This is a genomic window from Halopseudomonas bauzanensis (assembly GCF_900114735.1).
In the GTDB taxonomy this organism is placed as follows: Bacteria; Pseudomonadota; Gammaproteobacteria; order Pseudomonadales; family Pseudomonadaceae; genus Halopseudomonas; species Halopseudomonas bauzanensis.
In genome coordinates, this window is record NZ_FOUA01000005.1 from 230687 (window position 1) to 288357 (window position 57671).

Annotated in this window: 52 protein-coding genes, 2 tRNA genes and 1 riboswitch (2 of these 55 running past the window's edge); of the genes, 15 read left to right on the forward strand and 39 right to left on the reverse strand. The window is 61.7% G+C overall.

From position 1 onward, the window contains the following. Both BM267_RS12410 and BM267_RS12415 read right to left on the reverse strand, forming a co-directional pair. Positions 1 to 546: the start of a baeRF3 domain-containing protein gene (locus BM267_RS12410; protein ID WP_074780274.1), read on the reverse strand. Its footprint begins 627 nt before the window's first position; 546 of the gene's 1173 nt are visible here — the first part of the coding sequence; its start codon is at positions 544 to 546; the stop codon falls past the left edge of the window. A 102-nt stretch (positions 547 to 648) separates the two neighbouring features. Further along, positions 649 to 1428 carry a class II glutamine amidotransferase gene (locus BM267_RS12415; protein ID WP_074780271.1) on the reverse strand — a complete coding sequence of 260 codons (780 nt, stop codon included), beginning with the start codon at positions 1426 to 1428 and terminating at the stop codon, positions 649 to 651. Positions 1429 to 1658: 230 nt separating this feature from the next. On the opposite strand from BM267_RS12415, the gene zapE reads away from it, so the two are divergent. Beyond that, complete coding sequence (gene zapE / locus BM267_RS12420) at positions 1659 to 2762, forward strand: cell division protein ZapE (RefSeq protein WP_074780268.1); 1104 nt, start codon at positions 1659 to 1661, stop codon at positions 2760 to 2762. Positions 2763 to 2804: 42 nt separating this feature from the next. On the opposite strand, the gene BM267_RS12425 is transcribed toward zapE, so the two are convergent. The 6 genes from BM267_RS12425 to hrpB form a co-directional block, all read right to left on the reverse strand. Further along, positions 2805 to 2881 (reverse strand) — tRNA-Asp (locus BM267_RS12425). A gap of 13 nt (positions 2882 to 2894) precedes the next feature. Next, positions 2895 to 2970: transfer RNA gene (locus tag BM267_RS12430), tRNA-Val, on the reverse strand. Between the two features lie 61 nt (positions 2971 to 3031). Beyond that, positions 3032 to 3874, reverse strand: coding sequence for a glutathione-dependent disulfide-bond oxidoreductase (gene yghU / locus BM267_RS12435; RefSeq protein WP_036990617.1), 843 nt, complete (start codon positions 3872 to 3874; stop codon positions 3032 to 3034). A 202-nt stretch (positions 3875 to 4076) separates the two neighbouring features. Next, positions 4077 to 4643: a TMEM165/GDT1 family protein gene (locus BM267_RS12440; protein WP_074780264.1), complete on the reverse strand. Its 567-nt coding sequence runs from the start codon at positions 4641 to 4643 to the stop codon at positions 4077 to 4079. A gap of 25 nt (positions 4644 to 4668) precedes the next feature. Next, positions 4669 to 4863: riboswitch (yybP-ykoY riboswitch) on the reverse strand. 26 nt (positions 4864 to 4889) lie between these two features. Further along, positions 4890 to 5909, reverse strand: a complete 1020-nt coding sequence (locus tag BM267_RS12445) for a methyltransferase (protein ID WP_074780261.1) — start codon at positions 5907 to 5909, stop codon at positions 4890 to 4892. Positions 5910 to 5987: 78 nt separating this feature from the next. Continuing rightward, positions 5988 to 8531 carry an ATP-dependent helicase HrpB gene (gene hrpB / locus BM267_RS12450; RefSeq protein ID WP_074780259.1) on the reverse strand — a complete coding sequence of 848 codons (2544 nt, stop codon included), beginning with the start codon at positions 8529 to 8531 and terminating at the stop codon, positions 5988 to 5990. A 112-nt stretch (positions 8532 to 8643) separates the two neighbouring features. Between hrpB and BM267_RS12455 the strand changes: the two genes are divergently transcribed. The 5 genes from BM267_RS12455 (at position 8644) to BM267_RS12475 (ending at position 12703) form a co-directional block, all read left to right on the forward strand. Next, the gene (locus BM267_RS12455) at positions 8644 to 9054 is read left to right on the forward strand and encodes a polyribonucleotide nucleotidyltransferase (protein WP_074780256.1); all 411 of its coding nucleotides are present in this window, start codon (positions 8644 to 8646) and stop codon (positions 9052 to 9054) included. After that, on the forward strand, positions 9054 to 9974 hold the full coding sequence (locus BM267_RS12460) for a cation diffusion facilitator family transporter (RefSeq protein WP_074780253.1): 921 nt from the start codon (positions 9054 to 9056) through the stop codon (positions 9972 to 9974). Before BM267_RS12455 ends, BM267_RS12460 begins: the two co-directional genes overlap by 1 nt. 287 nt (positions 9975 to 10261) lie before the next feature. Further along, a complete protein-coding gene (locus BM267_RS12465; protein WP_074780250.1) occupies positions 10262 to 10750 on the forward strand; it encodes an Lrp/AsnC family transcriptional regulator in 489 nt (162 codons plus the stop codon). Between the two features lie 29 nt (positions 10751 to 10779). Further along, positions 10780 to 10980 carry a DUF2788 domain-containing protein gene (locus BM267_RS12470; protein WP_074780248.1) on the forward strand — a complete coding sequence of 67 codons (201 nt, stop codon included), beginning with the start codon at positions 10780 to 10782 and terminating at the stop codon, positions 10978 to 10980. Between the two features lie 73 nt (positions 10981 to 11053). Further along, complete coding sequence (locus BM267_RS12475; RefSeq protein WP_074780245.1) at positions 11054 to 12703, forward strand: isovaleryl-CoA dehydrogenase; 1650 nt, start codon at positions 11054 to 11056, stop codon at positions 12701 to 12703. Between the two features lie 501 nt (positions 12704 to 13204). On the opposite strand, the gene BM267_RS12480 is transcribed toward BM267_RS12475, so the two are convergent. The 12 genes from BM267_RS12480 to BM267_RS12535 form a co-directional block, all read right to left on the reverse strand. After that, positions 13205 to 14494, reverse strand: coding sequence for an adenylosuccinate synthase (locus BM267_RS12480; protein WP_074780242.1), 1290 nt, complete (start codon positions 14492 to 14494; stop codon positions 13205 to 13207). 50 nt (positions 14495 to 14544) lie between these two features. Further along, entirely contained in the window at positions 14545 to 15735 is a 1191-nt protein-coding gene (locus BM267_RS12485) for an ATP phosphoribosyltransferase regulatory subunit (protein ID WP_074780239.1), read from the reverse strand. A 46-nt stretch (positions 15736 to 15781) separates the two neighbouring features. After that, positions 15782 to 15967, reverse strand: a complete 186-nt coding sequence (locus BM267_RS12490; RefSeq protein WP_036990630.1) for a DUF2065 domain-containing protein — start codon at positions 15965 to 15967, stop codon at positions 15782 to 15784. Between the two features lie 122 nt (positions 15968 to 16089). Next, a complete protein-coding gene (hflC, locus tag BM267_RS12495; RefSeq protein WP_074780237.1) occupies positions 16090 to 16962 on the reverse strand; it encodes a protease modulator HflC in 873 nt (290 codons plus the stop codon). Beyond that, positions 16962 to 18161, reverse strand: a complete 1200-nt coding sequence (gene hflK, locus BM267_RS12500) for an FtsH protease activity modulator HflK (protein WP_074780235.1) — start codon at positions 18159 to 18161, stop codon at positions 16962 to 16964. Before hflK ends, hflC begins: the two co-directional genes overlap by 1 nt. Before the next feature lie 118 nt (positions 18162 to 18279). Then, positions 18280 to 19581, reverse strand: coding sequence for a ribosome rescue GTPase HflX (hflX, locus tag BM267_RS12505; protein ID WP_036990633.1), 1302 nt, complete (start codon positions 19579 to 19581; stop codon positions 18280 to 18282). A gap of 17 nt (positions 19582 to 19598) precedes the next feature. After that, the gene (gene hfq / locus BM267_RS12510) at positions 19599 to 19850 is read right to left on the reverse strand and encodes an RNA chaperone Hfq (RefSeq protein ID WP_036990634.1); all 252 of its coding nucleotides are present in this window, start codon (positions 19848 to 19850) and stop codon (positions 19599 to 19601) included. 130 nt (positions 19851 to 19980) lie between these two features. After that, complete coding sequence (gene miaA, locus BM267_RS12515; RefSeq protein ID WP_074780232.1) at positions 19981 to 20955, reverse strand: tRNA (adenosine(37)-N6)-dimethylallyltransferase MiaA; 975 nt, start codon at positions 20953 to 20955, stop codon at positions 19981 to 19983. After that, a complete protein-coding gene (gene mutL, locus BM267_RS12520; RefSeq protein ID WP_074780229.1) occupies positions 20956 to 22815 on the reverse strand; it encodes a DNA mismatch repair endonuclease MutL in 1860 nt (619 codons plus the stop codon). Between the two features lie 20 nt (positions 22816 to 22835). Further along, positions 22836 to 24233 (reverse strand): N-acetylmuramoyl-L-alanine amidase, encoded by a 1398-nt coding sequence (locus BM267_RS12525; RefSeq protein ID WP_074780226.1) that lies wholly within the window; start codon positions 24231 to 24233, stop codon positions 22836 to 22838. Between the two features lie 14 nt (positions 24234 to 24247). After that, positions 24248 to 24730 (reverse strand): tRNA (adenosine(37)-N6)-threonylcarbamoyltransferase complex ATPase subunit type 1 TsaE, encoded by a 483-nt coding sequence (gene tsaE, locus BM267_RS12530; protein ID WP_136869274.1) that lies wholly within the window; start codon positions 24728 to 24730, stop codon positions 24248 to 24250. Beyond that, positions 24727 to 26223: a bifunctional ADP-dependent NAD(P)H-hydrate dehydratase/NAD(P)H-hydrate epimerase gene (locus tag BM267_RS12535; RefSeq protein WP_074780665.1), complete on the reverse strand. Its 1497-nt coding sequence runs from the start codon at positions 26221 to 26223 to the stop codon at positions 24727 to 24729. The genes tsaE and BM267_RS12535 overlap by 4 nt, the downstream gene beginning before the upstream one ends. A gap of 66 nt (positions 26224 to 26289) precedes the next feature. Between BM267_RS12535 and queG the strand changes: the two genes are divergently transcribed. Further along, on the forward strand, positions 26290 to 27363 hold the full coding sequence (gene queG / locus BM267_RS12540; RefSeq protein WP_036990639.1) for a tRNA epoxyqueuosine(34) reductase QueG: 1074 nt from the start codon (positions 26290 to 26292) through the stop codon (positions 27361 to 27363). A 58-nt stretch (positions 27364 to 27421) separates the two neighbouring features. Here queG and orn read toward each other — a convergent pair whose 3' ends face one another. Further along, complete coding sequence (orn, locus tag BM267_RS12545) at positions 27422 to 27964, reverse strand: oligoribonuclease (protein ID WP_036990640.1); 543 nt, start codon at positions 27962 to 27964, stop codon at positions 27422 to 27424. Between the two features lie 89 nt (positions 27965 to 28053). On the opposite strand from orn, the gene rsgA reads away from it, so the two are divergent. Continuing rightward, a complete protein-coding gene (rsgA, locus tag BM267_RS12550) occupies positions 28054 to 29079 on the forward strand; it encodes a small ribosomal subunit biogenesis GTPase RsgA (protein ID WP_074780221.1) in 1026 nt (341 codons plus the stop codon). 118 nt (positions 29080 to 29197) lie between these two features. Here the strand turns inward: rsgA and motB are convergent, their stop codons facing one another. Next, positions 29198 to 30238 (reverse strand): flagellar motor protein MotB, encoded by a 1041-nt coding sequence (gene motB, locus BM267_RS12555; protein WP_074780217.1) that lies wholly within the window; start codon positions 30236 to 30238, stop codon positions 29198 to 29200. A gap of 3 nt (positions 30239 to 30241) precedes the next feature. Beyond that, positions 30242 to 31096 carry a flagellar motor stator protein MotA gene (motA, locus tag BM267_RS12560; RefSeq protein WP_036990643.1) on the reverse strand — a complete coding sequence of 285 codons (855 nt, stop codon included), beginning with the start codon at positions 31094 to 31096 and terminating at the stop codon, positions 30242 to 30244. On the opposite strand from motA, the gene BM267_RS12565 reads away from it, so the two are divergent. From BM267_RS12565 to asd, 3 genes are read left to right on the forward strand one after another with little or no spacing between them, the layout of a single operon-like run. Next, positions 31097 to 31303 carry a hypothetical protein gene (locus BM267_RS12565; protein WP_036990644.1) on the forward strand — a complete coding sequence of 69 codons (207 nt, stop codon included), beginning with the start codon at positions 31097 to 31099 and terminating at the stop codon, positions 31301 to 31303. It begins immediately after the preceding gene. Then, a complete protein-coding gene (locus BM267_RS12570; protein WP_074780214.1) occupies positions 31300 to 32115 on the forward strand; it encodes a rhodanese-like domain-containing protein in 816 nt (271 codons plus the stop codon). Before BM267_RS12565 ends, BM267_RS12570 begins: the two co-directional genes overlap by 4 nt. Positions 32116 to 32124: 9 nt before the next feature. Next, complete coding sequence (gene asd, locus BM267_RS12575) at positions 32125 to 32985, forward strand: archaetidylserine decarboxylase (protein WP_074780211.1); 861 nt, start codon at positions 32125 to 32127, stop codon at positions 32983 to 32985. Positions 32986 to 33100: 115 nt separating this feature from the next. Here asd and epmA read toward each other — a convergent pair whose 3' ends face one another. From epmA to efp, 8 genes are all read right to left on the reverse strand, one after another. Next, positions 33101 to 34060 carry an EF-P lysine aminoacylase EpmA gene (epmA, locus tag BM267_RS12580; protein WP_074780208.1) on the reverse strand — a complete coding sequence of 320 codons (960 nt, stop codon included), beginning with the start codon at positions 34058 to 34060 and terminating at the stop codon, positions 33101 to 33103. A gap of 25 nt (positions 34061 to 34085) precedes the next feature. Continuing rightward, the gene (gene mnhG / locus BM267_RS12585; protein ID WP_036990651.1) at positions 34086 to 34433 is read right to left on the reverse strand and encodes a monovalent cation/H(+) antiporter subunit G; all 348 of its coding nucleotides are present in this window, start codon (positions 34431 to 34433) and stop codon (positions 34086 to 34088) included. After that, on the reverse strand, positions 34430 to 34753 hold the full coding sequence (locus BM267_RS12590) for an MrpF/PhaF family protein (RefSeq protein ID WP_074780206.1): 324 nt from the start codon (positions 34751 to 34753) through the stop codon (positions 34430 to 34432). The genes mnhG and BM267_RS12590 overlap by 4 nt, the downstream gene beginning before the upstream one ends. Further along, on the reverse strand, positions 34750 to 35235 hold the full coding sequence (locus BM267_RS12595) for a Na+/H+ antiporter subunit E (RefSeq protein ID WP_074780203.1): 486 nt from the start codon (positions 35233 to 35235) through the stop codon (positions 34750 to 34752). The genes BM267_RS12590 and BM267_RS12595 overlap by 4 nt, the downstream gene beginning before the upstream one ends. Further along, entirely contained in the window at positions 35235 to 36725 is a 1491-nt protein-coding gene (locus BM267_RS12600; protein WP_036990654.1) for a proton-conducting transporter transmembrane domain-containing protein, read from the reverse strand. Before BM267_RS12600 ends, BM267_RS12595 begins: the two co-directional genes overlap by 1 nt. Continuing rightward, positions 36722 to 37123, reverse strand: coding sequence for a sodium:proton antiporter (locus BM267_RS12605; protein WP_074780199.1), 402 nt, complete (start codon positions 37121 to 37123; stop codon positions 36722 to 36724). The genes BM267_RS12600 and BM267_RS12605 overlap by 4 nt, the downstream gene beginning before the upstream one ends. Beyond that, entirely contained in the window at positions 37123 to 39846 is a 2724-nt protein-coding gene (mbhE, locus tag BM267_RS12610; protein ID WP_074780196.1) for a hydrogen gas-evolving membrane-bound hydrogenase subunit E, read from the reverse strand. The genes BM267_RS12605 and mbhE overlap by 1 nt, the downstream gene beginning before the upstream one ends. A 287-nt stretch (positions 39847 to 40133) precedes the next feature. After that, the gene (gene efp, locus BM267_RS12615) at positions 40134 to 40700 is read right to left on the reverse strand and encodes an elongation factor P (RefSeq protein ID WP_036990657.1); all 567 of its coding nucleotides are present in this window, start codon (positions 40698 to 40700) and stop codon (positions 40134 to 40136) included. Between the two features lie 119 nt (positions 40701 to 40819). Here efp and epmB point away from each other — a divergent pair, with 119 nt between their 5' ends. The 3 genes from epmB to BM267_RS12630 all read left to right on the forward strand — a co-directional run bounded on the left by epmB (position 40820) and on the right by BM267_RS12630 (position 46081). Then, complete coding sequence (gene epmB / locus BM267_RS12620) at positions 40820 to 41845, forward strand: EF-P beta-lysylation protein EpmB (RefSeq protein ID WP_074780193.1); 1026 nt, start codon at positions 40820 to 40822, stop codon at positions 41843 to 41845. Between the two features lie 149 nt (positions 41846 to 41994). Continuing rightward, complete coding sequence (locus BM267_RS12625) at positions 41995 to 43773, forward strand: molecular chaperone (protein WP_074780191.1); 1779 nt, start codon at positions 41995 to 41997, stop codon at positions 43771 to 43773. 52 nt (positions 43774 to 43825) lie between these two features. Further along, positions 43826 to 46081, forward strand: a complete 2256-nt coding sequence (locus BM267_RS12630; RefSeq protein WP_074992213.1) for an EAL domain-containing protein — start codon at positions 43826 to 43828, stop codon at positions 46079 to 46081. Here BM267_RS12630 and serB read toward each other — a convergent pair. Further along, positions 46005 to 47216, reverse strand: a complete 1212-nt coding sequence (serB, locus tag BM267_RS12635; RefSeq protein ID WP_036990662.1) for a phosphoserine phosphatase SerB — start codon at positions 47214 to 47216, stop codon at positions 46005 to 46007. The genes BM267_RS12630 and serB overlap by 77 nt on opposite strands. 146 nt (positions 47217 to 47362) lie before the next feature. On the opposite strand from serB, the gene BM267_RS12640 reads away from it, so the two are divergent. Beyond that, complete coding sequence (locus tag BM267_RS12640) at positions 47363 to 48928, forward strand: hypothetical protein (RefSeq protein ID WP_074780186.1); 1566 nt, start codon at positions 47363 to 47365, stop codon at positions 48926 to 48928. A 168-nt stretch (positions 48929 to 49096) separates the two neighbouring features. On the opposite strand, the gene parC is transcribed toward BM267_RS12640, so the two are convergent. The 7 genes from parC to thiC form a co-directional block, all read right to left on the reverse strand. After that, positions 49097 to 51355, reverse strand: coding sequence for a DNA topoisomerase IV subunit A (gene parC / locus BM267_RS12645; protein WP_036990666.1), 2259 nt, complete (start codon positions 51353 to 51355; stop codon positions 49097 to 49099). 58 nt (positions 51356 to 51413) lie between these two features. After that, complete coding sequence (locus tag BM267_RS12650; protein WP_074780183.1) at positions 51414 to 51938, reverse strand: retropepsin-like aspartic protease family protein; 525 nt, start codon at positions 51936 to 51938, stop codon at positions 51414 to 51416. Positions 51939 to 51954: 16 nt separating this feature from the next. After that, positions 51955 to 53850: a DNA topoisomerase IV subunit B gene (parE, locus tag BM267_RS12655; RefSeq protein ID WP_036990671.1), complete on the reverse strand. Its 1896-nt coding sequence runs from the start codon at positions 53848 to 53850 to the stop codon at positions 51955 to 51957. A gap of 123 nt (positions 53851 to 53973) precedes the next feature. Continuing rightward, positions 53974 to 54789, reverse strand: a complete 816-nt coding sequence (gene cpdA, locus BM267_RS12660; protein WP_074780655.1) for a 3',5'-cyclic-AMP phosphodiesterase — start codon at positions 54787 to 54789, stop codon at positions 53974 to 53976. A gap of 240 nt (positions 54790 to 55029) precedes the next feature. Then, positions 55030 to 55479, reverse strand: coding sequence for a DUF1249 domain-containing protein (locus BM267_RS12665; RefSeq protein ID WP_074780651.1), 450 nt, complete (start codon positions 55477 to 55479; stop codon positions 55030 to 55032). After that, complete coding sequence (locus BM267_RS12670) at positions 55479 to 56096, reverse strand: NUDIX domain-containing protein (RefSeq protein ID WP_074780180.1); 618 nt, start codon at positions 56094 to 56096, stop codon at positions 55479 to 55481. Before BM267_RS12670 ends, BM267_RS12665 begins: the two co-directional genes overlap by 1 nt. Before the next feature lie 150 nt (positions 56097 to 56246). Then, a protein-coding gene (gene thiC, locus BM267_RS12675) for a phosphomethylpyrimidine synthase ThiC (RefSeq protein WP_074780178.1) crosses the window boundary here: on the reverse strand, positions 56247 to 57671 show its 3' portion. The gene runs 459 nt beyond the window's last position; only the last 1425 of its 1884 coding nucleotides appear in the window; its start codon lies beyond the right edge, outside the window; its stop codon occupies positions 56247 to 56249.

Below are 57671 nucleotides of genomic sequence, written 5' to 3' on the forward strand. Positions count from 1 at the left end.
ACTGAAGCCACCGGGGTACCCGGCCTGATTCTTGTCGGTCAGTTCCGAACCCAGTGCCTCTTCCAGGTTACGCGGTACCGATGGGTGCAGCTCGACCTGATGGGTGACGTGGCGATCACCCTCGCATAGCCGCACCGCATCGCGGGTCACACAGAGAATCTGGAAGCTCTCCGCCAACTGGCTGATACGCAGCAGCGGTTGCAGATAGGGTTGGCGATCCACCCGGATGCGCTCCTCCACGACCTGATGGAGGGAAAAGACCCTGAACAGGTCTTCGCTGCCCAACACCGCGAGCCCGCTCCGCGGGGAATTCCATAGTTCGTCTTCGTTGAGCAGCGCCTCAAACTGCTGCAGTAACTTCTGCTCCGTCGGGGCGGTTGCTCCGTCCATCTGCTCACGCAGTTGGCGCAGGAGGTTCCGGTAACGGACCTTGTTCTGTTCTCGCTCGGGAAATGTCCGCTCCATGGGCATGTAGAGCGAAACGAAAGTCTGACCTTGTAACTTCAGCAGTTCATCCAGTGCTGCTCGCGTGATGTGTTCGTACATATGCAGTCACCTCGATCGTGGAGCCTCCCTGATTACGACGAGGTTGATGGCTGCGAGTTCAGACAGTCCGACCGCCTGCCGTCGCCTGCCCTTACCTGCATTTCAATCAGCAAGACGGCCTTGCCGAATACTTTCACCGCCTTGCCAGAGATGCCACTCACCCGGCTGGCAGGCATGCCATTGCTCGTTGCTGGTCAGCGGCTCGGTGGCAATTACGGTCACCACATCATTGGGCGTCGTGTGTTCCTGAAAATCCACGGCCATTTCCACATCGCGCAGATGAGCCGGGCCGAAAGGCGCTCGGCGGGTGATCCAGGCCAGCTTGGTGGTGCACAGGGTGAACAGCCACTCACCATTGCTCAGCAGCAAGTTACATACCCCTCGCGCCGCATACCCGGCGCACGCATTCGTCAGGCAATCGAGGAGTTCGGCCTGGCTCGGCTGTTCAGCGAACTGGCCGCGCAGACGATTGAGCAGATCGCAGAAGATGGCTTCGCTGTCGGTGTTGCCCACTGGTTGGAACGGACCCGGGCCAGCCACGAAACCATTGATCTGGCCGTTGTGGGCACAGGTCCAGTATTGTCCCCACAGCTCGCGGGTAAACGGATGGGTGTTGGCCAGGCTGACACGCCCCACATTGGCCTGGCGGATATGGCAGATCACATTTTCCGATTTGATCGGATAGCGCTCGATCAACTGGGCGATGGCCGAACTGTGGCATGGCGCCGGGTCATGGAAGCAACGAACGCCCTTGCCCTCATAGAAGGCCACCCCCCAGCCATCACAATGGGGCCCCGTCTTGCCGCCACGCTGCATCAATCCGGAAAAGCTGAAGCAGATATCCGTCGGCACGTTGGCACTCATACCCATCAGTTCACACATCTCACATCTCCGTTACCGCCCGACCGCCGGGACCATCTTGGCCGAACATGGTACCGTAGATAGCGTCTCATCACCCATGCACACCCAACAGGGCAGATCCATGATCACGCTACGCAATTCCCTTCTCCCCGGCGTCACCGCCTGACGGCCCGGTTACCGCTCGCGCTGGCAAGCCGCATATCGGTTTATGGCCAGCGGGCTGAATGATATTGCTGATACACTCCGGCCCCATGACCATGCAATCTCCCCTGAGCCTGTACCAACAGGCCATCGCCTACCAGGGGTTCATCCCCGACCCGGCGCAGCAGAACGCCGTTGACCATCTGCAGAACTGTTTCGAGGCATTGCACACCGGCAGAACCACACCACCCCGCGGAGTCTATCTCTGGGGTCCGGTGGGTCGCGGCAAGACCTGGCTGATGGACAGTTTCCACAGCAGCCTGCAGGTGCCCAGCCGGCGCCAGCATTTCCATCACTTCATGCAATGGGTGCACCGCCGGCTGTTCCAGCTGACCGGCACCGCCGACCCACTGAGCAGTATCGCCCGTGAACTGGCGACCGAGGTGCGGGTGCTCTGCTTCGATGAGCTGTTTATCAGCGATATCGGCGACGCCAGCATTCTCGGCCGGCTGTTCATCACGCTGTTCGAGGAAGGTGTGGTGCTGGTCGCCACGTCCAACCAGCCGCCGCAGCAGCTGTATGAGCATGGCCATAACCGCGAACGGCTGCTGCCGGCGCTGGCAGCCATGGAGCGGCACATGCAGGTGGTCGATGTGGATGGCGGCCAGGATCACCGGCTACATCCGGGGCAGCAACACCAGCGTTATTGGGTTCAGGACGCAGCAGCGTTGGCGGGGGTATTCGAGCGGCTGTGCGGCGGTACTGCGGTATCCAGCGAACCGGTGCAACTCAATCATCAACACTTGCAACCACTGCGCCATTGTTCACAGGCGGTCTGGCTCACCTTTGCCGAACTCTGCGAACGCCCCCTGGCTGCCGCCGACTTCATGGCACTGTGCGACCGTTTCCCGGCAATTTTGCTGGAGCAGGTGCCCGCTCTGAGCAGCGCCCAGCGGGAAGCGAAGATCGCCCGCGGCACGGAAGATGCGGTGGAGCAGGTAACGGCCGGCGACCGGGTGTTACCGCCGCTATCGAAACAGGACGACAGTGTGCGCCGGCTGATTGCCCTGGTGGATGAATGCTATGACCGACGAGTGCCGCTGTATATCGAAGCCGCAGTGCCCCTGACCGAGCTCTATACCGAAGGCGCCCTCACCTTCCCGTTCCGCCGCACGCTCAGCCGTTTGCAGGAAATGCAATTGGCGCGCTTCTGAACGAAAAAACCCTCGCATCTCTCGATGCGAGGGTTTCGGATATGGCGCAGCGGACGGGACTCGAACCCGCGACCCCCGGCGTGACAGGCCGGTATTCTAACCAACTGAACTACCGCTGCGCGTTACCTCGAGTGGTGGGTGATGACGGAATCGAACCGCCGACCCTCTGCTTGTAAGGCAGATGCTCTCCCAGCTGAGCTAATCACCCATTTTCTCTCGAAGTGGAGCGCATTCTAGACAGGTTTTGCGGTTATGGCAATCGTCTGTGCTCAGTGATCGAAATCACTCGCCGCATGCCGTTCCGGCACCTGCTCATCCAGCTCGCCCCAGGTGCGGTTGACCTGTCGGCCGCGCTGCACGGCAGCACGTTGACCAACCTCCTCGGCCCAGCGCAATACATGGGTATAGCTGTGCGCTTCGAGGAACTCCGCCGCCTCGTATACCTGGTTAGTGGCCACCCCGCCGTACCAGGGCCAGATTGCCATATCGGCGATGCTGTACTGCTCGCCGGCAACGTAGCGGTTATCCGCCAGCTGGCGATCGAGCACATCCAACTGCCGCTTGACCTCCATGGTGTAGCGGTTGATTGGATACTCGAACTTCTCCGGCGCATAGGCATAGAAATGACCGAAGCCGCCACCCAGAATGGGTGCGCTGCCCATCTGCCAGAACAGCCAGTTCAGGCATTCGGTGCGCCCGGCGATGTCCTGCGGGATGAAGTGGCCGAACTTTTCCGCCAGATACAGCAAAATGGAGCCGGACTCGAACACCCGCAGCGGCGGATTGATGCTGGTATCCAGCAGCGCCGGGATCTTCGAGTTGGGGTTGATGCCCACAAAACCACTGCCGAACTGATCGCCTTCACCGATGCGAATCAGCCATGCGTCATATTCGGCCTCGGCAATGCCCAGCGCGACCAGTTCCTCCAGCATGATAGTGACCTTGACCCCGTTGGGTGTGGCCAGGGAGTACAACTGCAGCGGGTGCTTGCCTCGGGGCAACTCACGCTCGTGGGTCGGGCCGGCGATAGGACGATTGATGTTGGCAAACTTGCCGCCATTATCCTTGTCCCAGGTCCAGACCCGGGGTGGTGTGTAGGTGTCGTTACTCATTCTGTTCTCCCATGCTGATTCCAGCGGGACGCCCGCCGGAGAAGAATGACATGGGAGGATACTAGCCCCGGCGGGCGCCACTGGCCACCGCAGTCACCGAATCAGGCGCTGCGGATTTCCCCGTCCTCCAGGAAGATTCGGCTGTTTCGTGGCCTGATCCAGGCATCGCCACCCTGCACCAGACCCAGCTCACCCATGGTGCCTACCCCAGCGCCATCCAGCCTGCGTACACGCCCAGCAGCAGGAAGATCACTGCGGTAATCCCCCGAATCAACCCCAACGGCAGCTTGCCCGCCGCCGCATTGCCAAGAAATACCACCGGCACGTTAGCCAACATCATCCCCAGCGTGGTACCCAGCACCACCCACAGATAGGCATCGAATTGCGCAGCCAGTACCACGGTTGCCACCTGGGTCTTGTCGCCCATCTCGGCCAGAAAGAAGGCCACCAGCGCTGCCATGAAGGCGCCGTAACGGCTGATCGGCGGGGTGTCGTCCTCATCCAGCTTGTCCGGCACCAGGGTCCAGGCCGCCACGGCCAGAAAGCTGATAGCCAGCAAGGTGTACAGCCAGGTATCGCTGAGCAGGTCGGCAACCAGTTGCCCCACCGCACCGGCCAAGGCGTGATTGGCCACGGTGGCCAGTAGTATTCCCCAGATGATCGGCCAGGGCCGACGGAAACGTGCTGCCAGCAATAACGCCAGCAACTGGGTCTTGTCGCCGATCTCTGCCAGCGTGACTACCCCGGTTGAAACGAAAAAAGCTTCCACGGATGTTCCACAAGAGGGCGGGTCGACCATTCCAATGACATACGAACACCCCCGCCCTCGGCTGGTGTTCCTATGTCAAAGGTCTCGTCAGACCCAGTCACCCAAGGTGACGGCGGGTCGCAAACGCCACGGCCTGCGGGCCGAATATGTTGACGTTTGCCGTGGAAGAAACTTCAGAAAGAAATCTCTTCCGGAGAGACTACTCCCCTAAGACGGCGGCCACTGTAGCAAGGCCCGCCGGTTGAATCAACCCGGCGCGATCGCCGAATACACCTTGAACCGATTGTTCTCGCGCAGCACCCGACAGGGTCCGATGTGCTCCTCGATCAGCGGCGGATATCGCAGAAACCCATTGGCAACGATGCGCAGCTCACCACCGGGCAGCAGGTTGCGGGTGACTTCATTGAAAAATGCCTCGGCGATGCTGGTGTCATGGCGGATGCCGGTATGAAATGGCGGGTTGCTGACCACCGCGGCAAAGCGGCCATGCACGTCACTCAGGCCATCGGAAGGATAGACCTGCGCTTGCACTCCATTGACCAGCAGGGTCTGCTCGGCACAGTACAGCGCCATGGCATCGACATCCACCAGCTCAAAGCGGGTGTCCGGATTACGCCGGGCCAACACCGTGGCCAGCACCCCGGCACCACAACCGAAGTCCAGCACTTTGCCCGGCGGCAGCGGCGCCAGTTCCTCCAGCAGCAATTGACTGCCTTCATCCAGCCGGCCATGACTGAAAACCCCGGGCAGACTGACCAGTTCAACGGTCTGGTCAGGAAAGGTCAAGGCAATGGAGCGCTGCCAGTCTTCCAGGCGAAATGGCGCGGGCTGATCCTGGACGATGCAGCGCCACAGTTGGCAATGCCGGGCGGAATCCAGCTTCTCGATTGCAGCACCATGTGCCGTCAATAGCTTTTCCGCCCGGGTAATGCCGCCCTTCTTCTCCCCCACCAGATACAGCGGGCAACCGGCCCGCAGCAGCGGCGCTATCTGCGCCAAGGCGAACTCGGCGCGCTCGATGGCTTTGGGCATCACCAGAATCGCCCCCTCCAGCCCGTCGACCTGTGGGCAGAGATGGGAGAAACTCAGATGCGTCTCATCCAGTCCGGCACTGAGGCCCTGCTGCACGAAATAGTCCCAGGTCCAGACATGCCAATCAGCCGGCACCTGTCGAGTCAGCCCATCTACAGGTGGGTTGACCAGCAGCAGGCGCTGGCCGGCAAACAGCTCGGCGCTGCGTTCAAGTATCTGGCTGGTGTTATCCATGGCTGTGCTCCGAAGGTGAACCGGGCCGGGCATTGTACGCGGGGGCAGCAGGAGCTTAAAGATGGATTGCCCCGAACCTCAGCCTTTCCTTGGCTTGGCCCGCGTCGTCGGCTCGGCCTGCGATGGGTCATCCGGCCAGTAATGCTTGGGATAGCGCCCTTTCATGTCCTTCTTCACCTCGGCATAACTGCCACTCCAGAACCCGGCCAGGTCCTGGGTCACCTGCACCGGTCGACGCGCCGGGGAAAGCAGGTGCAACTTCAATGCTACCCGGCCCTGGGCGATACGTGGCGTTTCGCGGCTGCCGAACATCTCCTGCAGACGCACCGCCAGTACCGGCGGTTGCTCGCTGTAGTCGATACGGATACGTGACCCGGTGGGCACCGTCCAGTGCGTGGGCGCCAACTCGTCGAGCTGTGACGGCAGCGGCCAGGGCAACAGGCCAGTGAGGATGGCTGGCAGATCCAGGTTGGCGAAGTGCGCGAGCCGGGTGACCCGGTCCAGCCAGGGGGCAAGCCAGTCTTCCAGGCCATCGAGTAAGGCCTGGTCGGAGACGTCCGGCCAGCGGCTATCAATGTCCTGCTGCTCATCCAGCTGGCGCAGCAGCAGGATACGCGCCTGCCACTGGCGCAGCGCCGGCGTCCAGGGCAACAGGCTCAGCCCCTGCTTGCGCACTACATTGCACAGGGCCCGGCTGCGCTGGGCCGGGTCAATGTCCGCCAACGGCTCGCGGTGCAGCACCAGGGTACCGATGCGCTGCTGGCGCTCGGCGATCAGGGTTTCGCTGCGCGGGTCCCATTCCAGAGTCTGCTCGATCTGCAGCATCTCCGGCAGGTAGTGCTCCAGCCACTCCGGGTCCAGCGCCGCAGCGAGAAATATCCGCGCATTGCGCTGGCTGGCATGGCCGCCGAGACTGGCAATCACCAGCCAGGGCTGCTGTTGCAGACTGTCGACCTGGGCGAAGGCGGCGGCGCGGCCATTGGCCAATCGGTAGTCCGCGCCCTGCTCGCCACGGCGCTGGGCAATGCGGTCCGGGTAGGCCAGCGCCAGCAACAGGCCGGCCCAGCGCTCGCTGTCCGGCTCCGGCACGGGTTGCGCAACATCGATGCGCTCGATCAATCGCTGCCACTGCCCGGCCAGCTGGCGCGCCCGCTGCAGCGCACCGCGATCCAGGGCCGGCTCGCCAGCGGGGTGGTCGAATGCTGCCAGCCGGCGGGCGATATCCGCGTCCTCCACGCCGCGCAACAGGTCCCGCTCGCCGAGAATCGCGGCCAGCCGGCAGGCTTGACGCCCCAGCCCCAACTGCTGCCCCCGCAGCAGCATGTGCGCCAGCCGCGGATGCATCGGCAACGCTGTCAGCGCCGCGCCGTGGTCGGTCAGCTGCCAGCCCCGCTCAGTCCGTGCCAGGGCTCCCAACTGGATCAGCAGATCCCGCCCCTGCTGCAGCGCCGCTCCCGGCGGCAAGTCGAGCCAGCGCAGCTCCGCCGGGTCATCTATACCCCATTGCGCCAGTTGCAGGGCCAGGGGCGCGAGATCCGCTTGCAGTATCTCCGCCTGACCCTGGGCAGCCAGCTGCTCCTGCTGGCCAGCCGACCACAGGCGATAACACACGCCCGGCTCGGTACGCCCGGCACGACCTGCACGCTGGGTAGTGGCCGCCTTGGATATGCGGCGTGTGTGCAACCGGGTCATTCCTGACACCGGGTCGAAGGCCGGCTCGCGGTGCAACCCCGAGTCGATGACTACCCGCACGCCGTCGATGGTCAGACTGGTCTCGGCAATCGGTGTAGCCAACACCACCTTGCGCCGCCCGGCCGGTGCCGGGCTGATAGCCTGACGCTGCGCGGCGAAGTCCAGGTCGCCATACAGGGGGGCGATATCCACGTCAGGATAACTGTCCACCGCATGTTCCAGCCGCCGCTGCAATCGGCGGATCTCTGCTGTTCCGGGTAGAAACACCAGCAGACTGCCGGACTCGGTGGCCAGCGCCTGCAGGATCGCCTGCTCAAGCAACGGCTCCAGCGGCTGGCCCGGCGTGGCGGCGGTGCCATAATGCACCTGCACCGGATACTGACGCCCCTCACTGCTCACCAAGGGCGCGTTGTCCAGCAGACGGCTGACCGCCGCGGCGTCCAGCGTGGCAGACATGACCAGTAGTTTCAGTGGGTTGGCGTCGTCGCGCAGATACTGCTGGGTCTGCAAGCAGAGCGCCAATCCCAGATCGGCGTCCAGGCTGCGCTCATGGAATTCATCGAAGATGACCAGGCCAATGCCCGGCAGCTCGGGGTCGGCCTGTAGCAGGCGCTGCAGAATGCCTTCGGTTACCACCTCGATGCGAGTCGCGGCGCTGACCCGGGTCTCCAGGCGAATACGATAACCGACCGTCTGGCCCACCGGCTCACCAAGCATCTGCGCCAGGCGCTCGGCAGCCGCCCGGGCCGCCAGCCGCCGCGGCTCCAGCAGGATGATCTTCTGCCCGGCCAGCCATTCACTGCGCAGCAGCACCAGCGGCACCAGGGTAGTCTTGCCGGCGCCAGGCGGCGCCTGCAGCACCACCGCCGGCGAGCGGGCCAGTTGCTGGTCCAGCTCGGCCAGCACCGTTTGTACAGGAAGATCAGACATGCACGGGATATCCGGTCAAAGGGGGCATTATAACCGCCCGCGACTTCAAGCCGTCACGGCACCAGCGTATAGTATGCAGGGTCTGGATACGTTGCCTACCCCGAGGAATATCATGCGCCTGAAAGCTCTGGCCAGCGTTCTGCTGACCACCACTCTGGTTTCCCAATTGACCGCCTGCGGCAGCATCTTCTACCCCGAACGCCGCGGTCAGATCAGCGGTGAGATCGACCCCGGCGTGGCGATTCTCAACGGTATCGGCCTGCTATTCTATGTCATCCCCGGGCTGGTGGCCTTCGCTGTGGATTTCGCCACAGGCGCCATCTATTTCCCCGATGAACGCTACACCCTGGCACCCGAACGCCTGCAGGAAGCTGTCGATGCCCAGGGCCAAGTCGACCCGCTTAAACTCGAAGCCATTCTGCAACAGGATCTGGGTCTGCAGCTGCCCATGCAGCATGCTCGGCTGCTGAACAGCCCGAACGGCGCACACTTGGCCCTGCTCGGGCTGCCGGCCCGCACCTGATGGAGATATCCGCCCAGCAGCTGAGCACGCGCAATGCCCGCCTGCTACGGCTGGCCACCTACGCTTCGGTAATGGTCGCGATCCTGTTGATCACACTCAAGGCCGTCGTCTGGTTCATGTCCGGCTCGGTAAGCCTGCTGGCTTCGCTGATCGACTCGTTGATGGATGCCGGCGCGTCGCTGATCAATCTGGTCGCGGTCGCCTACGCGCTGACCCCGGCGGATAAGGGCCACCGTTTCGGCCATGGCAAGGCCGAGGCGCTGGCCGGTCTGGCGCAATCGGTGTTCATTGCCATCTCGGCTATCGTGGTGTTGCAACAGGGTATCGATCATCTGCTCAACCCCAGGCCGCTGGAAGCAGCCTGGTTCGGGGTGGCGGTAATGCTGATCTCGATCATCGCGACCTTGTTGCTACTGGCTTTTCAGCGCCATGTGATTCAACACACCGGCTCAACCGCGATCCGTGCCGATGCCCTGCATTACCGCTCCGATCTGTTGATGAACGCCAGCATTATCATCGCGCTGATCCTGGCCTATTACGGCGTACCTGGAGCGGATGCGGTGTTCGGTATCGGCATCGCCCTGCTGATCGCTTTCAGCGCCCTGCAGATTGGCCGCGACGCGGTGCAGATCCTGATGGATCACGAATTGCCCGATGCGGTGCGCAAGGAAGCCATGGCGCTGGCTCGTAGCGTGCCCGGCGTGATCGACGTGCATGATCTGCGCACCCGCGAGTCCGGCCAGCAGTGGTTCATGCAGTTGCACCTGGAGTTGCCCGGCGACCTGTCGCTGACCGATGCCCATGAGCTGGGCGAACAGGTCCGTCACACGATCATCCGGCGCTTTCCCCAGGCGGATGTGCTGGTACACAAGGACCCGGTCCACCCCCAGCCGTCCGCACAAACGCAAACGGCCGACTGAGTCGGCCGTTTGCGCTGGGTCCGTTGAGGTATCCGGGTTGGATACTGCCTGTCCTCCGTGCCTTGTGGGCTGGGGTGGCCGGGTGACGAATCGATCCGGTAGAACCTTCCGTCTCAGGGCTGCTCGAGTGGAGCACCTGTTTGGACTCGCCGGCCAAGGCTTGAAACTTGTGATTATGGTAACGCGCAGGCAGCACCATTTCTTGTCTTTTATTGCCCATCAAGCGGTCAATTGCGCAATAATATCGCGACCAACTCAATATTCCTGCAACTACACGAGGTGGACGCATGAATGAATACACTCTGGACCGATATGATCTGAAAATTCTGGCCGCATTGCAGCAGGACGCCCGTATCAGCAATCAGGAACTGGCCGAGCGCATCGGCCTGTCGCCTTCACCCTGTTCACGACGGGTAAAACAGCTGGAAGAAAGCGGCTATATCACCCGGCAGGTGGCATTGCTCAACCCGCAGAAGCTGGGGCTGACCCTCACCGCCTTCGTGATGATCGGCATGGACCGCCATACCCCGGATCGCTTTGCCGGTTTCGAGGACACCATCCGCCAATGCCCCGAGGTGTTGAACTGCAGCCTGGTTACCGGCATGGAAGCGGATTACCAGTTGCGGGTGGTGGTGCCCGATATGGACCATTATCAGCAGTTTCTGCTGGGTACACTCACCCGCATCGAGGGAGTGTCCAGCGTGCGCTCCAGCTTTGTACTGAACCAGGTGGTCTCGAGTACGGAATTGCCGCTCAACCACCTGGTCACAAAATAGACAGCCCTTTTTCCTGACAGGAGACCATTGTGTCCTACGAAGAATTCGAAGCCCTTGCCCTGCCCTTGTCCATCTTTGCCCTGGTAGCCTTCATGGGATTCATTGTCTGGGATCTGGCAAAGAAGTCCAAGGCTGGCCGCTACGGCACCATGGTGTTGTTCTTCGCCCTGGGCCTGGGCGTGCTGGGCTTCGTGATCAAGGCCGTGATTCTTGGTAGTGTGGATGGCTGACGAGCACCCGAAGCACGACGCCAGGCTTTTCGGGTCCCGCCGACTATAAAAACAAGCATCGGAGTACCGCACCATGAACCTGCATCAGTACGCTGAAACCCATGAAGTCACCAATCAGGTGCCGCCGCTGGATGGTATCAACCTGTACCGCAGCGATCTGCCCCTGCGGCAATGGGTCCATCGTTACCGAGGTGACTGGGCCGATGAACAACTGTCTGCCTATGGCCAACTGGCCGGCGGTGCATTGATGCGGGCCGGCTTTCTGGCCAATGAAAACCCACCGGTATTCCACAGCCATGACCGTCAGGGCCACCGGATTGACCTGGTGGAATTCCACCCCGCCTATCATGAACTGATGAGCGCTGGTATTGCCCATGGCATCACCAGCGCGCCCTGGACTGCGCCTCGCCCCGGCGCCCATGTGGCCCGCGCCGCCACGATGTACCTGCATAATCAGGCGGAGGCCGGCACCAGTTGCCCGATGACCATGACCTTCGCCTGCATACCGGCGCTACGGCTGCAGCCGGATCTGGCGGAGCATTGGCTGCCGAAGATCCTGTCGCGCCAGTACGATCCGCGCAATCTGCCGATGGAGCAAAAGAGCGGCCTGACCATTGGCATGGCCATGACCGAAAAGCAGGGCGGCACCGATGTGCGGGCCAATACCACCCGCGCCTGGCCGATCGCCAATGCCGGCCCTGGCCACGCCTATGAGCTGCTGGGGCACAAATGGTTCTGCTCGGCCCCCATGTGCGACGCTTTCCTGACCCTGGCGCAGACCGACAAGGGCCTGAGCTGCTTTCTACTGCCCCGCCACCGCCCCGATGGCAGTCGCAACCAGTTCTATATACAACGGCTGAAGGACAAGCTGGGCAATCAGGCCAATGCCTCCAGCGAAGTGGAGTTTCGTGGCGCCCTGGCCTGGATGATCGGCGAGGAAGGCCGCGGCGTACCGACCATTATCGAAATGGTGGCATTGACCCGCTTCGATTGCATGATCGGCTCCAGTTCCCTGATGCGCCAGGCCTTGGCCCAGGCCACTCATCATTGTGCCCACCGCAATGTCGGCGGGCGCCCACTGATCGATCAGCCGCTGATGCAGAACGTACTGGCCGATCTGGCCCTGGAAAGCGAGGCGGCGCTGGCCTTGACCATGCGCATGGCCAGCGCGCTGGACCACGCCGATGATCCACACGAGGCGGGATTCGCCCGGCTGGTCACCGCTATCGGCAAGTACTGGATCTGCAAACGTGCCCCGGCCATGATCAACGAAGCTCAGGAATGCCTGGGCGGCGCGGGTTATGTGGAGGACAGCATCCTGCCGCGACTCTATCGCGAGGCCCCGGTGAACTCGATCTGGGAAGGCTCCGGAAACGTGCAATGTCTGGATGTGTTGCGCGCCCTGTCGAAGGAGCCGGGTATTGTCGAAATGCTGTTTGCCGAATTGGGCGATGGCGCGGGAGACCGGCAGCTGCAGGCGCATATCAACAAGCTGCAACAGCAGTTTGCCGACAAGGACGACATCCAGTACCGCGCCCGTCAGTTGACTGAAGATGTAGCCGTGGCGCTGCAGGCCAAGCTACTGCTGGAAGCGGGTAACAACACCGTCTCCGACGCCTTTATCGCCAGTCGTCTGCAGGACCATGGCCGCGTCTACGGCACTTTACCCCGCGGGCTGGATGTGCGTGCGCTGGTCGAGCGGGCGCAACCGCAGGCAAGGTAACTCTGGATCCTCTCTCGAGAGCATGAAACTCGGGAGGATCTTGCTCAACGAGTCAGGGTTTTCCTTCAGCCACACCCAATTAACAGGACGGTGGTGGGCAGTTGCCCTTGGCGAACCGTGTGCGGCCATGGACGGCCGCACACGAGCGCCACGGAAGGCACGGGTGCGTGTTCGCCAAGGGCAACTGCCCAGGGCCGTCAGACGCCGAGCGTGCCCCAGACATATCTGCGGAGCTGGCAGCAAGGCCGCTGGTCGAGATGAAACTCGACGGGGTTGCCATCGACCCTCCTGAGGACGTGCTGGCTGGTGACATAGCATTTGCCGGTAGGGGCGATGGTTGAAATGGAGCCAGCCGGCAGCAGCTGCGGTGCTGGGCAGTCGTGGTACGAGCTAGTGCTCGAACCTCCCAGGGGGGCGGTGCTCGAACCGCCGGCTGGCACGCTCACCTTTCATCAGCCATAAAAAAAGCGCCCCGCGGGGCGCTTTTTTACTCCATGCAGATCAGAAAATCTGCCGCTGGATGATGGTCTCATTGCGATCCGGACCGGTGGAGATGATATCAATCGGCGCACCGACCAGCTCCTCGATCCGGGCAATGTAGGCCTGGGCGTTAGCCGGCAGCCCTTCCAGCGTCTGGATGCCCAGGGTCGACTCGCTCCAGCCAGGTACTTCCTCGTAGACCGGCTCCAGGCCGATATAGCTATCCGCGTCGCTCGGCGCTTCCAGCACTTCGCCTGCAGCGTTACGGTAACCGACACAAATCTGGATTGCATCCAGACCATCGAGCACGTCCAGCTTGGTCAGGCACAGCCCGCTGATGCTGTTGATTTCGATGGCGCGCCGCAGGATAACCGCATCAAACCAGCCGCAACGACGGGCGCGACCGGTGGTGGAACCGAATTCGTGACCGCGCTGGGCCAGACGCTCACCGATGTCGTCGAACAGCTCCGTGGGGAACGGACCAGAGCCGACCCGGGTGGTGTAGGCCTTGGTGATGCCCAGCACATAGTCCAGGTACAGCGGACCAAAACCGGAACCGGTGGCGGTGCCGCCAGCCGTGGTGTTGGAACTGGTCACGTAGGGGTAGGTGCCATGGTCGATGTCCAGCAGCGAGCCCTGGGCTCCCTCGAACATGATATTGGCGCCTTCGCGGCGCAGCTCGTGCAGCCGTGCCGTCACATCCTGCATCAACGGCTTGAGCCACTCGGCATATTCCATGGCCTCGTCGAGAGTCTTCTGGAAGTCGATCGGCTGCACCTTGTAATAATGCTGCAGAGCGAAGTTGTGGTAATCCAGTACCTCCCCCAGCTTGGCAGCGAAGCGCTCGCGGTGGAACAAGTCGCCCACGCGCAGACCGCGGCGGGATACCTTGTCCTCATAGGCCGGGCCGATACCACGACCGGTAGTGCCGATCTTGGCTTCACCGCGGGCCAGTTCGCGGGCCTGATCCAGCGCCACGTGGTAAGGCAGGATCAGCGGACAAGCCGGACTGATGCGCAGACGATCACGCACCGGCACACCCTTGGCTTCCAGGCCGGTCAGTTCCTTGAGCAGCGCCTCCGGGGACAGCACCACGCCGTTGCCGATGTAGCACATCACGTTTTCGCGCAGAATCCCCGAGGGAATCAGGTGCAGAACGGTCTTCTCACCGTCGATCACCAGCGTGTGACCGGCATTGTGCCCGCCCTGATAACGCACCACCGCTGATACCTGATCAGTCAGCAGATCGACGATCTTGCCCTTACCCTCATCACCCCATTGGGTGCCCAGGATGACAACATTCTTACCCATGTTCAGCTCTTGCCTCACTCGTTAGGAACTGGCCCAGCAGGCCATGAAAGTCAAATGTGCAGTTCTTTTACCTGCCAACCATCATTCGCAAAATGCAGAATCCGATCACAACCGAAATCCACCGCCTCGGCTTCGAGCTGACCGGGCAATGCCACTATCACCCGCTCACCGGCTTGACGCAGCTGCATGACCTTGTCGTGCAGACCAGGCTGGCTCGCATGCGGCGCCCAGATGCCGTGATCACGACGGCCACCGTCGATCTCACCGCAGGCCACCAGCAACCGCAGGTCAGTTGAGAAACCCGTAGCCGGGCGCGCACGGCCGAAGTCACGGCCAATCTCGTCATAGCGACCGCCCTGGGCGATGCTCTGACCGGTGCCAGCGACGAATGCCGCGAAGGTCACGCCCGTGTGGTAGTGATAGCCACGCAGCTCCGCCAGATCGAAATACAACGGCACCTTCGGATAGCGCTGGGAAATCACCTGAGCGATTTCCGCCAGCTCGTCGAGCGCTGCCAGAATGGCCTCGGGCGCGCCGTCAAGCATGATGTGCGCACGTTCCAGAATCTCGACTCCACCGGACAGCTCAGCCAGGCTGCAGAGCATGGCTGCCAGGGCTGGTTGCTCGATACGCGAGGTCAATTCCTGCACCTCGTCCAGCGCCTTGCGCTGCAGGGCATTGAACAGAGCGCGTTCGACCGCGCCTTCCAAACCCGCCGCCTCGACCAGACCACGGTAAATACCCACGTGGCCGATATCCAGATGCACACCCTCGACACGCGACGCCGCCAGGGTTTCCAGCATCAACGCAATAACTTCGATATCGCTGGCACTGGACGCATCGCCATAGAGTTCGGCACCCAGCTGGATCAGACTGCGGGACGTGGACAACGGCCGCGGCAGCGTGTGCAGCACACTACCGCAATAGCATAGACGACTGGGGCCTTCGGCGCCGAGGGTATGCGCGTCGATGCGCGCCACCTGGGGCGTGATGTCCGCACGCAGGCCGAGCATACGCCCAGACATCTGGTCGATCATTTTGAAGGTTTGCAGTTCCAGATCATGACCGGAGCCGGTCAGGAGGGATTCGAGATACTCGATATGCGGGGTGATGACCAGGTCATACCCCCAGCGGGAGAACAGATCCAGCAGTTGCCGACGGGCTGCTTCGGTACGCGCCGCCTCTTCCGGCAGCACTTCTTCGATCCCGTCAGGCAAGAGCCAGCGATCAACAGTAGGCATTTTCAAAACCTTTATTACGTAAAGGGCAAAGGTCTGTCGACCCACCCTAGCGGATCAGATATAAGCAGGCAGTACCCGCCAGCATGCTCAGCAACCCGGCAACCCGCAGTTGCCGGTCACTCATACCGCTCACTTCAACCAGCATTCGTTTCCACCGGCGGGGAGCCAGAAAGGGCATCAGACCTTCCAGAACCAGCACCAGACACAGTGCCGCGGCCAGATTCTGCCACATGAACTCGAACCCCTCGCCCGGATCTGCCGGTCACAAAAAAGCCGGGATGACCCGGCTGCGCGATTGTAGCATGTTTTCGACTGGCTACACCCGTTCGTTGGACGAGTGCAGCCAGGCTCGAATCAGGGTTGCTGCGCCCCTTTGAAAAACTTGAAGAATTCGCTGCTCGGGTCAAGTACCAGCACATCGGACTTGCTCGAGAAGCTTTCACGGTAGGCCTGCAGACTGCGATAGAAGGAGTAGAACTCAGGATCCTTGTTATACGCCTCGGCATAGATGGATGCCGCTTCGGCATCACCCTGACCACGGATTTCTTCAGCTTCACGGAAGGCTTCAGCCAGGATCACGCGCTGCTGCCGGTCGGCATCGGCGCGAATACCTTCGGCCAGCTCACGACCCTTGGCGCGATGCTCGCGGGCCTCGCGCTCACGCTCGGAACTCATCCGCTCGAACACGCTACGGTTCACCTCACGGGGCAGGTCCATACCCTTGACCCGCACATCGAGCACCTCGATACCGAGTTCGCGGCGCGCGCTCTCGTTAAGATCGCCAGTGATATCGGCCATCAACTGATCGCGCTCACCGGCCACCACCTCATGCAGGGTACGGCGCGCCACTTCGTTGCGCAGACCCGACTCCAGCTGGCGAGACAGACGCTCTTCGGCAATCGAACGCAGTCCGGAGGTAGCGGTGTAGTAGCGTTGCACGTTGGCGATGCGCCACTTGGCGAAGGAGTCCACCATCAGCGCCTTCTTTTCCAGCGTCAGGTAACGCTGGGTGGTGGTGTCCAGGGTCAGCAGACGGCCATCGAACATCTTCGCTTCCTGCACGAACGGCAGCTTGAAGTGCAGCCCCGGTGGCACGTCGTCACGGACGACCTTACCGAACTGCAGTACCAGACCGCGCTGGGTCTGCTCGACGATGAAGAAGCTGTTCCAACCGACCACGATCACCACCAGGGCGATTACGAGTCCGAAAATTGACTTGTTACTCATCAGCGGACCTCCCTTGTACGCACATCACGCTGCTGCAGTTGTACAGGCAGACGGGTATTGGCATCAGCGCCAGCGGCAGATGGAACGGCCGAGGACGAAGATGACGAACCACCGCCCTGCTGCATCAGCTTGTCGATCGGCAGGTACAGCAGGTTGCTGTTGCCATCACCCGACACCATGATCTTGCTGGTGTTGCTCATCACTTCTTGCAGCGTTTCAATAAACATACGCTCGCGCATCACTTCCGGCGCTTGCTGGTACTCGCTCACCAGTAGGTTGAAGCGCTCAGCCTCACCCTGGGCACGGGCGACCATGGCCTGACGGTAACCGCTGGCTTCTTCCAACAGGCGCTGAGCCTGACCGCGGGCTTCCGGAATCACGCCATTGGCATAGGATTCAGCCTGGTTGCGCTCACGCACCTCGTCTTCCCGGGCGCGGATCACGTCGTCAAACGCGTCCTGCACCTCGGCCGGAGCCTGCGCGCTTTCGATGTTCACCTGAACCACGGTGATACCGGTCTGATAAGCATCCAGATAACGCTGCAGACGCTCGGTAGTCTCGACGCCCATCTGCTCACGACCTTCGGTCAGCACCTGGTGCATCCCCGTGGAACCGACCACATGACGCAGCGCGCTCTCGGTTGCATGGCGCAAACTGGTCTCGGGATCTTCTACCTTGAGGACGAAGTCCTCCAGATTGGAGATACGGTACTGCACCGCCAACGGCACCTCGACGATGTTCTCGTCCTCGGTCAGCATCTGACCCTGTTGACGATAAGAGCGTACCTGGGTGACGTTGCGCTGGAATTTCTTCTCGATCGGCGGGAAGTAGAGATGCAGACCCGATTCAACGGTCCGGTGATATTCACCGAAACGCAGCACCACTGCCTGCTCCTGCTCGTCGACCTTGTAGACCGCATTGAATAGCCAGAAAACGAAGATGATCAGGCCGCCGATGACCCAGAGGCCCTTGGGGATGCCCTGTCCACCGCCGACACGCCGGCCGTTGCCGCCATCGCCGCTGCCGCGCTTCTTGCTGCCGAAGATACCGTTCAGGCTGTCCTGCAACTTGCGCAGCGCCTCGTCCAGATCGGGTGGTCCCTGCTTGCCGCCGCGATTGCCACCGCCGCGGTTACCGCCACTACCCCAGGGATCCTGGTTGTTCGAGTTGTTGCCACCACCAGGCTCATTCCACGCCATAGCGTTCTCCGTTATCCAAAACCATTAAACTGCTTCCGCCGACGTGGATGGCCGGCGCAGTCATTTCTGCAATCCTACAGCAAATGTCAGCCGCAGCGCGAACCGCGACCGCCATCCATTATTGCAAAGTGTGTTGTTCGAGAAACCTGTCCGGCTGCCAGCCTTCACGTTTGAGCAGCCGATTGAAGTCGCTGCGCTGCAGGCGCAGATCCAGCTCCTGACGGCCGTCAGCGGCGATGCGCTCGGCAGTGACCGCTCCCGCAGCGTAGAACTGCGCGCGCAGCCGGGCCTCGGCGTGCTCCAGCACAACGCTCTGCTGCACGATATCGTCACCCAGGCGTTCAGCGACAGCCTGCGCCAGCAGCTCCAGACCCTCGCCTTCGCGTGCCGACAGCCAGACCCGCACCGCCACGCCATCGCCGTCACGCTGAATCTGAGGTTCGAAGTTATCCAGCAGATCGATCTTGTTGTAGATCTCCAGCATCGGCAGTTCATTGGCGCCAATCTCACCCAGTACCAGATTGACCTGCTCGATATTCGAGGTGCGCTCCTCATCCGCGGCATCAATTACATGCAGCAACAGATCAGCCTGACTGGACTCTTCCAAGGTGGCGCGGAAGGCTTCAACCAGTTTGTGCGGCAGATGGCGGATGAAACCCACCGTATCAGCCATGATGACCGGGCCGATATCGTCCAGCTCAACCCGGCGCAGGGTCGGATCGAGCGTAGCGAACAGCTGATCGGCCGCGTACACCGCAGATTCAGTCAAGGTATTGAACAGAGTGGACTTGCCGGCGTTGGTATATCCGACCAGGGAGACGACAGGAATTTCCGCCCGGCGACGGGCGCGGCGAGCCTGATCACGCTGGCTGCGCACCTTCTCCAGACGCTTGGAGATCTGCTTGATGCGCACCCGCAACAGGCGGCGGTCGGTTTCCAGCTGAGTTTCGCCCGGGCCGCGCAGACCAATACCACCTTTCTGCCGCTCAAGGTGAGTCCAGCCGCGAACCAAGCGGGTACTCAAGTGATCCAACTGGGCGAGCTCAACCTGCAATTTACCCTCATGGGTACGCGCACGTTGGGCGAAGATATCCAGAATCAGCCCGGTACGATCAATCACCCTGCACTCAAGCTCGCGCTCGAGGTTGCGTTCCTGGCTCGGTGTCAGCACATGGTTGAAGATGACCAGATCACCCTCACCCGCCTTGACCAGCGCGCGCAGCTCCTCAACCTTGCCCGTGCCGATGAGAAAGCGCGGGCTGGGCTGATAACGATTGATAGTCAGGAAATCGACGATCTCCGCGCCGGCCGAGCGTACCAGTTCCAGAAACTCATGAGGGTCTTCACGGTTCTGTTCATCCTGGCCTTCCAGGTGAACGAGTACGGCACGTTCACCCCCCTCATGACGTTCAAAAAACAATCAGGCCTCCAGCGCGATCAAGGATTGCCAGCCTCGGCCTCATCGCCACCCTGCACCGGCAGGCGAACCGGGCGACCGGGCACCACGGTGGAAATGGCGTGCTTGTAAACCATCTGGCTGACAGTGTTCTTCAGCAAAATGACGAACTGGTCGAAAGACTCGATCTGGCCTTGCAGCTTGATGCCATTGACCAGGTAGATGGATACCGGAACACGTTCCTTGCGCAGAACGTTCAGGTAAGGGTCTTGTAGAGAATGCCCTTTTGACATTGCCTCACTCCTTATGGAAACCATTATGGGAACCGCTTTAAATTGAAATGCATTATCCGGCCAGTCCATCAGGACGGACAGCCAGTATCCAGATGACTACGTGACACCTGCCGACAGCAGTACGAGAAAGCTATATGGCGATTGACCCGAGGTATTTCAAGAGCTTGTCCGATCTTTCCGGGTCCAGGCTGTCGAACCATTCGATATCCTCACGCCAACCGCGCAGCCAGGTAAACTGGCGCTTCGCCAACTGCCGGGTGGCAATTACACCGCGTTCGACCATTTCATCGAGAGAGAGTTTCCCGTCGAGATAGTCCCAGGCCTGCCGGTACCCCACTGCACGAACCGACGGCATCGACACATCCAGATCACCCCGCGCATGCAAGGCTTCCACTTCAGCAATGAAACCCTGCTCCAACATCAGTGAAAAACGCAGGGCAATGCGTTCATGGAGGATATGCCGCTCGCGGGGAGCCACAGCCACATAGCGCGTAGTATAGGACATATTTGCCCCACCAGTCGCCCTGCTTTCGGCATTTTCAAGCGCCTGGCGGGCATGCCAATCGGTCAGCGTCACGCCACTCAACAGAAAGACTTCATAAGCACGCTGAATCCGCTGTGGGTCATTGGGATGAATGCGGGCGGCCGCGGTCGGATCGACCTTCGCCAGCTCGGCATGCACTGCCTCCCAACCCTGCGCCGCAGCCAGGGCCTCGATGCGCTGACGCACCAGCGGATCAGCCGCCGGCATTGCGGCCAGTCCGCCGGCCAGAGCCTTGTAATACAGCATGGTGCCGCCGACCAGCAGCGGGATGCGGCCGCGGTTGATGATATCGGCGATCAGCGCCTGGGCATCATGGCGAAAGCGTGCCGCCGAGTAGGCTTCGGCTGGATCGAGGATATCTACCAGATGGTGGGGATAGCGCGCCAGGGTCGCGGCATCGGGCTTGGCGGTGCCGATGTCCATGCCGCGATAGACCAGTGCCGAATCCACGCTGATCAGCTCGCATGGCAGGTGCTCGGCCAGATGCAGGGCCATATCGGTCTTGCCCGCGGCGGTCGGGCCCATCAGGCAGATCACCGTGGGTGTCGCAGAAGCGCCCATTCAACGGCCCCGGAGGAAGAGTTTATCCAGCTCGCCCATGCTCATGCGGGTCCAGGTCGGCCGCCCGTGGTTGCACTGGCCACTGCGCTCGGTCTGCTCCATGTCACGCAACAGTGCGTTCATTTCCGCCAGGGTCAGGCGCCGATTGGCGCGTACCGAGCCGTGGCAGGCCATGGTGGCCAGCAATTCGTTGCGGTGCGCCTCGATGCGGTCACTGGTACCAAACTCCATCAGATCCGCCAGCACATCCTGCACCAACTGCGCCGCATCGGCCTGGCGCAGCAATGCCGGAATTTCACGAATGGCCAAGGTTTCCGGCCCCATGCGCTGCAAGGCAAAGCCCAACCGGGCGAACCAGGCGGCATGTTCCTCGGCGCAGTCGGCCTGACGCTGACTCACCGCCATGGACTCGGGTACCAACAGCGGTTGGCTGCGCAGCCCCTCAAGCTCCATGGCCTGCTTCAGGCGCTCATAGGTGATGCGCTCATGAGCGGCGTGCATGTCGACGACTACCAGGCCGTCGGCATTCTCCGCCAGAATGAATACGCCGTGCAGCTGGGCCAAGGCGTAGCCCAGCGGCGGCACCTCGCCGGCGTCTCCGGCTGGCGGCATCTGCGCAGGCTGACTCGCCGTTTCACCATAAAGCCCGGCATAAGCCTGCGTGGCGCCAGCCAATGCCTGTGGCGAAGGGCGCTCCAGCGCCGCAGGCGCAACCGACCAGGCTGGTGCGGGTTCATTCAGCGGCATATGGGTCTGCCCGGAGAACACCCCGGCGCTCAGGCCCGTGGCGGCCGGCATGGCCGTTGACTGCAAGCCTTCACCAGTTGAATCATCCGTCGCCCCGCTCTGCGAGTCCGGCCGCTGATCGGCCAGCGCCCGGTACAGAGTGCTGAACAGGAAGTCATGCACCATGCGACCGTCGCGGAAGCGTACCTCGTGCTTGGTCGGGTGTACGTTGACATCCACCACCGCCGGATCCACTTCCAGAAACAGCACAAAGGTCGGGTGCCGCCCATTGAACAGCACATCACGATAGGCCTGGCGTACCGCATGGGCCACCAGCTTGTCGCGGATCATCCGGCCATTGACGCAGAAATACTGCAGATCCGCCTGGCTGCGGGAAAAGGTCGCCAGTCCGACCCAGCCCCACAGGCGCAGTCCGCTGCGCTCCTGGTCGATGGTCACCGACTGTTCGACGAAGGCCGGACCGCAGATGCTGGCGACCCGACGCCGCGCCTCCTGCTCGGTGTGCGCCGGCCGCAGGCTAAGTACCGAGCGACCATTGTGCCGCAGATTGAAAGCGACATCGAAGCGCGACAAGGCCAGGCGCTTGACCACCTCTTCCAGGTGGCCGAATTCGGTTTTCTCGGTGCGCAGGAATTTGCGTCGCGCCGGGGTATTGAAAAACAGGTCACGCACTTCCACCGTGGTGCCCCGGGGATGCGCCGCCGGTTGCACCCGCGGGTTCATGTCGCGCCCCTCGGTCTCCACCTGCCAGGCTTGTTCCGCGGTCTCCGAGCAGGAGGTCAGCAGCAGCCGCGACACCGAGGCCACCGAGGCCAGCGCCTCGCCACGAAAGCCCAGGGTGGCGACCCGCTCCAGATCATCCAGATCCATGATCTTGCTGGTGGCATGGCGTGACAGCGCCAGCGGCAGATCACCCTCATCAATACCACAGCCGTCATCGCGCACCCGCAACAGTTTGACGCCGCCCTGTTCGACGTCGATGTCGATTCGCGTGGCGCCGGCGTCCAGGCTGTTTTCCAGCAGCTCCTTGATCACCGAGGCGGGACGTTCGACGACCTCTCCAGCCGCAATCTGGTTGGCCAGACGCGGATTCAACAACTGTATTCGGGGCATGTCAGACTTCGTTAGCAGTATCAGGGGTCATTTTTGACCAGCATGTTGCCGGCCGGCACCTTGAGCACCTGACCGACGCGAATCTGATCGTTACCCAGACCGTTGGCCTGGCGCAGACTGGCCAGGCTGACCTCGTAGCGGGTAGCGATCATCGACAGGGTATCACCCCGCGTCACCATATGCTCACGCGGCCCTTGCGCCAGCTGACCGTTGCTCTTGAGCGCGGCAATGCGCGTACCGGGCGGCGGATTGCGATGGAAGTAGCTGCGGATACCGCTGTGCATCGCCCGCGCCAAGCCCTGCTGGTGGCTGCGGGTCACCAGCTTCCTGGCCTCCCCGGGATTGGAGATGAACCCCGTCTCAACCAGAATCGATGGAATGTCCGGGGATTTGAGCACCATGAAGCCGGCCTGTTCAACCCGGCGCTTGTGCAACGGGGTCAGCTTGCCGATAGAGCCCAGTACCTGCTGCCCGACATCCAGGCTGGCGGACAGGGTAGCGGTCATGGACAGATCCAGCAGCACGCTGGCCAGCACCTGATCCCTGTTGTCCAGACTCACGCCGCCCACGCCGCCGATCAGGTCGGAGCGGTTTTCCCGGTCCGCCAGCAGGCGCGCGGTTTCCGAGGTCGCACCGCGATCAGACAAGGCGTACACCGACGCGCCGAAGGCGCTGGGCCGGGTAAAAGCATCGGCGTGAATGGAGACGAACAGGTCGGCGTTGTGCTTGCGGGCGATCTCGGTGCGCTTGCGCAACGGAATGAAATAATCCCCGGTCCGCACCAGCACCGCCTTGAACCCCGGCTCGGCATCGATCAGTGCTTTCGTCTCGCGAGCGATTGCCAGCACCACGTCCTTTTCCCGCGCCTTGTTATGACCGATGGCGCCCGGGTCTTCACCGCCGTGACCGGCATCGAGAGCAACAATGATATCCCGCTGGCCGGCCTCGCTCACCGAGCGGGTCGGCGTCTGCGGCAAGGGCGAAGCGCTTGGCTCGGCCGTGGCCGGCAGGTCCGGTCGCGGCTCGTTGTCATAGAGGTCGATCACCAGTCGGTGGCCGTGCTGCTGATTCGGCGGCAACGAGAAGCTCTTCGGCTTGACCTCACGGGACAGGTCCAACACCACCCGCAGATCACTGCCGTCACGAGGCGCCGAACGCAAGCCGGTCAGCGGGGTGTTCTGCAGCGGCAGATCACCGGTACTGGCGGCAAAGCGCGCGCCCGAAATATCGATGACGATCCGCTCGGGATTGGACAGGGTAAACAGTTTGTGGTCGGCAGGGCCGGTGAGGTCGAAGACCAGCCGGGTGTTGTCCGGCGCGCGCCACAGGCGCACACTTTCGATCTGCGCGGCCTGCAGCAGGCCGCCATACAGCGTGCCGGTGACCAGCAGTAACAGCCCCAGCGCACGCAGCGTCATTGTTCTGAGTTTTATCACGGCGTTGCTTCGCCTCTTGTGCTGTGCAGCCTGTGGCCAGCAGCCAGGCCGCGCTCCCCATGCCCCTCAATCTGCAGTCTTCTGCCATCGCCGTCAACCGTGATGCTGATGATCAGGTCCGGCTGCGGCAACATGCCCTGGCCTTTCGCGGGCCATTCTATCAAACACAGGCTATTGTCCGAAAAGTAGTCACGAATACCGAGAAACTCCAGTTCCTCGGGGTCGGCCAGTCGATACAGATCGAAATGGTAGATACTCCGCTGCTCCAGCTCATAGGGCTCAACCAGCGTGAAGGTCGGGCTTTTCACCGCACCGGCATGACCGGCAGCGCGGATCAGGCCACGACTGAGGGTAGTCTTGCCCGCGCCCAGGTCGCCCTCCAGCCAGACGCTGCCGCGCCAGTTCAGTGCCTCACCAATAGCCGCGCCCAGGCGTTCCATGGCCTGATCACCTTGTGCATGCAATTCCAGGGTCATCAAATATCCCGCAGGTTCAGATAAAAACGTATGGATGAAATCAGGTCGCTGGCGACGATACCCAGCTGACCGCCCTGCTCTGCCGCCCGGTCACCCGCCAGGGCATGCAGCAATACCGCGTAACGCCCGGCTGCGCCCGCTTCCATGCGCTGGGCCAACAACGCGCCGATCAAACCGGACAGGACATCCCCCATCCCCGCACTGGCCATACCCGGATTACCGTACTGGCATAACCCCGGCAACATTTCATCTGCGGGCCCGGCCACCAGCGAGCCCACCCCCTTGAGGACAGCCGCACAGCCAAAGCGTTCCGCCAACCGCTCGACCGCCGCCAGCCGGTCGGCCTGAATGTCTGCAGTCGCGCAGCCGAGCAACCGGGCCGCCTCGGCCGGATGTGGCGTGATGATCGTCCGCTTGCCCAACGAGACAGCCTGCGGCGCGGCGGCGATGGCATTCAGCGCATCGGCATCCAGTATCCGCGGCAGGTCGCGTTCCAGCACTGCATTCAGCAGTTGTGTAGCCCAGGGACCAGAGCCCAATCCGGGCCCCAGCACCACTGCCGTGGCCTGGTCCAGCAAAGGTGCCAATTGTGCCGGATCATCCACCCCATGCGCCATCACTTCCGGGCATCGGGCCAGCATAGGCACCACATGTTCACTGCGGGTCGCCACACTGACCTTGCCCGCGCCGCAGCGCAGCGCGGTTTCTGCCGCCAACAGGATAGCACCGCCCATCCCCTGGTTGCCGCCAATGACCAGCAGGTGGCCGAACATACCCTTGTGTGCGGCCCGGGGCCGCGGCGCAAGTGTCTCCTGATAGAACGCCAGATCCAGCCGTTGGAGCTGCGGCGCCACGCCCGGCTCGGGCGCCTCGGCCAGTGCGGCGAAACACAGCTCACCGACCTGATCCGGCCCCTGGCCGGTCAGCAGGCCGGGCTTGAGGGCGATAAAGGTCACCGTCAGATCCGCCCGGATAGCGCAGCCCTCGATGACTCCGCGATCAGCATTCAAGCCGCTGGGCAGGTCTACCGCCACCACCGGTAGGCCGCTGGCATTGACCACTGTAATGGCATTGCTGAAGGGATCACGCACCGCCGCTTGCAGCCCGGTGCCGAGCATGGCATCCAGCACCACACCACTTCGCGGCAGAACGCCTCGCCAGGGCTCGATGCTGGCGCCCGCTTCCTGAGCGGCGCGCCAAGCCGCTGCCGCATCGCCTTGCAGACGCTCCGGCGGCGTCAGCGTCAATACCTGCACGTGCCAGCCGGCCCGCTGGGCCAGGCGCGCCACCAGATAACCATCGCCGCCATTATTACCGCCGCCGCACAGCACGGTCAGCCGAACGGCATGGGGCCAGCGCCGGCGCAGCTCGCGCCAGACAGCGGCGGCGGCCCGCTGCATCAGCTCGAAACCGGGCGTGCCGGCGGCGATAATGCGTGCATCCAGCTCTCTGGTAGCCGCGGCGCTGTAGATGTGGCGAGGAAGATCAGGACGCATGGACATGTCACCCGGATGTGTTGTCTGGCAGAATTATACGTTCACTCAAGCACAGACCCCAGCCCCATGCCCGATACCGCTCCCGATTATGTCCAGCTTGCCGCTCAGATCCGCGAGATCGCCGCCGAGCTCGGCTTTCAGCAGCTGGGCATCAGCGACCCAGACATCGGCGCCCATGAACAGCGTCTGCAGCAATGGCTGGATGCGGGCTACCACGGGGAAATGGAGTGGATGGCCAGCCACGGCAGCAAGCGCACACGCCCGGAAGAGCTGGTCCCGGGAACGCGCCGGGTCATTTCGGTGCGCATGGATTACCTGCCCACCGACACCGGCATGGCCAAACGACTGGCCGACCGCGATGCGGCCTATATCTCCCGCTACGCTCTGGGCCGCGACTATCACAAGCTGATCCGCCGCCGTCTGCAGCAACTGGCCGAGCGTATCCAGAACCTGATCGGTCCGTTCGGCTTTCGCGCCTTCGTCGACAGCGCCCCGGTCATGGAACGCGCCCTGGCGACCCGCTCCGGGCTGGGTTGGATCGGCAAGAACACCATGCTGCTGAACCGCAAGGCCGGTAGCTTCTTCTTCCTCGGCGAGCTGTATACCGATCTGCCGCTGCCTACCGATGAACCCTATGAGCAGGACCACTGCGGCAGTTGCAGCGCCTGCCTGAGCAAATGCCCGACCGACGCGTTTGTCGGCGCGCATGTGCTGGATGCCCGGCGCTGCATTTCCTACCTGACCATCGAGCTCAAGGGCGCGATACCAGAGGAGTTGCGTCCGCAAATGGGCAACCGGGTGTTCGGTTGTGATGACTGCCAGTTGGTCTGCCCATGGAACAAGTTCGCCAAGCCCACCAACGAGCAGGATTTCAGTCCGCGCCATCAGCTGGATCAGGCCGATCTGATCAGCCTGTTCCGCTGGGATGAGGAGCAGTTTCTGAAAAACACCGAGGGGTCACCGCTGCGCCGCATCGGCCACGAACGCTGGCTGCGCAATCTGGCCGTAGGTCTGGGCAACGCCCATACCAGCATCCCGGTGGTCGAGGCACTCCGCAGTCGGCTCGATCACCCCTCTGAGCTGGTGCGCGAACATGTGCGCTGGGCGTTGACACGGCACGGAACCAGCCCGGAAAGCTAGAGTGGCATCTGCCTTGAGTGCAGGGGCTGGCCGCCCCACCAGTCCGCCCCGCCACCGTTCAGAACTTGATGAAGTGCTCGCGGTAATGCCGCAACTCGGCAATCGAATCGCGAATATCATCCAGCGCCAGATGACTGCTCTCTTTCTGGAAACCATCGCGCACCGCCGGCGCCCAGCGCGCGGCCAACTCCTTCAGCGTGGACACATCCAGGTTGCGGTAATGGAAGAATTGCTCCAGGTTCGGCATGCCGCGATAGAGAAAACGCCGATCCTGGCAGATACTGTTGCCGCACATCGGTGAGCGTCCCGCCGGCACCCATTTGCAGATGAACTCGAGGGTCATCTGCTCTGCTTCGGCCAGACTGATGGGGCTGTCCTTGACCCGTTGCACCAGACCGGACTGGTTGTGCTGGCGGGTATTCCACTCATCCATGCCGTCGAGCAGCGCATCGGGTTGCTTGATGGCCAGCGCCGGCCCTTCGGCGAGCACGTTCAGCTGGGGGTCGGTGATGATGGTGGCAATTTCGATGATCACGTCCTTGTCCGGATCCAGACCGGTCATTTCCAGGTCGATCCAGATCAGGTTATCTGGGTGCTTCATAGTCGCTCCTTTGCATATTGGCGCCGCCGGGTAGCAGCAGTATACGCGCCCCGTGCTACACTGCGGCGGATTCTCAAGATGCATAATTTATGGCCAAGCGACATCTCACCCGACGCCAGAGCTGGCGGATTCAAAAAATCCAGGACGAGCGCAGCGCGCGCGCCAGCCGGCGGGCCGATCTGGCCGAGGAAAGCCTGCTCGGCGGCGACCTCGGGCCAGAACAGGAAGGCCAGGTCATCGCCCATTTCGGGGTGCAAGTGGATGTCGAGGCCAGCTCCGGCCCGCTGCAAGGCCAGGTCCGGCGCTGCCATCGGCGCGCCAACCTGCCGGCACTGGTAACCGGCGACCGCATCGTCTGGCGTGCCGATAATCAGCAAGGTGGCGTGATCGTCGCACTGCAGCCGCGAGCAACCGAGCTGCATCGACCAGACCATCGCGGCCAGCTGAAGCCAGTGGCAGCGAACGTCGACCGTCTGGTGATTGTATTCGCCCCCCTGCCCACGCCACACAGCAACCTGATCGACCGTTATCTGGTCGCCGCCGAACAGGCTGGACTGGAACCGCTGCTGGTATTGAACAAGGCTGACCTGCTGGATCAGGGCGACTCCGGGCACATCCGCTCGTGGCTGGATGACTACGCCCGCCTGGGCTATCGCACCCTGTGCCTGTCCGCTGGCTCGGGCGAAGGGCTGGATGGCCTGCGCCGGGAGCTGCGTGATCATGTCAATGTGCTGGTCGGTCAGTCCGGGGTGGGCAAATCCTCTTTGATCAACGCTCTTCTGCCGGATGTGGACCTGCGCGTCGGAGCGCTATCAGAGATGACCGGCAAGGGTACCCATACCACCACCACCGCCCGGCTGTTTCACTTTCCTGATGGCGGAGATCTGATCGACTCCCCCGGCATCCGCGAATTCGGCCTGACTCATATCAGCCCCGATGAGCTGCTGGAAGGCTTTATCGAGTTTCGCCCATTCCTCGGCCATTGCCGTTTCCGCGATTGCCAGCACAAGCACGAACCGGGCTGCGCCTTGCTCGAAGCGGTGGCCAGCGGCGAGATTTCCGCCGGCCGAATGAACAGCTACCGGCATATTCTGGCAAGTCTGAGCGGCAACTGAGCCGGTGCTCCAGCGCCCAGAAGCCCTACTGCAGGAGCGGCCTCGGCCGCGAAGCGTTCCGGGTGAGGCCTCGCGGCCAAGGCCGCTCCCACAATAGATCTCTCCTGCTGCGGCGCTTCTAGAGCCTCAGTTCCAGGGACTGACTGTCATCATCGAACAGGTTACGCGGGCGCTCAGAGGGTGGCGTGGCGGGCAGCTCGTCGGCTGCCGGCGCGCTATCCCCAGCCGATTGCGAGTCCAGCGATGCGCCTTCCGGGTCGGCCTGCGCCGAGCCACCTTGCGGCCGCTCAGCGCCGGCCTGCCGCCGCATATCGAACTCGGCACGCTTGTTCATGACCACGATATCGATCCGCCGGTTGATCGGATTGAGCGGGTCGTCCGCGTCGAACAGCGCCGAGTCGGCGTAGCCCACCACACGCGCCACCTGCTGTTCGGGATACCCGGCGGCCAGCAGCGTGCGCCGCGCCGCATTGGCGCGCTGGGTCGACAGTTCCCAGTTGCCGTAATCCCGGCGTCCGGTATAAGGCATGGCGTCGGTGTGGCCGCTGATGCTGATACGCTTCGGCACCTTTGCGATGGTATCGGCCAGGGTCAACAGGATCTCCTCGAAATACGGCCGCAATTCGGGGCTGCCACTGGCGAACATGGGCCGATTTTCCGCATCAACGATCTGGATGCGCAACCCCTCCAGGGTAAACTCCATCAGGATCTGATCACGGAAGCGCTGCAGAACCGGCTCGGTATCGATCTTGTTCTGCAGTTCCTGCAACAGCAGGTCCAGCTCGCGCAGCTCCATCTTGTCCGGCAGCTCATCCACCTCCGGCCGCGCCGGCACCATCGGCTCCAGTTGCTCCAACAGCTCCGGCAATTGGTCCCTGCCACTGTCCAACTCATTGAGGGTACGTTGCGGCGCCGGTGTCGGCGAGCCGCCCAGATCAATTGGGTGCGGGCTGCCACCATCAAAATTGATCGGGTCCTTGAAATAGGCGGAGACCATTTTCAGCTGCTCCGGCGTCGCTACCGTGACCAACCACATGACCAGGAAGAACGCCATCATGGCAATGGCGAAGTCAGCGAAGGCGATCTTCCAGGAGCCGCCGCGGTGGCCGTCAGCCTTGCGGCTGACTCGCTTGACGATGATCGGCTGAGGACTGTCCACGGCTCAGCGCCCCTTGACCGACGTTTCCAGCTCGGCAAAGCTTGGCCGCTGCTCCGGCAGCAGTGCCTTGCGGCCAAACTCCACCGCCAATGCCGGTGGCAGGCCCTGGGCACTGGCGACCAGGCACATTTTGATCGCTTCGTAGGTATTGGCCTCTTCGTTGGCGTCATGCTGGACCGCGGTGCCGAAAGGTCCAACGAAACCGTAGGCCGCGAGGATACCCAGGAAAGTCCCCACCAGCGCAGTACCAACCTTCTCGCCGATCAAGGCGTTGTCCGCCTCGCCGAGGATACTCATGGTGATGACGATCCCAAGCACTGCAGCGACGATACCGAAACCCGGCAGGGCGTCGGCGATCCGGTTCAGGGCGTGGGCCGGCTCGTTCAGTTCCTCGGTGAGGCTGGAAATTTCCACATCGAACAGCGCCTCCAGCTCGTGGGGCGCCATAGTGCCGGTGGACATGATGCGCAGGTAGTCGCAGATGAAAGCGGTCATATGCGCATCCTTGAGAATCGCCGGGTACTTGCTGAAAATCGGGCTTTCCTGGGGCTCTTCGATATCCGCCTCGATCGCCATCATGCCCTCGCGGCGGCTTTTGTTGAGGATCTCATAGAGCACCCCGAGCACATCCAGATAAAAAGCCTTGTTGAAGCGGTGTCCAAAGAAGATCGCCGGGATCTTGCCAAGTACCTTTTTTACCGTCGCCATGCTGTTGGCAATCAGAAAGATACCCAACGCCGCACCGCCAATGATGACGATTTCAAAAGGATGCCACAGCGCCGCCAACATCCCGCCCGACATCATGAACCCACCAAACACGCTGATGGTGACTATCACATAACCCACAATTTTCAGCATATGCCCCGCTATCTCCGACTCGCCCGGCGCCCGACCGGCACCCAAAAAACCATCATACCGGCCTATATCGGCCACAGCGCGCCAATTCTGAATGACAAATTGCAGCGGCTGCTGCCACTCATCGCATCGGCTTTTTCAGCCAAGCCCAGCTTTGCCGGCTTTGCTCTGTATAATGCCTGCAACAACGAAAAGAGATTCGAACCATGACCACTTCCTCTTCTGCATTGCCGTTACTGCTGGAGCCCAGCCAGTTACCGGCATCGCTCGATCCGGCGGTATTTCGGCTGGTCGACCTGAGCAAGTCCGAGCAGTACCTGGCCGGCCATGTCCCCGGCGCCGTGCATCTGCCGCCCGGCAGCATCACCAGCCCTGCCCCGGTTCCCGGGCTACTGCCCGACGTGGCCAGCCTGCAGCAGATTCTCGGCAGCCTGGGCCATCACAGTGAGCTGCATTACATCGTTTACGACGATGAAGGCGGCGGTTGGGCCGGACGCTTCATCTGGATTCTCGACAGCATCGGCCACCCGCACTACAGCTATCTGAATGGCGGTCTGAAAGCCTGGCAGGCCGAGAATTTGCCGCTGGAGCAACAGGCGCATCAGGCCGAGCCAACCCAGCCCACCCTGACCGTCAATAGCGATCACAGCGTGACTCTGGATGAGCTGCTGGCCAACCTGAATAACCCCGATCAGGTGATCTGGGACGCTCGCTCGCCGGCCGAGCACCGGGGCGACAAAGTGCTGGCCGCCCGCGGCGGGCATATCCCCGGGGCCATCAACTTTGAATGGACGGCCGGCATGGACCCGCAGCACGGCCTGCGCCTGCGCGCCGACCTGGCTGCACAACTGCAAGCCCTGGGCATCACTCCTGACCGGGACGTGGTCACCCATTGCCAGACCCATCACCGCTCCGGCTTCACCTATCTGGCGGCCAAGATCCTTGGCTACCCACGGGTCAGGGCCTATGCCGGCTCCTGGGCCGAATGGGGCAACCATCCCGATACACCCATTGATCTCTGAGACCTCTACATGCGCGATCGCCTGTTCATCACTTCCCAATACCTATTGCCCCAGCACCTGCTGTCCCGTCTGGCCGGCGGGCTGGCCAACTGTACCTGGAGCTGGGTGAAAAACCCCTTTATCAACTGGTTCGTCAAGCGCTACCAGGTCGATATGAGCCAGGCCGTCGAGCCGAACCCGACCGCCTACCGCTGCTTCAATGATTTCTTTACCCGCGCCCTGCTGCCCGACGCCCGCCCACTGGATGAGGGCGAAGCCAGCATTCTCTGCCCGGCCGATGGCGCCATCAGCCAACTGGGCAAGATCGAGCATGGCCGCATCTTCCAGGCCAAGGGCCAGAGTTTCAGCGTGCTTGAACTGCTCGGCGGCAATCCGGCCCATGCCGAGCAATTCCAGGGCGGCGAATTTGCCACCGTATATCTGTCGCCCAGCGACTATCACCGCGTACACATGCCCCTGGGCGGCACACTGCGCGACATGATCTATGTACCGGGCAAGCTGTTTTCAGTGAATCAGACCACCGCAGAGAACGTGCCGGAGCTCTTCGCCCGCAACGAACGGGTGGTCTGTCTGTTCGATACCGATGCCGGCCCCATGGCCGTGGTGCTGGTCGGTGCGATGATCGTGGCCTCAGTGGAAACCGTCTGGGCTGGCCTGGTGGCGCCACCGCAACGCCAGCTGCGCAGTGAATCCTACGGCCACCGCGCCCCGGAACTGGAACGCGGCGCGGAGATGGGCCGCTTCAAGCTCGGTTCCACGGCTATTGTGCTGTTCGCTCCCGGACGCGCGCGCTGGGATGAACACCTGGCGGCCGGTAGCCTGGTACGCATGGGTCAGAAGATGGGCGAGCGACTCAGCCCCGCTGACTGAGCCATTGAAGCTGTAAGCGCAACGCCCCCGCTCGCCGGGGGGCGTTGTCACTTCCCCTCTCTTGCTTGCCCCTGCCACCTTCCCAAGCGGTCATGGGCGGCGAAATATTATCCGGTCAGGCGCGAGCCAGGGGAAAGGCGATCACCTCGTCGATCCGGGTCGCTCCCAGTGCCAGCATCACCAGCCGGTCCACTCCCAGCGCTACGCCCGCACATTCCGGGAGCCCCTGCTGTAACCCGCTCAACAGCAGCTCGTCCACCGGCAATACCGGCCGCCCCAACGTCTGGCGCTGCTGTTGGTCAGCAGCGAAACGGCGGGCCTGCTCATCGGCATCGGTCAACTCGAAATAGCCATTGGCCAACTCCATTCCGCGGATGAACAGCTCGAAACGCGCCGCGCTGGGCACGCAGTCATCCCCCTCCACCACACGAGCCAGCGCCGCCTGGGATGCCGGAAAGGCATACACCATGGTCGGCTGCTGCAATTGCGGCTCGATGCAGTGGGAGAACAGCAGATTCAACCAGCCATCCCGATCCAGTTGACCCTGGAAGTCACAATGCTCACGCCCCAGCCGCGCCAGCTCGGCGTCGCCACAGGTGTGGATATCGACAGCAAGGAAATCCACGAACAATGCCGCGTAGGTCACCCGCCGCGCGCGTTCGCTGCCCAGCAATGACGTCACCAGATCATCGACCTCATCCATCAGTTGGTGATGATCAAAACCGATGCGGTACCACTCCAGCATGCTGAATTCGGGATTGTGCCGGCTACCGGTCTCGCCGTTGCGATAGACCCGGCATAGCTGCCAGATACAACCACTGCCAGCAGCCAGCAGGCGCTTCATCGGGTATTCCGGCGAGGTGTGCAGGTACAAGATCTGCGAGACCCCACCGCCCTCGAGCACATAATCGGTGACAAAGGGGAACAGGTGTGGATCGCTGACCGCTGCGGCAGAGAGACTGGGCGTGTCTACCTCCAGCACATCACGCGCGGCGAAGAACCGGCGGATACCATTGATAATCTCCGCTCGCCGGCGCAGGTTGCCCAGGGGCGCAGCCGGTTGCCAATCGTTCATATGTTCTCCAGGGAAGTAGCGCCATTCAGCGGTTGCTGCTGCGGTCCTTGGCGCGCTCGAGAGCATCTCCCAGCGGGCCGACCTTGGGCCTTACACCAGCCATGTGGCCGGCACGCGATATTATATGAGCCGCCATCGGTGCGCTAACCAGAAGTACGGCAACGGCCAGGAAAACGTTGAACCAGGCATGTCCACCCGTGGCAAACAGGGCCCCCAGCAATATCAGGATGGCACCCAGTGCGCCGGCCTTGCTCGCTGAATGCATGCGGCTGTAGGCATCAGGCAACCGACACACGCCAAGCGCGCCCAGCAAACTGAATAGTGCGCCGAGCAGTATCAATATGGAACCGGCAAATGCCATGGCCTCTTTCATATGTCGTCCTCATGAAGCTGGGGTCCCGGCTGCTCGTCGCTGCTGTGAGCCCCCCGGAACAGTAATGCAAAAGCCGCACTTCCCAGGAAGCTGACAATGGCCAGGATGATAGCTACATCCAGCAGCACTTGCTGCCTGGTTATCAGCGCCAGAACAGTGACTCCCGCCACGCCTATCATGGTCAACGCATCCATGGCGACGGCCCGGTCCGGCCTGCTCGGACCAACCAGCAGACGCCACATCAGCAGCACCATGCTGACCACCAGGATCCCCCCGGCCAGGTGCAATACCCAATACTGTCCAGCCAGTAGCACATTCATCGGCCGCCTCCCAATGGTTGGATCCAGCGCATGAGACGCCTCTCGATTTCTGCAATGGAGCCAGTGGCCGACTCGATCGAGCGGGTATCCAGAATGTGCACGAACATCTCGCCGGTGCGCGACCAGTAGTCCAATGCCAGCGTGCCCGGCGTCAGCGTGAGCAAGCAGCCAATCAACGTCACCAAACGCTTATCCCGTGTTTGCAAAGGTACGCGGACTACAGCGGACTCGGGTTGCCGATGTGGGCTCAAGACCATCTTCGCCACATTCATCGATGCACTGAAGACCTGATAGGTAAACCAGCAGATGAATGTGGTACCTGCCTCGATACGCATTGCATACAACCGGCAGGCACCATTGACCAGGCCGCCCAGCCGAAACAGCGGATACAGCGCGGCAAACGCCAGCATCCAGTAGAGCGGGCTCGCCTGGGCCAGCAGCATGGCCAGCGCCGTCGCGAGCAGCAGATGCAGATACACCATTATTCGCCTCCTCTGTTCAGCAACTGCAGATAGGCGGGCGCCTCGATCAGCTGGGTTGAAGCGGCGATGGCGTAATCCATTACCGGGCCGGCGCCCAGGCCGATCATCACTGTGATCGCTGCCAGCCCGGCGACTGTGAACCAGGCGGACCGCGGCCCATTGCCCGTCGCGCCAATCCGTTCTGGGTCGGGGTGCGCCTTGAGAAAAGTCTCGTTCCAGATCTTGCTCATCGATAACAGGGTAAATATCCCGGTAAACAAGGCGAAAAAGGCCGCTACCCAGATTCCAGCGTCCAGGCTGGCCTTGACCAGGACGAATTTGGCCCAGAAACCGGACAGCGGCGGTATGCCCGCCAGCGACAACGCCGGGATGGCAAAAAGGATGGCCAGCAACGGCGTCCGGGCATACAGCCCGCCCATCGCCGCCAGACGCTCAGACCCGCTCAACCTGGCCGCGATGCCGCCGACGAAGAACAGATTGGCCTTAACAACGATATGATGAATCAGATAGAAGACCGCCCCGGCCAGTGCCAAGGGTGTCGCCAGGGCCAGCCCGAGCACCATATAGCCCACCTGGCTGACAATATGAAATGACAATATCCGCCGCACCTCGGTCTGCGCGGCCGCCCCGAGCACGCCAATGATCATGGTGGCGCAGGCGACCCATAGCAGCACCGAGTGCACTACGCCGGGCTCTGGCCAGAGCAATGTCACCAGGCGAATCAGTGCGTACACACCTACCTTGGTAAGCAGCCCGGCAAACAAGGCAGAGACCGGCGTCCAGGCCACGTGATAGCTGGCCGGGAGCCAGCCGAACAACGGGAAAAGCGCAGCCTTGATAGAAAAGGAAACCAGCATCAAGATGACGCCCAACCATGCTCCGGCACTGGCTTCATCGGCGCGGAACAACAAGGCCAGCTCGCCCATGTTCAGCGTGCCGGTTGCCCCGTACACCAGACCCGCCGCGAGCAGGAACAGCAGCGTCGCCAACATGTTCAGCACCAGGTAGGTCATCGCCCCCGACAGGCGTCGCTCCCCGCCGCCCAGGGCAATCAGCGCAAAAGAACCGATCAGCAGAACTTCGAACCAGACGTAGAGGTTGAAGATGTCAGCGGTGACGAAGGCGCCGCAGATGCCTACCAGCAAGCCCTGAATGAACAGGTGGGTATCGCGCAGAAAGTCCGCCGGCATCGGCTGCCGGAAGCAATAGACCAGGGTCGCGAAGCCGATTACCCCACTGATGGCAACCATGACCGCCGACAACCGATCTATGACCAGGCTGATACCGTAGGGCGCAGCCCAGCCCCCCATCTGGGCGCTAAGTACCGTGCCCTCGGCGGCCAGAGCAACCAGATAGATACCGGCGAGCAACAATATTGCCGAGCCTGTCATGCTGATGACGGTCACCCAGGCGTGGTGGCGTCTGACCAGCAACGCGAGCAATAGCGTCGTCAATGGAATGAGGATCGGCAGAATAACCAACACGTTCATGGCTTGCGATCCTCTGCCGGCGGATACGGCTCTTCTTCATCCTGATCCGGAGCGGGCCGCTCGGTCACCTGGCTGACTCGATCAGTGTCCTTGTCGCCATGCAATTCATGGGTCCGCTTGAGCACCGACAAGGCGAAAACGAAAAGCGCAAAACCGATCACGATGGCGGTAAGCACCAACGCCTGAGGGAGCGGGTTGGCGGAATCCAGCACCTGCTGGCCAGCGAAGGTGAAGGCGGCCTCGCTACCGGCGAAGCGTCCAGCCGTCAGCACCCCCAGGTTGATGGCATTACCCAGAACCGCAATGCCCAATACCACGCGCATCAAATGCCGGTCCAGCATCATCCATACGCCCAGCGCCGCCATGATGCCTGCGGTGATGGCACCGATCCATTCCATCAGACAGCCCTCCCGATCAGATTGCGCAACATATGCATGACCGAACCGAATACCGTCAGAAAAACCCCCAGATCGAATAACAAGGGCGTTCCCAGTTTCACACCGAAAGGTGCAACCCAGAGCCCAGTCATGAAAGAAAGCTCGGCAGCCAGACCAAATAGCCCTGCACCGACGGCGCAAGCCAACCCCAGACCAATAATGGTCGGCGGTGCAATGCGCGCCAGTCCGCGTTGAATGCCTCGCCCGAACGTTACTATCAGCAGCGTAAAGCCGGTCGCAGCGACCAGCCCGCCGATAAACCCGCCCCCCGGCAGGTTATGTCCTCGCCAGAGAATGGCCAGCGACACCAGAAACAGAATGGCTGCCAGCGGGCGCATACCCTGGCGCAACATGAGGGAGCTGAATTCGGGCAAGCCACGGGGCTTGGCTGTGGGTGGTTGTCCGACACCAAGCAGCGTCGATGCCGCCAGCGCAGCGATGGCTACCACCAGGATCTCGCCGAGCGTATCGACAGCCCGGAAATCAACCAGGATGACATTCACCACATTACTGCCGTACCCACTCGGCAGGCTGTTGACCAGGAACCAGTCGGCCAGATCACCCGGCAATGGCTGACTGACTGCGGTCATGATCAGCAAGGTCACTGCCAGTCCGAAAACCACCGCCACGGCGGCATGCCAGATATTCGCACCGGCGCCACTCCCGCCACTGGCCGGCACTACCGGCATACGCCGCAGCACCATGGCGAGAAAGACCACGGTCAGGGTCTCGACCATCAGTTGCGTCAGTGCCACATCCGGCGCGTTGATCGAAACGAAGAACAACGCCAGGCCCAGGCCACTTGCCCCAAGCGATGCCACCAACGCCAGGCGCCCAGCCATGAAAGCCGCCCCCGCGGCGCCTCCCAGCGCCAGCAAACAGCCAATCACGCCCGGCAGGCTGACCTCCGATAATGCGTGGCCATCGAAGGGTGTCGTTTTCATCATGAGCATGCCGAACAACACGCAGATACTCACCACCAATGTCATCAGCGCCATATGCAAACGCAACGACCCGTGCTGGAACAAAGCGGCCACGGCACCGGCAAAGCGGAACAGTCGCTTGAGCAGTTTGTCCCAGAGCAGGTCCCCGCTGAATGTCCATATGCTTCCCAGCCGGTTTGCCAGGGCGCGAACGGCATCGGCCTTGAAGTAGAACACCGTACCCAGACCCAGCGTCAGGGCGCTGGCGATGACCGCAGGGGTAATCCCACCCCATAGATACAACCCCACATCCACTTCTTCGCTGGCGATGGCCTGCACCGCGGTGTTGACCAGCCAGATTTCCGGCCATTGATTGCCGGCACCCAGGCCGAAGCCGCCCACGGCCAGCAGCAGCGGGCCAATCCACATCAGAGGGCTGACCTCATGTGGGCTGTGGCTCAGCTTGCCGGGCGAGCCCAGAAAGGTCTTCAGGAAAATCAGGCCCGCAGCAGCCACCAGCAGCGCATTGGTGAGGATCATCACCACGGTAACCGTCCAGCCAATCGAACCCATTTCGATCAGGCCGGCGTACTTGAACTCCTTGGCGATGAAGCCGAAGAAAGGTGGCAGGCCGGCGTTGGAAAAGGCCGCCAGCCCGACAGCGATGCCGGTGAGCGGCATCAGCGTGAACAGGCCGCTCAAACGCCGGATATCCCGCGTACCGGTGGCATGATCGATGGCCCCCACCGCCATGAACAAAGCGCCCTTGTAGAAGGAGTGCGCTACCAGGTAGAGCACGAACGCCTGCAGGCCATAACTGGTATTGGTGCCGATAAGCATGGTCAGCTGGCCAAGTACGGTCACCGTGGTATAGGCCAGCATACGCTTGAGATCATATTGGCGAATCGCCAGAACGGCGCCCAGCAATGCCGTTAATGCCCCGAGGGTAATCAGTACCGTGCTCCACCCCGTGCCTCCACCCAATGTGGGATTGAGCCGGGCGAGCAGATAGATACCCGCTTTGACCATGGTGGCGGAATGCAGATACGCAGAAACGGGCGTGGGCGCGTTCATGGCATTGGGCAGCCAGAGATGAAAGGGGAATTGCGCCGACTTGGTAAAACAACCGATCAACACCAGCACCATGATCGCCGGGAACAGCGCATGTCCCTGCACCATCTCGGATTGCAGCTGGGAAAATTGCCAGGTATCCGTTGCAATCCCCAACAGCACCAGGCCCGCCAGCAGTGCCAGGCCACCGCCGCCGGTAATCAGCAGAGCCTGTAGCGCAGCGCGGCGCGATTCGGCCTTTTCATGGTTGAAGCTGATCAGCAGATAGCTGGCAATGCTGGTCGCCTCCCAGAACACGAACATGGCTATAAGGTCGTCAGCCAGCACCAGCCCGAGCATCGCCGTCATGAATATCAACAGGTAAGCGTAGAAACGGCCTAGTTGCCGATGGTCACGCAGATAGGCACCGGAATACATCACTATCAGCGTGCCAATACCGGTAATCAGCAAAGCGAACAACAACGCCAGACCGTCCAGTCGCAAACCCAAAGTGATATTCAGCGCCGGGACCCAGGCCAGGCTTTCGAATAGCGCCCCGCCCCTTGAAATCTCCGGAACCTGCAGAGCGAACCAGATGAAGCTGGCCGCCGGAACCACCGCCAACAGCAGCCCCGCATGACGATGCGCAAGGCGCCACACAAAAGGCGCACAGAGTCCATTGATGAAGATACCGAGCAAACTGATCAGCATGGTCAGTCAGGTCCCGATTGAATGAGGAAAGGCATGGAAGTCACAGGGCTCCGTCAAGTTGTGATATTCACAATTTACACGCTTGAGCCGTGTAGGAATATGTTGACAAGCCAAGCGGTTCCGCTACTCACGAACGAACGCGCAAAGACTATAAATAAGCAGGAAGAAAAGCGTCCCTGTAGTAATTTGAATCAATTACCAGTGAAACCAGAGGTGCTGAAACGCAGCGGCCCGCCTCGAATTCTATCCGAGGCGGGCCGCTCAAGGTCTGTTGCTGTGCGCCTATATCAGGCGCGACCTACGTAGTCCGCAGTACGGGTATCAACCTTGAGCACGTCGCCCACGTTGATGAACAGCGGTACCTTGACCACCGCGCCCGTGACCAGCTTGGCCGGCTTGGTGCCGCCGCCGGAGGTATCCCCACGCACACCCGGATCGGTCTCGACCACTTCCAGCTCGACGAAGTTCGGCGGAGTCACTGCGATCGGCGCCCCGTTGAACAGGGTGACCGTGTAGATGACCTGCTCTTTCAGCCAGTTGGAGGTATCACCCACGGCCTTCTCGTCGGCACCAAACTGTTCGAAGGAACCGTCAGTGGCCATGAAATGCCAGAATTCCCCGTCGGTGTACAGGTATTCCATATCGCGGTCCATCACGTCGGCGCCTTCCAGGGAATCACCTGACTTGAAGGTCCGCTCGTTGACCCGGCCGGTTTTCAGGTTGCGCACCTTGACCCGGTTGAAGGCCTGTCCCTTGCCGGGTTTGACGTACTCGTTCTCGAGGATCGCACAAGGATCGCCGTCGAGCATGACTTTAAGACCCGGCTTGAATTCGTTGGTAGAATAGTTGGCCATAGATTTCCCACTTACAGTTTGAACGGATACATCCGAAATCGCGCCGACCGATGGTTGCTGCCTGACGTTGCTCGCAACGTCCGACGGATGCCCTGTCACCCATGCGCGGAAAAACGCCAATGATACATGGATCTTTAGCGCCTGTTGAGTCTGTCAACTGGCAAAGTCTGCTGGCCGGCAGCATTACCGACCCACGGATACTGCTGAGCCGCCTCGACCTGGACCCAGCCCTACTCGGGCCCGCTCGCGCCGCCAGTGCCGACTTTTCCCTGCGCGTACCCGAGCCTTACTTAAGCCGTATGCAGCGCGGCAACCCCACCGACCCCCTGCTTCGTCAGGTATTGCCGGTCGGAGAAGAATTGCTGGAACATCCGGATTTCGTACTCGACCCGCTTGGGGAGCAACAGACCAACGCCCGCCCGGGCATTATCCACAAATACCACGGACGGCTGTTGCTGGTGGTCAGCGGTGGCTGTGCGGTCAACTGCCGCTACTGTTTCCGGCGGCACTTTCCCTATGAAGACAATAACCTGAGCACCGACGAGTGGCGTGAGGCGCTGGACTATATCCGCCAGGATGACAGCATCGCTGAGGTCATCTACAGCGGCGGCGACCCCCTCGCGGCAAGTGACCGGCGCCTGGCCTGGCTGACGCGGGAAATCGCCGACATCGCCCATGTGCGTCGGCTGCGAGTACATACTCGGCTGCCGGTGGTCATTCCCCAACGGGTCACCAGCGAGCTGATCGACGCGCTGTGCGGCACCCGGCTACCGGTCAGCATGGTGCTGCATTGCAATCATGCCAATGAGCTGGACAGTCAGTTGGGCAGCGCCATCCAGACCTTGCGCCAGGCGGGAGTCATGCTGCTCAACCAGGCCGTGTTGCTGCGCGGCGTCAATGACAATATCGAGGCGCAGGTCGCGCTCAGCGAAGCGCTAGGCGATAATGGCGTTTTGCCTTACTATCTTCATGTGTTGGATCATGTGAAGGGAGCGCAGCATTTTCATGTGGACGATGATACCGCCAGACGACTGTCCGGGGAGCTGTTGGCAAGGTTGCCGGGCTTCCTGGTACCACGCCTGGTAAGAGAGGTCGCAGGGGCAACCAGCAAGACGCCATTGCCGCCCACATTGATCAGTCAGTAGCAGACCGCTTTCCCCGTACCCCTTCGCTTGGGTTGGGGCCAGCTGCTACATTGTGATCAAAACATCATCAAGGTGTGACGCATGTATGGGACTCCAGATTGATTCGTTCTCGATTTAGCCTGAAAGGGCTGCAACGGAAGAAAAATGTTATGGATAACACGGCGCACACCCTGAATCTGCGGGTGCCACAGCAGACTCTCACGTCCCTGTCTTTTGCCGACGGCAGCGAAAAGGGCATTATCGACTGGCTTGCCAATCTGCCCAAGGCCAACATCGGCGAGACCGCACGCCAGCTCTACCAGGGGCTGATCGAACTCAACCAGTTGCAAGTCGCCCCCGACAAGCGCCTGGCCATGCTGGAGCAGATCCGCCCCAGCGTGCATTACGTCTGCTCCGCCCTGGCACGCTATTATCTGGGCCAGTCGATCGTTCTCGAAGACCGCCCGCGCAAGGTGGCCAACCTCTCCCAGTCGCTGCAGAATCACCTGGCCAACGGCTACAAGATTGTGGTGGGCCAGGAGGCCGGCATGAAGAACCGCGATCGCGAAGAGCTCATGTCACTGGCCATCCAGCGCGCCATTCGCTCCTTGAGCGGCCCATTGCTGCGCGCCTATCAACTGTATTGCCCGGTGGCCGATGGTATCTGGCTGGAAATTCACCAACTGTACCTGCTCGCCCGCAAACGCGATCTGCATCAGGCACCGGTCAGCGATCCGGAAAGTCTCGATGGCAAGCACCTCAGTATCGAGCGAACCTATCTGACAGTACTGCTCATGGGCTCCGCCCGGCCCAATCAAATCCGCCAGAGCGCCATGGCCAAACTGTTTGCCCAGCTGGAAGACTGGAGCAGCCTGGTCAGATTGACCGAAGCAGAGTCCACCGATGCACTGTTCATCATCAATCCGGACATGGACTGCCCGCCCCGCTACCGCTCGCTGGTGCTGGACGAGGATCTCACTGGCAGCCTGGGCCTTGATACCCGACAGCTGGTCGACACCATCAAGCAATATCTGCTCGACAACGAACCGGCCCGCAACCGCTTGCGGGTGCCCGAAGGCCTGGGCGTGGAGCTATTGCAGCACGTCAGCCAGTCCTGGGGCGATCTCGCCGAACGGACCTTCAACCGCATGCCGGGCCGCGGTGAGCTGCGCGTCACCATCGGCATGAGCGCCACCCATTTCCAGATCGCCGGCAAGAGCTTCTCGCAGTTCATGAATGCCGAGGACAGCAACCCCTTCTCCGACAGCAGCCGCCGTGCCGCCCAGGAAGGCTGGAGTAACGCCTTCGATGGCGACAAGGACATCGAGTGGGCGCCGGATGTGGAAAAGATCAACTATCACAGTCCGAACGAGCCCAGCGAGGAAGAGAACGTTGAACATTACCCGGTCCACAACCTGCGTATCGTCAACCACAGCCCCGGCGGCTTCTGCCTGACCTGGCCACGTGAGGTACCCAAACAGTTGCAGGCCGGCGAATTACTGGGTGTGCAGGAGCAGAGCGACCAGAGCTGGAGTCTCGCGGTGGTCCGCTGGATTCGTCAGGTACGCGGCGGCGGTACCCAGATGGGCATCGAGCTCATCGCTCCACACTGCACCCCTTGCGCCATCAAACTGCTGCGCAAGACCGAGCAGCCGAGCCGCTATCTGCGCGCTCTGCTGCTGCCGGAAGTCACTGCCATCGATCGTCCGCCGACGCTGCTCACCCCGCGCCTGCCCTTTCAGGTCAATAACAAGGTGATGCTGTGCCTTGGCGGCCAGGAGTTGCGCGCGCAATTGGCCGACCGGGTGATGGCCACCGGCAGCTTCAGTCAATTCGAACATCATATATTGGGCCAGGCAGAGAAAACCGTCGGCAAAAGCGAGACCGATAGCACAAGTTTCAGTATAGCCACCGAGGATGACTTTGACTCCCTGTGGAAGTCTCTGTAAATTCAGCCACTTGGATCTCAGGGACGCGGCCGTTTGGACGTGATGGACTAGCATGGGCATCGACGCACACGCCATAAGAGTATTGATTCTGGACGACTCGCAAAACCATGCGGAGCGTCTGGTAAGCCTTCTGCGCAACGCGGGGCATGCTACCCGTGCCCATCGGATCACCTCTCGCGAAGATCTGCAGGAATCCCTGCAGCAGACCTGGGATCTGTGCCTGGCCTGCCCTGAAACCAGTTACATGACGGCGCAGGAAGCCTGCCAGATTATCAGCCAGGCCCATGATGTGCCCTTCATCCTGCTGACCGACCAGGTTGATGTCGATACCCGTACCGAGGCCATGCGCTGCGGCATGCAGGATACCGTACTGGTCAGCGCCGACAGCCTGATCGTCCTCGTCGTCAAACGCGAGCTGACCAACCTCACGGCCCGTCGCCAGCGGCGCATTGCCGAACAGTCCCTGCGCGAAACAGAAAAGCGCTGTCAGCTACTGCTGGACAGCTCGGTGGACGCCATCGCCTATGTGCTGGATGGCATGCACATTTACGCCAACCGTTCCTACAGCCGGCTGTTTGGCTACGATGATGCGGACGATCTGGCCGCCGAACCCATGGTTGGCCTGATCGCCGCCAAGGACCAGCACGCTTTCAAGGACTTTCTCCGCCATTACGCCACCCGCGGCGACCAGAGTGAACTGCGCTGCACCGCGCGGGACAGCGAGGGGAAAGAGTTCCCCATAATGCTCAGCTTTTCGCCGGCGAACTACGACGGCGAGCCCTGCACCCAAGTAGTCATTCGTGCCGAAACAGCCAGCGCCGAGTTCGAAGAAAAGCTCAAGGCCATGGCCAGCCATGATCTGGTAACCGGACTGTTCAACCGGTCCTGGTTTCAGGAACAGCTGGACCACATCAGCGAGCAGGCCGTCCATAACAGCCAGCCCAGTACCCTCGCATATCTGAGCATCGACAACTTCAACGTACTGCAGAGCGACATCGGTATCGGCGGCTCGGATCTGATCCTGGCCGACCTGGCGCAGATCCTGCGGCGGTTCTTTCCCGAAAACACCCTGCTGGCCCGCTTCAGTGACGACGCCTGCAGCGTGCTGATCGAGGGCAAGGAACCGGAAGCGATCACCGCTCAGCTCGGAGAATTGCTGAAGCTGGTCGAAGGCAACCTGTTCGAGGCCAATGGCCGCACCATCCAGATCACCGTCAGCATCGGCGTCTCCTGCATCAGCGAGACTCACCCGGAGCCGACGCTGGCCATCGAGCGGGCCCATCGCCTCGCCGAGCAGATCAGCCAGGCCGGTGGCAATACTATCAAGGTATTCAACCCGCTCGAAGAGCTGGCGCAGCAGGCCAACCGGGGCAATATCATCGCCCTGATCCGCCACACCTTGGAAACCGACGGGTTCAGCCTGCAGTTCCAGCCAGTGATCAGCCTGCGCGGGGACAGCGCCGAGCATTACGAAACCATTCTCCGACTGTTCAACAGTCAGGGCGAGGAAATCCCCAGCGCGGAATTCTATACTGCGGCTCTGGAATCAGGTCTGGCCATGGACATTGATCGCTGGCTGCTCGCCAAGGCCGTCAAGCTGCTCGCCCAGCACCGCAGCAAAGGCGCGGATACCCGGCTGGTGCTGAGCCTGAGCAATGCCAGCCTACAGGACCCGGAAATTGTGCAGTGGATCTCCACGCTGCTGAAGGAAAGCCGGTTGTCAGCCGAGGCACTGGTATTCCAGTTCAACGACGCCGAAGCCAACCATTACCTGAAGCACGCCAAGGTACTGGCCGAAGCGCTGCACTCCATCCACGCGCGGATCGCGCTCAGCCATTTCGGCGGCGCGCTCAACCCCTACGCGATACTCAAGCATCTGCCGGTCGATTACGTGAAGATCGACGACGCTTTCAGTCGGGACCTGTCCACACCCGCAGCAGTGGAGCAGCTCAAGGAGATGGTCACGACATTACATGGCCAAGGCAAACTGACCATCGTCTCCAATGTCAGCAGCGCCACCATGATGCCAACGCTATGGCAGGCTGAGGTCAATTACATCCAGGGCGATTATCTGCAACCACCCGCTGACAGCATGAACTTCAATTTCTCGGGGGAGGGAGCTGCCCGGCACACTAAACTGCCCTCAAGAAGCAGCCTGGAAGACTGGCCCGAACCGTGGAATCTTCCACAGAAAGCCAGTTTTCCAGATATCCCGCGGGCTTCTTGCAGCGTCAGAACCCTTCCCGATCCCGGAAGCCCAGCAGATAGAGAATGCCATCCAGGCCCAGAGTGGAGATCGCCTGTTTAGCCGACTGCTTGACCAGCGGCTTGGCGCGGAAGGCCACACCGAGGCCGGCGATAGACAGCATTGGCAGATCGTTAGCGCCGTCGCCAACAGCAATGGTCTGCTCCAGGCTGATGCCCTCGCGCTGGGCCAATTCCCGCAGCAGATCGGCCTTGCGCTGGCCGTCGACGATGGGTTCCAGCACCTCACCTGTCACCAGTCCATCTTCGGTCGGCAAGGCGTTGGCATAGACATAGTCGATGCCCAGACGCTGCTGCAGCCCTTCGGCGAAATAACTGAAGCCGCCGGACAGGATGGCGGTCTTGTAACCCAGCCGGCGTAACTGGGCGATGAGCGTTTCCGCACCTTCGGTCAGCCGCAGCGACTGGCCGATTTCCTCCAGCACACTGACCGGCAGTCCCTTGAGCAATGCCATGCGCTCGCGGAAGCTGGCCTTGAAATCCAGCTCGCCACGCATCGCCCGTTCGGTGATCTCGGCAACCTGATCACCAACCCCGGCCGCCTTGGCTAGCTCATCGATCACTTCAGCGTCGATCAGGGTGGAGTCCATATCAAAGACCACCAGCCGGCGATTACGGCGGAACACGCTGTCCTGCTGGAAAGCGATATCGACATTCAGCTCCTGGGAAATGGCCAGGAACTCGGTGCGCAGCGCCGCAGGATCGGCCGGCTCTCCGCGCACCGAGAACTCGATGCAGCCCTTGCCCTGATCACTCGGCATGCCCTCGGGAATACGCTCGGAAAGACGATCGATATGGTCTATGTTCAGACCGTAACGGGCCGTAATCTCACTGACCCGAGCAATATGCTCGGCGGTAACCCGACGTGCCAGCAGCGTGACGATATGCCGTGGCTTGCCCTGCCCAGTAACCCAGCGGCTATACTCCTCAGCGCTCACTGGCGTGAAGCGCACCTGCTGATCCAACTCGTAGCCGCGGAACAAAACGTCTTTCAACACGTCAGAAAGACCGTCCTCACCCGCCATTTCCACCAGGATGCCGAACGACAGAGTGTCATGGATAACAGCCTGCCCGATATCAAGAATCTTGACATTTGCCCGCGCCAGAATGCCGGTGATAGCTGCCGTCAGGCCAGGGCGATCGGGACCGGTGATGTTGATCAGGACAATTTCCTTCAAGGGACCGCTCCAGTCAGAAAACAAAGTTCGCTATTCTACCCGCAAATGCCCGACTCATCCCAGCGCCCGCCTTCTTCCACCTGCGGCGACTGGCTATACTGTCACCTGTTCGTGTCCCTGCCGCCAATCTACCGATCGAGACCATTTTGAATCACACACCGAGTTCATCCGACAATCTGTTTCTGCGTGGCCACGCTTCCCTGCGTAACAAGCGACTCAAGTTGCCAGGCACGCTGATACTGCTGACTCTTGTCCCATTGCTGCTGATACTCGTGCTGGTGCTCTGGTTCGGTCAGGTTCAGCTGCAGCGCGACATCGCCACCCAGGCAGACCGGACCGGCAGCGAGCTGGCCCGACAGATTGCTACCCTGATAGCCGATCCGCTGGCGGCCAATGACACCTTGAGCCTGAACATCACCCTGGCCCAATGGACACAAAGCCCATTGATTGCGCATACCAGCCTGACCGCGGCAGGCAGCAACCGCATCGTCGCCCAGGCCGGGCAAAAGCCGTCCGCCGATAATCTGGCGCCCGGTCAGGGCGAATTCATTGCCGCCGTGCATTTTCAGGATGAACTCATTGGCCGGCTGCATCTGAGCCTGGCGAAAACACCCTTCACCGCACCTTCGGCCAACCTGCTGCAACGTCTGATCTGGGCCCTGGTACTGCTGATCATCATCGCCGGCCTGATTGCCTGGCGCCTGGGCGCGGGCATGCGCCGCGTGCTGGCCGGGCTGGGCAACTGGTATGGCGGTTCCGGGATAGCGCCCCCGGGCATGACCCGCTCCGACGAACTGGGCGACCTGGCCAGACGCTTTGCCGAGCGCCGCATTGTCGATCTGCCGCCGCTGCCGGAACCCGAGCCCGAGCCCGAACCGGAGCCCGAGGAGGAAGTATTCGATGAAACGCTGCTGGAAGACCCGGCTGAGGAACCAGATAGCGTCACGACTGACACTGCCGAATCCACGCCTGAAGACCAGCCTGAGCGTGAGGTTGATGAAGCTGATATCGACGCGTTAACGAGCGATGAGCTGGCAACTGCAGCCGATGCGCCTCCCGCCGCACCAATCGATACCGAGGACACCGAAGCCGCTGCCATGCTCAGCGAGCAACTCGACGAACTGCCGGAAGCAGCTGCGATGCCGGCGCCTGCCAGCACGGTGCTGGCCATCCGTCTGGGCAATCATCATACCCTGCATCGTCTGCCCCGCCCGCGTCTGCTCGGGCTGCTGGAGCGCTACCGCGAGCAACTGGAGCAGGCCAGCCGCGCCTGCGGCGGCCAGTTGCATACCCTGCAGGACGGCACCAGCTTGGTGTTCTTTCATCCATCGGACACCGATCAGCTCGGCGACGCCCTGTGCTGTGGCGAGTTGATGCGCGTGCTGGGTCATGAGTTGCAGGTCCAGATTGCCGACACCGGAGTCGCCCTGCATCTGCAGATCGCCCTGTGTCATGCACCCTGTGCAGATATTGCGCCTGATGATCTGGCGGAGCAGGTACCGGATTGTGCGCAGATGCTTGAACGCATGCAGTACAGCCGCAACCTGTTGTTGCTGGATGCCGAACTGGCCAACGACGCGCTGATCAGAGACCGGGCCGTGCTACGCAGGCTGGCCACCCCGCCAGGCATTTATTGTGTAGAGCGCTTGCGAGAGCCCTACCAGAGACAGCTGGAACAGCAATTGGAAGTGCTGGGCAAACAGCAAGACTGAGCGCGAGAAACGCCGCTGGCCGGGATGGAAGCCGGCCGAGCGGCGACCGGCATGCCAAACCACGGGAGATTCGAGCACCCGCTCCTACCAGGGTTAGCCTGCGTTACCGCGGTGCCGGCCAACACCACTCGTCGAGCTGATGCTCGACGACCCAGGCAGGAAGCCGCCTTACACGCCATCCTCTATCTGCAGCGCATCCACTTTCTGGAAACCACGGGGTAGCTTGTTACCGCGGCGGCCGCGTTCGCCGCGATAGTGCTCCAGATCGGCCGGTTTCAGTGTCAGGGTCCGTTTACCGGCGGTCAGCACCGCGCTCGCCCCTTCGGGCAGCAATGCCAGCGCCAGCAGGAACTCCTCACGGCTCTTCACCCGTGCCGACGGAATCGACAGAATCTTGTTGCCCTTGCCCTTGGACAGTTGCGGCAAGTCCTTGAGCGGGAATACCAGCAATCGACCCTCGTTGGAGATGGCGATCACCTGATCACTGTCGCGCTGTTTGACCGGCACCGGTGCGATGACCTTGCCACCTTCGGGCAAGCTCAACAGCGCCTTGCCGTTCTTGTTCTTGGCTTGCAGATCTGCGCCTTGCACCACAAAACCGTAACCGGCATCAGACGCCAGCAGATACAGCTGCTGATCTTCCGGCACCAGTACGCCAACGAACTCGGCACCCGGCGGTGGGCTCAGACGACCGGTCAGCGGCTCGCCCTGCCCCCGGGCCGAAGGCAGGCTGTGCGCCATCAGCGAATAGCTGCGGCCGGTGGAATCGAGGAACACCGCCTGCTGGTTGGAACGCCCGCTGGCCTGGGCGCGGAAACTGTCGCCAGCCTTGTAGGACAGCCCCGCGCCATCAACCTCATGCCCCTTGGCACACCGCACCCAGCCCTTCTCCGATAACACCACAGTCACCGCCTCGGCCGGTACCAGATCGGTTTCCGACAGGGCGCGGGCTTCCTGGCGTTCAACCAGCGGGGAGCGGCGGTCGTCGCCGTAGGTTTCGGCGTCAGCCAGCAACTCGCCGCGCACCGTCTTGCGCAACAGCTTCTCGCTGCCCAGCACCTTCTGCAATTGGTCACGCTCCTTGGCCAGCGCATCCTGCTCGCCACGGATCTTCATTTCCTCCAGCCGCGCCAACTGCCGCAGGCGGGTATCGAGGATGTAGTCGGCCTGCAGCTCGCTCAAATCGAAGCGAGCCATGAGTTCCGCCTTGGGATGCTCCTCGCTGCGGATGATCTCGATTACCTCATCCAGGTTGAGGAAGGCCACCAGCAAGCCGTCCAACAGGTGCAGGCGGGCCAGCACCTTGTCCAGGCGAAACTGCAGACGCCGCCGCACCGTGGTGATCCGGAAGCCCAGCCATTCACTGATCAGACCACGCAGATCCTTGACCGCCGGGCGGCCATCGGTGCCGATCACGTTCATGTTGACGCGGTAGCTGTGCTCCAGATCGGTCGTGGCGAACAGATGCTGCATCAGCTCCTCGGCATCCACCCGATTGGAGCGCGGCACGATAACCATGCGCGTGGGGTTTTCATGATCCGACTCGTCTCGCAGGTCGGCAACCAGCGGCAACTTCTTGGCTTGCATCTGCGCAGCAATCTGCTCTATGACCCGCGCCCCGGAGACCTGATGCGGCAAGGCGGTAATCACGATATCGCCATCCTCACGGGTCCAGACCGCGCGGCAACGCACCGAGCCGCGGCCGGTAGCATACAGATTCAATAATTCGCGGCGCGGAGTGATGATCTCGGCTTCGGTCGGGAAATCCGGCCCCTGGATATGCTCCATCAACTCATCCAGCCCGGCACCCGGCTCATCCAGCAGTCGCACGCAGGCGGCGGCTACCTCACGCAGGTTGTGCGGCGGAATGTCAGTGGCCATACCGACGGCAATACCGGTGGTGCCGTTAAGCAGCAGGTTGGGCAACCGCGCCGGCAACACCATGGGTTCTTCCATGGTGCCGTCGAAGTTTGGCTGCCAATCCACCGTGCCCTGTCCCAACTCGGTCAGCAGCACTTCGCTGTAACGGGCCAGACGCGCCTCGGTGTAACGCATGGCGGCGAAGGACTTGGGATCATCCGGGGCGCCCCAGTTACCCTGCCCGTCCACCAGCGGATAGCGGTAGGAGAACGGCTGCGCCATCAGCACCATGGCTTCGTAGCAGGCCGAGTCGCCGTGAGGGTGATACTTACCCAGCACGTCGCCCACCGTACGCGCCGACTTCTTGTGCTTGGACAGGGCCGACAGGCCCAGTTCGCTCATGGCGTAAACGATTCGTCGCTGCACCGGCTTGAGCCCATCGCCGATATGCGGCAGCGCGCGGTCCATGATCACGTACATGGAGTAGTTCAGATAGGCTTCTTCGGTAAACGACGACAGCGAGCGGCGCTCAACGCCTTCCAGGCTCAGATCCAGACTGTCACTCATACTTACTCTCTATAAATTGAGGGAGATACTGAATAATGCTGGCGAGGCAGCTGATCATTCAGTGTCTCCCGTAGTGTTGACGCAAAATCAGTTCGCCGCCCTGTTGGCTGAAATCCAGCTGCTTCAGGGCACTCATACCCAGCAGCACATCCTCGCCGAGGATCCCCGGCACGATGCCGGCGCTGACATCGTGCAGACGTATATCGCCCAGCTGCAGCGTATCGATGCGGGTGCTCCAGCTTTCAGTCATGCCGTTGGCGGTATTGACCATGATCGGATTGCCCCGCGACAACCCGAGGCGCTCGGCAAGGCTCGCCGGCACCGCGACGAAGGTAGCCCCGGTATCCAACAGGAAGGTCACCGGCTGGCCATTGATCTGACCCGCAGCAAGATAATGACCGTGGCGGTTACGCTCCAGACGCACCTCCACCGTCTCGTCGACCTGCAACGACACCGGCGCCTGGTTGGGGTTGCGACGGCGTTCTTCCAGGCCGGAAAACCACTGTGCTGCGAGCGCCAGCCCGGCAATCCAGGCCAGCACCAACATGATGGTACCCAGTCGGCGGTCCGGCGGCGGATTCATGCCGAGCGGTCCGGCATCAGATCAGCACCTCGGCCAGATTACCCTTGCTTTCCAGCCACTGCTTGCGATCCGAGGCGCGCTTCTTCGCCAGCAGCATGTCCATCAGCGCTTCAGTACCCTGAAAGTCATCGATGGTGAGCTGCACCAGCCGACGGGTATCCGGCGCCATGGTGGTTTCGCGCAGCTGCAGCGGATTCATTTCCCCCAACCCCTTGAAACGGGTGACCTGAACCTTCCCGCGCTTGCCCTCGGCTTCGATGCGGTCGATGATGCCGCTCTTCTCGGCATCATCCAGCGCGTAGAAAACCTCTTTGCCGATATCCACGCGATACAGCGGCGGCATGGCGACGAACACATGACCGGCCTCCACCAGCGGGCGGAAATGCCGGACGAACAGCGCGCACAGCAGCGTGGCAATGTGCAAGCCGTCGGAGTCAGCATCGGCGAGAATACAGATCTTGCCGTAGCGCAACTGCGTCAGGTCCGGCGAGCCCGGATCAACGCCGATGGCGATGGCAATGTTGTGCACTTCCTGGGAGGCCAGCACCTGGCCGGAATCGACTTCCCAGGTATTGAGGATCTTGCCGCGCAGCGGCATGATCGCCTGGAACTCCTTGTCCCGCGCCTGCTTGGCACTGCCGCCGGCCGAGTCACCCTCCACCAGGAACAGCTCCGAGCGACGGCTATCCTGCCCGGCGCAGTCAGCCAACTTGCCCGGCAGCGCCGGCCCCTGGGTGATGCGTTTGCGCTCGATCTTCTTGCTGGCCTTGAGCCGCCGGCTGGCATGGTCGATGGCCATTTCGGCGATCTGCTGACCGATATCGGCGTGCTGGTTCAGCCACAGACTGAAGGCATCCTTGATCACCCCGGACACGAAGGAGGCGGATTCGCGGGACGACAGACGCTCCTTGGTCTGCCCCGAAAACTGCGGCTCGGCCATCTTCACCGAGAGCACATAGCTGACCCGCTCCCAGATGTCTTCCGGCGCCAGCTTGACGCCACGGGGCAGCAGGCTGCGAAACTCGCAGAACTCGCGGATCGCCTCCAGCAGGCCAGAGCGCAAACCGTTGACATGGGTTCCGCCCTGGGCGGTGGGAATCAGGTTGACGTAGCTTTCCTGCACCAGCTCGCCGCCTTCGGGTAGCCAGAACAACGCCCAATCCACCGCTTCCTTGCTGGAAGCCAGTGCACCGGTGAAAGGAGCCTCCGGCAGGCTCGGCCATTGGGCGCAGGCATCCACCAGATAATCCCGCAGGCCATCTTCGTAAAACCAGGTGGTTTTCTCACCGGACTGGCGATCATCGAATTCGACGCGCAGGCCGGGGCACAGCACTGCCTTGGCCTTGAGCAGATGCAGCAGGCGGTTGATGTTGAACTTGGAAGTATCGAAATACTTGCCGTCGGGCCAGAATTTGACCGTGGTGCCGGTATTGCGCTTGCCCACGGTGCCGACGACTTCCAGTTCGCTGACCTTGTCGCCATGCTCGAAGGCGATAGCGTATTCCTGGCCATCGCGGCGCACCCGCACTTCCAGCCGCAGCGACAGGGCATTGACCACGGAGATGCCCACCCCGTGCAGGCCGCCTGAGAACTGGTAGTTCTTGCCGGAGAATTTACCGCCAGCGTGCAGTCGCGTGAGAATCAGCTCGACCCCGGACACACCTTCCTCGGGATGGATATCCACCGGCATGCCCCGGCCATCGTCGATCACCTCCAGCGCGTTGTCCTGATGCAGGATGACCGTGACCGTCCGGGCGTGCCCGGCCAGCGCCTCATCGACACTGTTGTCGATGACTTCCTGGGCCAGGTGGTTGGGGCGGGTGGTGTCGGTATACATGCCCGGGCGACGACGCACCGGGTCCAGACCGCTGAGAACTTCAATATCATCGGCGTTATAGGACGATTGGGACATAGAGTGTCTGGGTTTCCTTGGTCATTCTGGCGGGTACAGCCTCCCGCCGGGGCAAATCAGCATAGTATCCTATCTGCGGCGCCGGTATGTCGCCAGTGCTGGAGCACCCGGCGGGAAAATGTGCTAGTAACCGGAGGCGCCAGCCGCCGGCACAAAGCAGCCAGCGGGCAGGCGCGATACCGCGGTCTCGACGCGGCCATCGCCATGCAAGCGCAACCAGCGATAGCCGGGGGGCTGCGCATCGGTGGCGAAGTCATCACTGCCGACGGCGAATTGCACACAGGTAGAAGGCGATGCCAGCAGGCGGATATGTCCGCGCTGCTGATCCAGATATTGATGTATGTGCCCCCAGAGCACCGCGCGCACGCGGGGGTCGGCATCCAGCCGGGCGAACAATTGCTCGCTGTTGTCCAGCCCCAGCGGCTCCATCCAGGCACTGCCGATCGGTACTGGATGATGATGCAGGCAGACCATCAGATAACGCTCGCCCGCCGTCGCCAGCGCTTCGTCCAACCGCAGCAGCTGACGCTCATCAAGATGACCGCCGACCGAGCCCGGCACGCTGGAGTCCAGCAGCACTATGCGCCAGGCGCCCGCATCCACCCAGGGCTGATTGAAATCATGGCCAGCGCCAAGTTGTGCCATGCGCGCCGCATCATCGTGGTTGCCGGGAATCCAGTGCCACGGCGCGGGCAGCCGGGTCATGGCCTCGATAAACCGCTGATAGGCCGGCTCCTCTCCATCCTGGGTGATATCACCGGTGGCCAGCACCAGATCGATCTGCGGCATGTCCTCCAACACCTGATCGATTACCCCATGCAACGATGCAAGGGTATCCAGCCCCAGCAAGCGTTGATCCGGCGCGGTAAAGAGGTGGCTGTCGGTCAGCTGAACCACCTGGACTGCAGCGGTGGAGGTGATCGTGGCGGGTGGCGACATCGGGCGTATTCTCTGATCGGTGGACTTCTGTTCGCAGGACATCAGTAGCTCCCCTGCGCCCCCCCGCCATGATGGCAACAGACCGGCCGACAATCCAGTGGCGCACCGACGGCGGTGGCGGAAACTTGCACTCGGCCACAAAAAAACTGGTCAGACCAGACTACTATGCAGGCCCCATCGCCGCGCGGCGCGGCTCCTGTAGAGCAGTCAACTGTAGAAGCAACAGAGGGTATGCGCAGCTCAGCGATTGAGCAGCACCGGCTGCGGACTCTGCCCATGGCGGTGACAGTAGCCGAGCCATTCACCGAGAAACTGGTTGAGCTGGAATTTCTCGTCCGGCTGCAGCATCTGCTCGTTGGGATAGGGGTAGACACTCCGGAAGCGACGGCGATCATGCACCACAGTCACTTCGGCCATGCGGGCATCGTGGTACAGGCGTACCTCCATGCTCGGAGGCGTCAGCCACTCATGGCGTTTCTCATGCCGGAGTCGCAGCGTGGTGGTGTACGGGCAGCGCTCGAGTACCTGCATCACCAGACGCTGTTGTTCGCTGCCAGCGCTGAGCAGGATATGACATTCGTCCTTCAGCGCCATGTCCGGCATCAACTGGCGCAGACGGTAAAAATTCGCCTCGCATACCGCCTGCAGCGACGACAGATCAACCCGATAGCGGCGTTTGCCGAGGGCCATCATGGTTGCGGCCCCGCCTGGGCACGCAGGCCCTGGCCATGCAGCTCCAGCCATTGCAAGGCGATGATGCTGGCGGCATTATCGATCCGGCCATCGGCCATGGCGGCCAGCGCCTCGCTGCGCGGCCAGACACTGACACGAATGTCTTCGCCCTCTTCGGCCAGCCCGTGCAGGCCGCCCACGCCACGGCTATCCACCGTCGCGCAGTACAGGTATACCTGCTCGTCACTGCCGCCCGGCGAGGGAAAGTAGCGGGTGATGGGCGTCAGGTTAAGCAATGTGAGCCCGGCTTCCTCCTCTGCTTCGCGATGGGCGACCTGTTCGGCCTCCTCCCCATCATCAAACAGCCCGGCGACCAGTTCCAGCATCCAGGGATTGGTGCGCTTGCCCAGCGCCCCGACGCGGATCTGCTCGATCAGCACCACCGCATCCTGCCAGGGATCATAGGGCAGCACGCAGACGGCATCCGGCCGCACGAACAGCTCACGGCGCAGCTCCGGCCCCCAACCGCCGGCAAATAGGCGATGGCGCAGGGTCAATACATCCAGCCGGTAGAAGCCGCGAAATCCGGGTTCTCGACGCAGGATCTCGACATCCTGCTGGTTGAATTCGGTCAAATAATCGCCCCTGAAAAAGACATACCCAATGGTCGTGCTTTTAAACTCGCATATCCGAGCGGACCGAGGCAAGGACTGACCTGTTTCAGCGGCGAACGGTCGTGCCGGTGCGTGTTATTCACCGCCCCGGCACCCGTTATCCACCTGCCGCTATACCTTCTGGTACAGCTGCGACCCGGTCTGGCGAAACTCCGAGGACTTGGCCCGCATGCCCTCTTCCACTGCCAAGTCCACCGCCTGAATCCGCTGCGCCGCAGCGTAATCACGCACCTCCTGGGTGATCTTCATCGAGCAGAACTTCGGTCCACACATGGAGCAGAAATGCGCTACCTTGGCTGACTCCTTGGGCAGAGTCTCATCATGGAAAGCGCGAGCCGTGTCCGGGTCCAGACCAAGGTTGAACTGATCCTCCCAGCGGAATTCGAAGCGCGCCTTGGACAGAGCATTATCGCGAATCTGCGCGCCCGGGTGCCCCTTGGCCAGATCCGCTGCGTGGGCAGCAATCTTGTAGGTAATGATGCCGGTCTTCACGTCATCCCGGTTGGGTAGCCCCAGATGCTCCTTGGGCGTGACATAACAAAGCATGGCGCAACCGAACCAGCCGATCATCGCCGCACCGATGCCCGAGGTGATGTGGTCATAACCCGGAGCGATATCGGTGGTCAGCGGCCCAAGGGTATAAAACGGCGCCTCGTCGCAGCACTCCAGCTGCTTGTCCATGTTCTCCTTGATCAGTTGCATGGGCACATGACCCGGGCCTTCGATCATGCATTGCACGTCATGCTTCCAGGCAATCTTGGTCAGCTCGCCCAAGGTTTCCAGTTCACCGAACTGCGCCGCGTCGTTGGCATCGGCGATGGAGCCTGGACGCAGGCCGTCGCCCAGAGAGAAGGACACATCATAGGCTTTCATGATCTGGCAGATATCCTCGAAGTGGGTATAGAGGAAGTTCTCCTGGTGGTGCGCCAGACACCACTTGGCCATGATTGAACCGCCACGGGAAACAATACCGGTGACCCGACTCGCCGTCATCGGCACGTAACGCAGCAACACACCGGCATGAATGGTGAAGTAGTCGACGCCCTGTTCGGCCTGCTCGATCAGCGTATCGCGGAAGATCTCCCAGGTCAGGTTCTCGGCGATGCCATCAACCTTCTCCAGCGCCTGGTAGATGGGCACGGTACCGATCGGCACCGGCGAATTGCGAATGATCCATTCGCGGGTCTCATGGATGTTCTTGCCGGTGGACAGATCCATCACCGTATCCGAGCCCCAGCGAATCCCCCAGGTCATCTTCTCGACTTCTTCTTCGATACTGGAGCCCAGCGCCGAGTTGCCGATATTGCCGTTGATCTTCACCAGGAAGTTACGGCCGATGATCATCGGCTCCAGCTCGGTATGGTTGATATTGGCCGGCAGGATGGCGCGGCCCCGGGCGATTTCCTCACGTACGAATTCTGGCGTGATTTCCTTGGGAATGCTGGCACCGAAGCTGTGTCCCGGATGCTGCTCGGTCAGCAGACCAGCGGCGCGCGCCTCCTGCAGTTTCATGTTTTCGCGAATCGCGACGAACTC

What these genes read in the sequence shown, in the direction of transcription:
- BM267_RS12625 (WP_074780191.1), top strand. Translation starts at nt 41,995, where the DNA reads ATGGATAACACGGCGCACACCCTGAATCTGCGGGTGCCACAGCAGACT.
- cpdA (WP_074780655.1), bottom strand. Translation starts at nt 54,789, where the DNA reads ATGTCGCCACCCGCCACGATCACCTCCACCGCTGCAGTCCAGGTGGTT.
- BM267_RS12480 (WP_074780242.1), bottom strand. Translation starts at nt 14,494, where the DNA reads ATGGGTAAGAATGTTGTCATCCTGGGCACCCAATGGGGTGATGAGGGT.
- hfq (WP_036990634.1), bottom strand. Translation starts at nt 19,850, where the DNA reads ATGTCAAAAGGGCATTCTCTACAAGACCCTTACCTGAACGTTCTGCGC.
- BM267_RS12535 (WP_074780665.1), bottom strand. Translation starts at nt 26,223, where the DNA reads ATGCGTCCTGATCTTCCTCGCCACATCTACAGCGCCGCGGCTACCAGA.
- BM267_RS12650 (WP_074780183.1), bottom strand. Translation starts at nt 51,938, where the DNA reads ATGAATCCGCCGCCGGACCGCCGACTGGGTACCATCATGTTGGTGCTG.
- zapE (WP_074780268.1), top strand. Translation starts at nt 1,659, where the DNA reads ATGACCATGCAATCTCCCCTGAGCCTGTACCAACAGGCCATCGCCTAC.
- rsgA (WP_074780221.1), top strand. Translation starts at nt 28,054, where the DNA reads ATGGCCAAGCGACATCTCACCCGACGCCAGAGCTGGCGGATTCAAAAA.
- mutL (WP_074780229.1), bottom strand. Translation starts at nt 22,815, where the DNA reads ATGCCCCGAATACAGTTGTTGAATCCGCGTCTGGCCAACCAGATTGCG.
- parC (WP_036990666.1), bottom strand. Translation starts at nt 51,355, where the DNA reads ATGAGTGACAGTCTGGATCTGAGCCTGGAAGGCGTTGAGCGCCGCTCG.
- BM267_RS12465 (WP_074780250.1), top strand. Translation starts at nt 10,262, where the DNA reads ATGAATGAATACACTCTGGACCGATATGATCTGAAAATTCTGGCCGCA.
- hflC (WP_074780237.1), bottom strand. Translation starts at nt 16,962, where the DNA reads ATGAGTAACAAGTCAATTTTCGGACTCGTAATCGCCCTGGTGGTGATC.
- BM267_RS12445 (WP_074780261.1), bottom strand. Translation starts at nt 5,909, where the DNA reads ATGGATAACACCAGCCAGATACTTGAACGCAGCGCCGAGCTGTTTGCC.
- mbhE (WP_074780196.1), bottom strand. Translation starts at nt 39,846, where the DNA reads ATGCTGATCAGTTTGCTCGGTATCTTCATCAATGGACTCTGTGCGCCT.
- queG (WP_036990639.1), top strand. Translation starts at nt 26,290, where the DNA reads ATGCCCGATACCGCTCCCGATTATGTCCAGCTTGCCGCTCAGATCCGC.
- epmA (WP_074780208.1), bottom strand. Translation starts at nt 34,060, where the DNA reads ATGAACGATTGGCAACCGGCTGCGCCCCTGGGCAACCTGCGCCGGCGA.
- BM267_RS12665 (WP_074780651.1), bottom strand. Translation starts at nt 55,479, where the DNA reads ATGGCCCTCGGCAAACGCCGCTATCGGGTTGATCTGTCGTCGCTGCAG.
- miaA (WP_074780232.1), bottom strand. Translation starts at nt 20,955, where the DNA reads ATGGGCGCTTCTGCGACACCCACGGTGATCTGCCTGATGGGCCCGACC.
- motA (WP_036990643.1), bottom strand. Translation starts at nt 31,096, where the DNA reads ATGCTGAAAATTGTGGGTTATGTGATAGTCACCATCAGCGTGTTTGGT.
- BM267_RS12455 (WP_074780256.1), top strand. Translation starts at nt 8,644, where the DNA reads ATGCGCCTGAAAGCTCTGGCCAGCGTTCTGCTGACCACCACTCTGGTT.
- hflK (WP_074780235.1), bottom strand. Translation starts at nt 18,161, where the DNA reads ATGGCGTGGAATGAGCCTGGTGGTGGCAACAACTCGAACAACCAGGAT.
- BM267_RS12600 (WP_036990654.1), bottom strand. Translation starts at nt 36,725, where the DNA reads ATGAACGTGTTGGTTATTCTGCCGATCCTCATTCCATTGACGACGCTA.
- BM267_RS12415 (WP_074780271.1), bottom strand. Translation starts at nt 1,428, where the DNA reads ATGTGTGAACTGATGGGTATGAGTGCCAACGTGCCGACGGATATCTGC.
- BM267_RS12525 (WP_074780226.1), bottom strand. Translation starts at nt 24,233, where the DNA reads ATGACGCTGCGTGCGCTGGGGCTGTTACTGCTGGTCACCGGCACGCTG.
- yghU (WP_036990617.1), bottom strand. Translation starts at nt 3,874, where the DNA reads ATGAGTAACGACACCTACACACCACCCCGGGTCTGGACCTGGGACAAG.
- BM267_RS12595 (WP_074780203.1), bottom strand. Translation starts at nt 35,235, where the DNA reads ATGGTGTATCTGCATCTGCTGCTCGCGACGGCGCTGGCCATGCTGCTG.
- mnhG (WP_036990651.1), bottom strand. Translation starts at nt 34,433, where the DNA reads ATGAAAGAGGCCATGGCATTTGCCGGTTCCATATTGATACTGCTCGGC.
- hrpB (WP_074780259.1), bottom strand. Translation starts at nt 8,531, where the DNA reads ATGTCTGATCTTCCTGTACAAACGGTGCTGGCCGAGCTGGACCAGCAA.
- BM267_RS12590 (WP_074780206.1), bottom strand. Translation starts at nt 34,753, where the DNA reads ATGAATGTGCTACTGGCTGGACAGTATTGGGTATTGCACCTGGCCGGG.
- BM267_RS12490 (WP_036990630.1), bottom strand. Translation starts at nt 15,967, where the DNA reads ATGTGGCAGAATCTGGCCGCGGCACTGTGTCTGGTGCTGGTTCTGGAA.
- BM267_RS12630 (WP_074992213.1), top strand. Translation starts at nt 43,826, where the DNA reads ATGGGCATCGACGCACACGCCATAAGAGTATTGATTCTGGACGACTCG.
- orn (WP_036990640.1), bottom strand. Translation starts at nt 27,964, where the DNA reads ATGAAGCACCCAGATAACCTGATCTGGATCGACCTGGAAATGACCGGT.
- BM267_RS12460 (WP_074780253.1), top strand. Translation starts at nt 9,054, where the DNA reads ATGGAGATATCCGCCCAGCAGCTGAGCACGCGCAATGCCCGCCTGCTA.
- BM267_RS12570 (WP_074780214.1), top strand. Translation starts at nt 31,300, where the DNA reads ATGACCACTTCCTCTTCTGCATTGCCGTTACTGCTGGAGCCCAGCCAG.
- efp (WP_036990657.1), bottom strand. Translation starts at nt 40,700, where the DNA reads ATGGCCAACTATTCTACCAACGAATTCAAGCCGGGTCTTAAAGTCATG.
- BM267_RS12485 (WP_074780239.1), bottom strand. Translation starts at nt 15,735, where the DNA reads ATGCCTACTGTTGATCGCTGGCTCTTGCCTGACGGGATCGAAGAAGTG.
- asd (WP_074780211.1), top strand. Translation starts at nt 32,125, where the DNA reads ATGCGCGATCGCCTGTTCATCACTTCCCAATACCTATTGCCCCAGCAC.
- parE (WP_036990671.1), bottom strand. Translation starts at nt 53,850, where the DNA reads ATGTCCCAATCGTCCTATAACGCCGATGATATTGAAGTTCTCAGCGGT.
- BM267_RS12605 (WP_074780199.1), bottom strand. Translation starts at nt 37,123, where the DNA reads ATGGAATGGATCGGTGCCATCACCGCAGGCATCATGGCGGCGCTGGGC.
- epmB (WP_074780193.1), top strand. Translation starts at nt 40,820, where the DNA reads ATGATACATGGATCTTTAGCGCCTGTTGAGTCTGTCAACTGGCAAAGT.
- BM267_RS12475 (WP_074780245.1), top strand. Translation starts at nt 11,054, where the DNA reads ATGAACCTGCATCAGTACGCTGAAACCCATGAAGTCACCAATCAGGTG.
- BM267_RS12565 (WP_036990644.1), top strand. Translation starts at nt 31,097, where the DNA reads ATGCCCCGCTATCTCCGACTCGCCCGGCGCCCGACCGGCACCCAAAAA.